We start from the raw sequence: 57671 nt of genomic DNA, 5'->3' as shown, positions 1-57671 counted from the left end.
TCAACACCACCGGCGCCGATCACGGTTGGAACGCCAACATACATGCCTTTCAGGCCCAAAGCGCCGTCAACATAAGCCGCACATGGCAGAACACGTTTCTGGTCTTTGAGGAATGCTTCGGCCATTTCGATGGCTGCTGTTGCAGGTGCGTAGAACGCAGAGCCGGTTTTCAGCAGGCCAACGATTTCTGCGCCGCCGTCACGGGTACGCTGAACCATGGCGTCCAGTTTTTCCTGTGTGGTCCAGCCCATATCGACCAGATCTGGCAATGGAATGCCGCCAACGGTGGAATAACGCACGGATGGCACCATTGTATCGCCGTGGCCGCCCAGAACGAACGCGGTGACGTCCTTCATGGAAACGTTGAATTCCTCAGCGAGGAAGTGCCGGAAACGTGCGCTGTCCAGAACGCCCGCCATGCCGCACACTTTTTCGTGGGGCAGGCCAGAAAATTCGCGCAGAGCCCAAACCATCGCATCCAGCGGGTTGGTGATGCAGATCACGAACGCATCTGGTGCGTTGTCGCGGATGCCTTCGCCGACGGATTTCATCACTTTCAGGTTGATGCCCAGCAAATCGTCACGGCTCATGCCGGGTTTGCGTGGCACACCGGCGGTCACGATGCAAACGTCTGCGCCAGCGATGTCGGCGTAATCTTGGGTGCCTTTCAGTGAGGCGTCAAAGCCTTCTGACGGGCCGGATTCAGCGATATCCAGTGCTTTGCCTTCTGGGGTTCCTTCGGAGATGTCAAAGAGGACAACGTCACCGAGTTCCTTGAGAGCAGCGAGATGGGCGAGCGTGCCGCCGATCTGCCCGGCGCCGATGAGGGCGATCTTGGGTCTGGCCATAAGTCTGGTCCTTTGCGGTTTTAATCGAGCCTGTGGGTATTCAATTGCATCCCATCTGGCAAGCCTTTGCAGTTGCGGCATTCCCACGCTGTTAGGTGGCAATCATGGGTTGATGCCGCTAACACGTCTACAATTCGGTAAGATTTGCGAGAAGAGCTAGATGGAATTTGATTTAAATTTCTTTATGTGGGCGGTTCCCGCGGTGCTGTTTGCCGCCGTGTCAAAGTCAGGTTTTGGCTCTGGGGCGTCGTTTGCATCTGCAGCGATTCTCGCTTTGGTGCTGACCCCGGGCGAAGCGTTGGGCGTGATGTTGCCATTGCTGATGCTGGTCGATGTGACGTCGTTGAAACCCTATTGGCGCAAATGGGATTGGGGCGCATCAAAGGCGGTCATCATCGGCGCGATCCCCGGTGTTGCCATGGGTGCTGCGCTTTATGCGTTTGTGCCGGCGGACTTGTTCCGGCTGATGATTGGGCTGATGTGCCTGCTGTTTGTCGGATGGCGCTGGGCGGGGGCGCTGGGCTGGCTGCGCGCCGATCGGCGGCCGATTTCAAACATTTTGGGGGGCTTGTCCGGATTTGTGGGCGGGTTCACCAGTTTTGTCGCGCATGCGGGCGGTCCCCCCGTGGCGATGTATCTGCTGCGGCTGGGACGGGATAAAACCACGTTCCAAGCGTCCACAATCCTGATTTTCTGGGGGATCAATGGGATGAAATTCATCCCCTATGCCTTTTTGGGCATTTTTACATGGCAAACCATGCTGGCGGATTTGTTTTTGGCGCCAGTGGCGATTTTTGGTGCTTGGTTGGGGGTTCGTGCGCATTACCTGATATCAGAACGCGCCTTTTTTACACTGTCATATGTGTTGTTGGTGCTGACCGGTTTGCGTTTGATCTGGATCGCGGTTTAAGGAACCCCCGCCAAGACAAAGCTGTGGACAAACCAAAAACACCGCACGCCTTGCAGCGATGCGGTGCCTTCTGATTGATGACAGGGGGATTGGATTTAGGCAGGGGCGTCCGTGTTTGGCAATGCCTCTGCGAGGGCCTGAAAATGTTGGCCGGAGGCCACCATACATGTTGGGCCGCCGGGCGCGGTGACTGTGATCGTCCAACTGCCGGTTTCTAAGGATGCAAATACCTCAATCACGGCATTATTGGCTGCCAGTCCGATGGATTGCCGGCTTTCGCCGTAACGATCCGCCAAACGTTCGATCACCATTTCATGGGGGGCACAATTGCGCGCCTGTTGGGCAATCGCCTGATCGGCGGCAATGAACGCGCCGATCCCGAACGAGAGAGTCATAAGTTTTTTCTTCATCTTCTCACCTTTCCTGAGCGGCGGATATTGGGTCAGAGCCTTTTGGCTGTGTGATCCGCGATATGCATTTCATCATGCGATGGGCGCCACTTTTCCGCATATCCAGTGACCCACTGGGCGGCCCGTCTTGTGGCGTCGTTGATAAAACTTTGCGCAGAAACCTTAGATAATCGGTTAACGGACCGTGCGCAGACCGCTAAAGTTCGAACAGTGCTGCGGTGCGGCAATTTTATCATTGAATTATTTGGTAATCTGTGACCCTTATTTGCGCAACAAAATTGCGAGGAAGAATCATGAGCACCCGTCCATTCCGGTCAGCACTCTATATCCCTGGGTCCAAACCGCGCGCGTTGGAAAAGGCCCGCAATTTGCCTGTCGACGCCATTCTGTTTGATCTAGAAGACGCCGTCGCAATGGAAGAAAAGGCGCATGCGCGCCAAGTTCTGACCGATGAGCTGGAAGCCGGGGGATATGGCAACCGGGTCAAAATCGTGCGGATCAACGGGCTGGACAGCGCGTGGGGGCAAGAGGACGCCAAGGCCGTGAACAACATGGCGTGTGACGCGGTTCTGTTGCCCAAGGTGAACGGGCCAGAAGACGTTGAAGCGTTGGGCAAACTGGTGCCGCATCTGCCGATCTGGTGCATGATTGAAACGCCGCTGGGCGTGATGAATGCCAATGCAATTGCCGCCCATTCACGGGTTGCGGGCTTTGTTTTGGGCACAAACGATCTGGCCAAAGAGCTAAACACGCGGTTCCGCGCAGATCGTGAACCGCTGATCACGTCCCTGCAACTTAGCCTGCTGGCCGCGCGCGCCCATGGCGTGGTGGCATTGGACGGCGTTTATAATGCGTTCAAGGACAGCGAAGGCCTGAAAGTGGAATGTGATCAGGGCCGGGACATGGGGTTTGATGGCAAATCCCTGATCCACCCTGCTCAGGTTGATGTTGCCAATGCGGCCTTTGCCCCAACTGAGGCGGAAATTGATCTGGCCCGCCGCCAAATTGCTGCGTTTGAGGACGCAGAAGCCAACGGTCAGGGCGTCGCAGTTGTGGACGGAAAGATTGTTGAGAACTTGCACATTGCCACCGCCAAGGCCACCTTGGACAAAGCAGCGGCAATCGAAGATATGGCCGCTGATCTTGAAGGAACAACTTCAGCGGGGGCATAATGGTCTTACTTATTCTAGGGGTCGCACTTTGGTGGGCGGCACATCTGTTTAAACGCGTCGCACCTGAACGGCGCGCGGCGATGGGCGAAAAAGGCGCAGCACCGGTTGCGATCGCAATTGTGCTGGCCATCGTTTTGATGGTGATCGGCTATCGTAGCTGGGCATCGCCGCACATTTGGTTTCCACAGCTTTGGCTGACCCATGTGAACAATACGCTGATGATCCTATCAGTGCTGTTATTTGGCATGGCCAGCACATCTGGCCGACTGCGCGGTAAACTGCGTCATCCGATGTTGATGGGGTTTGGCACTTGGTGTCTGGCGCATTTGCTGGTGAACGGCGATCTGGCATCGATCATTCTATGGGGTGGTCTGTGGGCCTGGGCCATAACAGAGGTCAAAGTGATCAACGCCAAGGAACCAAACTGGGACAGACCAGAGCCGGGAACAGCCAAAGGCGACGTAAAGCTGGTGGTCATTTCTTTGGCGGTATTTGGGGTCATCACAGCAATTCACGGATGGATCGGTCCATCCCCATTCCCGGTGTAAGACATGCAAATTTATCGCTTTTTAACATCAGACGACACATCAGAATTCTGCCACAAAGTATCCCTTGCCTTGTCCAAAGGCTGGGTGCTGCATGGCGATCCACAATATGGGTTTGACCAGGCAAACGGCGTGATGCGCTGTGGTCAGGCCGTCACCAAAGAGATCGAGGGTGAGTATCACCCCGACATGAAGCTGGGACAGCAATGACAAAGACAAATTCGGGCCGTTTTTTCGAAGATTACACACTTGGACAGGTTATTCAGCACGCGGTGCCCCGCACCGTGTCTGGGGGCGAACGTGCCTTGTATCATGCGCTGTATCCGGCGCGCCATGCGCTGCATTCGTCAGATACATTTGCGCAATCCTGTGGATTGCCGGCGTCTCCGATGGATGACCTGATCACGTTTCATACGGTGTTTGGCAAAACGGTTCCGGATGTGTCGCTGAACGCGGTGGCCAATCTGGGATATGCAGAGGGCCGGTTTCTGGCGCCCGTCTATCCGGGCGACACGCTGACATCCCGATCCGAAGTGATTGGCATCAAACAGAATTCAAACGGTAAGTCGGGGGTCGTTTATGTGCGCACCACCGGCACCAACCAGCACGGCACCGACGTGTTGTCCTATGTGCGCTGGGTGATGGTGCGCAAAGGCGACCTGAACGCGCCCGCGCCTGAAACGGTGATCCCTGATCTGGGCAAAGTGGTTGCCGTGGACGATCTGGTGATCCCGGAGGGGCTGAATTTTTCTGACTACGATTTCGGGCTTGCGGGGGAACCGCATCGTTGGGGGGACTATCAGGTCGGTGAAATCATTGACCATGTTGACGGCGTCACCATCGAAGAGGCCGAACATATGCTGGCCACTCGTTTGTGGCAAAACACGGCCAAGGTGCATTTTGATGCCACCAACCGAGAAGACGGCAAACGGCTGATCTATGGCGGTCATGTGATTTCCATGGCACGGGCATTGTCTTTCAACGGCTTGGCCAATGCGCAAATGATCGTTGGCCTAAACGGCGGCGCCCATGCGAATCCCTGTTTTTCGGGTGATACGATCCGGGCCTGGACCGAAGTGCTGGACCGCGCGGACACGGATGCGCCCGGCGTGGGCGCCTTACGGCTCCGCTTGGTTGCGACCAAAGGCAAAGCAGGTCCATTGAAGGGCGAAGATGGGAAATATGCGCCAGATGTGTTGCTGGATCTGGATTATTGGGCGCTGATTCCCCAATAGGGCGCATTGCACGCCAATTCTGTCAGATTTTAGAGGGGCTGGTCATGTATGTGCCAGCCTTTCGCTTTTCTGGCGCAGACCAAGAAACGAAAGTTTGCCTCAAATTTGAGGCGTCACCTTGATTTGTGATCACAGAGCGTAATCCTGTGATCACAATATGGCGCTAACATCGCGACGCGCCAAAAAACCGCAGCTTTTCTGGCCCTGTTTACGTGACACACACGAAAAAATCCGTAGTAAGGGGGCAAGGGAACCTCAAAGGGATGTACCGAATGGCCGATGTAAACCGGGGCGATCGCCCGCTTTCGCCTCATTTGCAGATTTACCGTCCGCAAATGACGTCTATCACTTCTATCTTCACGCGGATCACGGGCAATGCTGTGATACTGGCCGCGATGTTGATCGTCTGGTGGTTTGTGGCCGCCGCAACCGGGCCCGATGCCTTTGCGCGCGCCAATGGATTTATCACCAGCTGGTTCGGGGACCTGATTATGTTCCTGTCCATGGCGTCGATTTGGTATCATCTGTTTTTCGGCATCCGTCATTTGATCTTTGATGCGGGCCACGCGCTGGACGTGAAACAGGCCGAACATCTGGGTCAGATTTTCATCATCGCATCCGTGCTGATGACCATTTTCACCGCAATTGTCGTCTAAGGAGAACAAAACATGCGTTATCTGACAGACCGCAAACGCGCCACGGGACTTGGCTCTGCTCGTTCGGGCACACATCACCACTGGTTGATGATGGTCACAGGGGCGGCCCTGGTTGGCTTGGTTGTCCTGTTCCTGTTCACGTTTGGATCGATCCTTGGATCATCCTACGAAGAGGTGCTGGCCTATTATCAACGTCCTATTCCAGCGATCATTGCGATCCTGACATTGTTGGTTGGGTTCTTTCACTACAAAAACGGCGTTCAGACATTGATCGAAGATTACGTGCACGGGTTCGCCCGCAAAGCGCTGATCATTGGCATGACCTGTCTGAGCTACACTTTTGCCATCGCGGGTGTCTTTGCCATCGCGCGCATCGCCCTTTGAGCCGGAGCTGACACGATATGACCGCTTCTTACGAATATGAAACACACGAATATGATGTTGTTGTCGTTGGCGCCGGTGGTGCTGGTCTGCGCGCAACATTGGGCATGGCCGAACAAGGTCTGCGCACAGCCTGTATTTCCAAGGTTTTCCCAACCCGGTCGCATACTGTTGCGGCACAAGGCGGGATTGCCGCGTCGCTGTCCAATATGGGCCCCGACAATTGGCAATGGCACATGTACGACACCGTCAAAGGGTCGGATTGGCTGGGTGATACGGACGCGATGGAATACCTCGCGCGCGAAGCCCCCAAAGCTGTTTATGAACTGGAACATTACGGCGTTCCGTTCAGCCGCACCGAAGAAGGTAAAATCTATCAGCGCCCCTTTGGCGGCCACACCACCGAATTTGGCGAAGGCCCCCCCGTTCAGCGGACCTGCGCTGCAGCGGACCGGACAGGTCACGCGATTTTGCACACGCTTTATGGCCAATCCCTGAAACAACAGGCCGAGTTTTTCATTGAATATTTCGCCGTTGATCTGATCATGTCCGAAGATGGCGTGTGTCAGGGTGTTGTCTGCTGGAAGCTGGACGATGGCACCATGCATGTGTTCAGCGCCAAAATGGTTGTGCTGGCCACAGGCGGCTATGGCCGCGCCTATTTCAGCGCCACTTCTGCGCATACCTGCACCGGTGACGGTGGCGGTATGGTGGCCCGCGCTGGGCTGCCTTTGCAGGATATGGAATTTGTGCAATTCCACCCAACCGGCATCTATGGATCGGGTTGCCTGATCACCGAAGGTGCGCGCGGCGAAGGTGGCTACCTGACCAATTCCGAAGGCGAACGTTTCATGGAACGCTACGCGCCAACCTACAAAGATTTGGCACCGCGCGATTATGTTTCCCGGTCGATGACCATGGAAATCCGCGAAGGGCGCGGTGTGGGCAAAGATGGGGATCACATCCATCTGCACCTCAACCACTTGCCACCGGAAACGCTGGCCGAACGTCTGCCGGGTATTTCCGAAAGCGCGCGTATCTTTGCCGGTGTTGATCTGAACAAAGAGCCAATCCCTGTTCTGCCGACCGTGCATTACAATATGGGCGGCATTCCAACCAATTATTGGGGTGAGGTTCTGAACCCAACCGCCAAAGATCCAAGCGCGGTTCAGCCGGGTCTGATGGCCGTGGGCGAAGCAGGATGTGCCTCTGTGCATGGGGCCAACCGTCTGGGGTCTAACTCTTTGATCGATTTGGTTGTCTTTGGCCGTGCGGCAGCGATCCGTGCGGGCGAAATCGTGGATCGCTCCAAAGCGGTGCCAACGCCGAACCAAGCCAGCATTGACGCAGCCTTTGATCGGTTTGACGGATTGCGCAACGCATCCGGCAACGTGTCCACCGCTGAATTGCGGTTGGAAATGCAAAAAACCATGCAGTCCGACGCGGCTGTGTTCCGGACCGACAAAACGCTGAAAGAAGGCGTTGAGAAAATGACCGGGATCGCAGGCAAACTGGACGATCTGAAAGTGACCGATAAATCGTTGGTCTGGAACTCAGATTTGATGGAAACGCTGGAATTGACCAACCTGATGCCAAACGCGTTGGCCACAATTCACGGTGCCGAGGCGCGTCAGGAATCCCGTGGGGCGCATGCGCATGAGGATTACCCAGAGCGCAACGACGATAAATGGCGGGTACACACAATCAGCCATGTGGATGGGAACAAAGTTGACCTGACCTATCGTCCGGTTGTCAAAGACCCACTGACCACCGAAGCCGAAGGTGGGATCAGTCTGAAAACCATCGCGCCCAAAGCGCGGACGTTCTAAACGTCAGTTTTATCACTGTTTTAATGGGCCTCAGGGATGAACCTGCAGGCCCATTTTTTGTTGCAGAAGTTTGATCGATCGATCTGCACTAAAGAGATCAATCGCGCGAATACGGGCCGCATCACCATATGCGTTGGCACGTTTCGGATCCGCAAGCGCAGCGTCAATTGCCGCAGCCATCCCATTCACGTCGTGTTCGTCGGTCAGAAACCCACATTCTTTATCGATCACCGCCTCAGGAATGCCGCTGTGACGGGTGGAAATAACGCAGTTTCCAGCGCACATCGCCTCTAGGATGGCCACTGGCAACCCTTCTGTATCGCCGGTGCTGGCCGTGACGGAATGCTGCAAAAACAACGATGCCTCTGCCATTAAGTCATGGACTTTGCTGTGGGATTGCGTGCCATGAAATGTAATCTGATCCGCGATGCCTGCCTCTTGGGCGATGGTTTTACACCGATCCAGAAGTTTACCATCCCCGACAAAATCCAGATGAGCCTTGGGATGTTTGCGCGCGACCTTTGCAAAGGCTGCGATGGTGATATGCGGGGCTTTCTTTTCGACAAATCGACCCACGGCCAACATTTTGCCGGGTTGTCTGGACGAAAGCGGTAAATCCTCGGGCACAACGCCACAGGGCGTCACGGTGATTTTTTCTTTGGGGCAGCCAATGCCAATCAGGTTATCTGCCAGAAATTGGGACGGAGTGAAAAAACCGTCAGCTTGGCGAAACAGGATGGCGTATTTTTTTAGAATTTTGGGGTCATTGATAACCCGCGATGCGTCCCACCCCAAAAAATGAACGAAATATTTGCATCCCGCCATTTTCGCCGCAGGCAGCAATTTATACCCAAACGGGCCGAATTCGGACATCATATGTGTGACATTGTGATGTTTTAGAAAACGCGCAATTTGACGGTGACGCAAAAACGGGATTGCCGATGGCAAAGATCGAAAAGGCTGATCGCCATTTTCCACACGTGCAAATGTATTTGCCGAATGCATCAATGGACCCGGAAGTGCCGCATCTGGCGCCTTGTCAAAGCTGATATAGACCGATTGATTTGGTGCAATTCTTTCTGCGTGCAGCCGGATAAATGTTTCCGATGCTTGGCCGAAACTACGGGCTGCCAATGCGAACATCTCTTGGATTTCCTGATTTGCGAACTATCGCGTCATATTGGGCCAAGCCTATGGAAACGTAAAGCTAACCATCGTAGCTGGTCGCAATATGGCCTGTTGGACAATATTGGGTTGTTCTGAAATGTGTCGATTTTCTGTGAGAGCAATCAAAGTTTTTTGGATTATTGATCCGGTTTCATTCCGTTTGAACGTGTTCATTGCCGAAATGATCAGATACATTTGTCCCATCAGAATTGATCAGATTTGAGGTCTCTATGTTACGTTTTTCCATTGCCGCACCGTTTATCCTTGCGTTGGCCGGATGCAATTTGACCGTTCCGGGTGGCGCGCCCGCGGTTGAGGCGGCAGCGCGGGCTGTTGTTGGGCCTATTCTGGCGGAAAAGGTGCCCGGGCGTGGTGGTCAGGTCATGACAGATTGTGTCGTCGAAAATGCGTCGACATCTGAGTTGGTTCAATTGGGCGCTGCGGCGATCGGGGCACCTTCTGCGGATGTTGTTTTGTTGGTTGCCGACATTCTGAGCCGTCCAAATGCCCAAAGTTGCGTAGCTGAACGGCTGATCACAGGCTGATGTGATCACAAAACAGAAAAGATAGCGATAAACTGCGCTGAGGGGCCGCATTCAAATTGGAATTTTGAATGCGGTAAGGTATGAGAAAGCAACATGTGGTTTCATCGCCACGCAAGGATTTATTGTGGGCGCGCGCCCCAAGTGAGGAGCCAAAACATGGTCCAGCTGACACTTCCCAAAAACAGCCGCATGACCGTTGGCAAAACCTGGCCGAAACCTGCCGGTGCCACGAATGTTCGCAAAGTTGAGATTTATCGTTGGAACCCTGACGACGGCAAAAATCCGAGCTTGGACACCTATTTTGTCGATCTGGATGAATGCGGTCCGATGATTTTGGACGTTCTTATCAAGATTAAGAACGAAATTGATCCGACGCTGACATTCCGCCGGTCCTGCCGCGAAGGGATTTGCGGGTCTTGTGCGATGAACGTTGATGGAATCAACACGCTGGCCTGTATCTATGGCATCGACGAAGTCAAAGGTGACATCAAAATTTACCCATTGCCGCACATGCCTGTGGTGAAGGATTTGATCCCCGATTTGACTCATTTCTATGCACAACACGCCTCGATCATGCCGTGGCTGGAAACCAAAACCAACCGCCCCGCCAAAGAGTGGAAGCAAAGCATCGAAGACCGCAAAAAACTGGACGGTCTTTATGAATGTGTGATGTGTGCGTCCTGTTCGACGTCTTGCCCATCCTATTGGTGGAATGGCGATCGGTATCTGGGGCCAGCTGCGTTGTTGCACGCCTATCGCTGGATCATCGATTCACGGGACGAAGCGACAGGCGAACGTCTGGACGAACTAGAAGATCCGTTCAAATTGTACCGCTGTCACACGATCATGAACTGCGCCAAAACCTGCCCCAAAGGGTTGAACCCCGCCAAGGCCATCGCGCATATCAAAAAGTTGATGATCGAACGTCAGGTCTGACAAACTGCACAAATACTGATGAAATGGACCCTCGCAACCTGCGGGGGTTTTTTTATATTCAGCCGGGACCGGACATTACCGGTTTAAGTGTCACAATTTGAGTGAGGTCCCATGTTCAGATCCCCCGGAATTCGTTTCTTTGTCGTTGGCGTGCTTGCCTTTCTGATGTTCATCCCGCTGATTATGGTGACAGAGACAATCCAATCCCGCAGAGGATATTCCGAATCCACCATCACTTCAGTTGGCCGAGAATGGGGCGGTGTGCAGTTGATCCGGGGACCACAATTGGTGATCCCAGTCGAAGGTTGGGTCACGCGAAATGTCAGACAGGATATCGTCAACAGCGATGGCGAAACAGAATCGGTCATGCGTGAAATTCGCGAAATCGCCATCAAAGAGCCGGTATTTGTGTTGCCCGATCAGCTGACGATTGATGTGTACACCTCCAGCCAAGAACGCAGACGTGGGATCTTTGTGGCGCCGGTCTATTCCGCCTTGGCAGAAATTGATTTCACATTTGATCCGTCAAAGGCTGAACCGGCATTGTCAGATGGGGATCGGCTTTTGTGGGATCGCGCCTATGTTGAGGTGGGACTGCAATCAAATGCCGCGTTGCGGGGGGGAACGCAGTTGCAAATCGATGACACGCTGGTTGCGCTGGATCCGATGACCTCTGATCAGGGCATTTTTGGTGTGGTCGGCGATCCAAGAGAACACGCCGCCTACAAGTTGAATTTGGTGTTTAATGGCGCGCAAAACCTACGGGTGACTCCGGTTGGATTGCGCAATCAAGTGAACATCCAGAGCGATTGGCCGCATCCCAGCTTCTTTGGAGAGTTTTTGCCAATTGAAACAGACATTTCAGACGCCGGGTTCGCGGCGCATTGGGATATTCCGCATCTGGCGCGAAATCTGCCAAATGTGGCGCGACATTCGCAATTACAGAATGCGGCCCATTTCGCGTTTGGGGTGAAATTCTATCAACCCAATGATTTTTATCAAAAGGCCTATCGTGTCGCCAATTACGGTATTTTGTTCATCGGTTTGACGTTTCTGACGATCCTTTTGATCGAAGATCGCAAAAACCGGCCGACGCATCCGGTGCAGTATCTGCTGATGGGATTGGTTCAGGCATTATTTGCATTGTTGATGGTCGCATATGCTGAACATTTAGGGTTCAATCTGGCCTATATTATAGCCAGCGCTGCAACCATTGGGCTGTTGGTTTTATACGCATTTGTTGGGCTGAAGGCGGGCAAACGATCACTGGTCATTGGGGCGTTGTTGGTTGTGCTTTATTCAGTTTTGTATCTGATTTTACGCAGCGAAGATTACGCCTTGATCGCTGGGTCTTCGTTGGTGTTTGTGGCTTTGGCGGTGACAATGCTTGCCACGCGGAACGAAGAATGGTTCGGTTCCCCCAAAGAAGGTTTCTGGAAACCAAGCGGTTCAAAGAAACAGGGCAAACAACAGGTGGCGGACCAAGCAGATGGCGCAACAGAATGAACCAAAGGACGCAAAAGACCGACGCGGGGTAAAGCCTGTTATCTGCTATCCGACAGACACGTTACCGGTGCCAAATATGGCGTTGTATCGTCAGGCCCGGTTACGTGCGAAACTGGTGGATGAGATAGAAATTGCGCCTCGTGAAGCTGCGGCCATTCATGTTCCGGCGGGACATTTCCTTAGAACGCTCAGCGTGAATGGACCGCAGGTTGGGGATTTGAACCTGTTTAATGCCAACAATTTGTCCGAAAGGTTTTATTCGGGAAAAACCCGTGCATTGCATGGCAGCCACGTGACCACCGGGGATCAATTATGGTCAAATTTCCCGACTTTGCGGCCGATGGCAACCCTGACGGATGACACGTTGAACTGGTATGGAATCGACGAATTCGGGGGCTCTGTTCATGACGTGATCGGAACGCGCTGTGATCCATATACGGGCCGATTGTTAGGGGCCGGGGATTATCATCATTGCTGTCATTCCAATTTGACGCGCGCCTTGGCGGATCATTTGAACGTCGACCTGTCAGAGGCAGAGCCGCATATTCATGATGTGTTGAATGTGTTCATGTGCACGGGGTTTACACGCGAAACAGGGCAATATTTCATGAAGGCAAGTCCGGTGCGGCCGGGCGATTATTTGGAAATGTTTGCTGAAATCGATTTGCTAGCGGTTCAAAGCGCCTGTCCCGGCGGGGATTGCGGGTCAGAACATACAAGTGATGCAACCCCTTGTTATCCATTGGTTATGCAGGTTTTTAAACCCGCTGACGGCACATTGGATGGCTGGGTCCCGCCAAAGCCAAATGCCTATAGCGGGTCCCATGGACGCTAGAAAAGGGGCGATAAGCCCCCTTTTGAATTATGGAAACGCAGCCTCTAGGGCGATTTCAATCATGTCGCCAAAACTGCGTTCTCGATCCTCAGAAGGCAACGCTTCGCCGGTTTTCAGGTGGTCACTCACGGTCAGGATGGCCAGTGCACGACGTCCATAACGGGCCGCGAGGTTGTACAATTCCGCCGCTTCCATTTCGACGCCCAGAATTCCGTGGCGTTCCATCTGTTCGTTTAGATCCGGACGTTCGTCATAAAACACATCGGACGAATAAATACCGCCTACGTGAACCCCGGTGGATTTTTGCCCGGCTGCCTTTACGGCGGCTTGCAGCAGGCTCCAATCAGCGCAGGGGGCAAATTGAAACTCTTTGAAAATCCCACGTGACGGGGTGGAAACGCTGGATGCGGTCATCGCCAAAATGACGTCTCGGATTTGAACGTGATCTTGCATGCCGCCACAGGATCCAACCCGGATCAACGTTTGCACGTCATAGTCACGGATCAGTTCATTGGCATAAATGGACAGGCTTGGCATGCCCATTCCGGACCCGTGGATCGTGACACGATTGCCATTCCACGTCCCGGTAAAGCCCAGCATGCCGCGGACTTCGTTAACGAGGGTGACATCGTCCAAAAACTTTTCCGCGGCCCATTTAGCGCGATAAGGATCGCCGGGAAGCAGAACAGTTTCAGCGATATCGCCAGGCTTTGCGCCGATGTGAACAGTCATGGAATGCTCCGTTTATCAGAAATATGCGGCAAGGCGATCATGACGATTGCCCCTGCCAAGTCTGATGTCAGAGTTCCATGCTTTCTGCAGAGTTTCCAGATGCCAATGCATCTTTGAACCAAATAGGCTGACGTCCGCGTCCGGTCCAGGTTTGGGTTGCGTCTGCTGGGTTGCGGTATTTTGCAACGCTGGGTGTTTTCGCACGTCTTTTGGGCGCCGTTTGTTGACCGGTTAGATCAGACAGGGAAAACCCATGCGCCTTAGCCGCTTTCTCAGCAGCGATCAGAGCCGCCTTTTTGTCTTCGTTGGCCAGTTTTTCAAGTTGTTTGTCGATTTTGGCCTTTAGTTTTTCCAACTCTTTGCGAGAAAGTGATCGGATGTCCATTTTTTGCCTCTTCAATTGATCGTGGCAATACCCATTTGCGAAGACCAGACCCGACACAAGTTTAGATTGAGTGAGACCTTACAAAAAGACAGTGCCGGTGCACGCTGGCTTGAAGCAATTCTAAACCTATTTCAAAAAAATAGCTATTGGGCTGCGATATCTTTTGAATCAACCAAATCCACTATGTCATCCATGATGCGATTTAGCTCAAAATCTTTGGGGGTATAAACCCGCGCCACGCCCATTTCCCGAAGTTGGGCGGCGTCATCTTCGGGGATGATTCCACCCGCAACCACAGGCACATGGCCCAGCCCGGCCGCGTCCAGTTTGGAAATCACATCGCGGATCAGTGGCAAATGCGACCCAGACAGAATAGACAACCCAACAACATGCGCTTCGTCCTGTTGAACGGCGGTGACAATTTCGTCGGGTGTCAGGCGAATGCCTTCGTAGGAAATGTCCATACCGCAATCACGGGCACGCGCCGCGATCTGTTCGGCGCCATTGGAATGCCCATCAAGCCCGGGTTTGCCGACAAGGAATTTTAACCGACGTCCCAGTTTGTCACTGACCGCATCCACCCGGGCGCGGATGTCATCCAGACCTTCGGTGCGGTTGGATCTATTGGCCGAGACACCCGTCGGTGCGCGGAATTGCCCAAACACGGCCCGCACGACGTCGGCCCATTCACCAGTGGTCACGCCGGCTTTGGCGCAGGCAATCGACGGCGGCATGACGTTGTCGCCCGATTTGGCGGCCTCTCGTAACGCAGCAAGCGCGGTTTTCGCCGCCGCATTATCGCGGTTGGATTTCCAATCGTTGAGGCGTTTGATCTGGTCCGCTTCGGCCTTGGGGTCCGCGACCATGATTGCGTCTTCGCCGGATGTCAGGGGGCTTTCTTCGCCTGTCAGCCATTTGTTGACACCAACAACGATAGTGTCGCCGCTTTCGATGTTGCCAATCCGGGTAGCGTTGGATTCAACCAAGCGGTTTTTCATATAGGCAATCGCACCCACAGCGCCGCCCATCGAATCGATCTGGGCCAATTCGGCGCGCGCGCCTTCTTTTAGGGCGTCGACCTTTTTGGTGACAACCGGGTTGCCATCAAACAAATCACCGTATTCCAACAGGTCGGTTTCATAGGCCAAAATTTGTTGCATACGCAGGGACCATTGCTGATCCCAAGGGCGCGGCAAGCCGAGGGCTTCGTTCCAAGCCGGCAATTGCACAGCGCGGGCACGGGCGTTTTTGGACAGGGTAACCGCCAATGTTTCCAACAGGATGCGGTAAACATTGTTTTCGGGCTGCTGTTCGGTCAATCCTAGGCTGTTAACCTGAACCCCATAGCGGAACCGGCGCATTTTGGGGTCCTCGACACCGTACCGTTCCTGACAGATTTCATCCCACAATTCGACAAAAGCACGCATTTTGCATAGCTCGGTCACAAACCGGATGCCCGCATTCACAAAGAACGAAATCCGGCCCACCATTCCGGGGAAATCTTCGGCGGACACTTTGCCTTTCAGGTCATCCAACACGGCCGTTGCCGTGGCCAGCGCAAAGGCCAGCTCTTCTTCTGGTGTCGCGCCGGCCTCTTGCAAATGGTAGGAACACACGTTCATCGGGTTCCATTTGGGCAGGTTGGCGCGGGTATAGGCGGCCACATCGGTGATCATGCGCAGCGACGGTTTGGGCGGGCATATATATGTGCCACGCGACAGGTATTCCTTGATCAGATCGTTTTGAACCGTGCCTTGTAGTTTGCTGACATCCGCGCCCTGTTCTTCGGCGGTGGCAATATAAAGCGACAACAACCAAGGCGCTGTGGCGTTGATCGTCATGGATGTGTTCATCTGTTCCAGCGGGATTTGGTCAAACAACGCCCGCATGTCGCCCATATGGCAGACCGGCACGCCAACTTTGCCCACTTCACCGCGGGCCAGTTCGTGATCCGAATCATATCCTGTCTGCGTGGGCAGATCAAAAGCCACCGACAAACCCGTCTGACCCTTGGCCAAATTGCCCCGATACAGCTCATTTGATGCGCTGGCGGTCGAGTGTCCGGCATATGTGCGGAACAACCATGGGCGATCTTTGGGGCGATCTTGCTGCATCTGCGTCATTTGGGGCCTCATTTAATGGGTCGCGAAATAATGTTGCTTATCTGTCGTTTTACGGGACATAAAGCAACGCTGTCAATCGCTGCGTTGCGGCATGATGGGATTTACCACACCAGCAAATCCTGTCACGGTCGCATCATGACGCAGACTATTGCCGTTCCCTTTTGGCTTCTTGCCCTGATCGTGCTGTTTGCAACAGTCACGTTTGCTTCGCATTTTCTGTTTCCATCCGTGCGCTGGTTTTTCCGGCGTCGCGCGGAACGGGTGATCAAGCGGCTCAATGCCAAACTGCCCCGCCCGATTGAGCCGTTCAAACTGGCGCGCCGCTATGACATGATTCAGCGGCTGATGTACGATCCAGAGGTCACACAGGCGATTGTTGATTACGCGCGCAAACACAAAGTGCCGGAAAATGTCGGTTTCGAAAAAGCCCGCCGCTATGCGCGTGAAATTGTACCGGGGTTTTCTGCGACGGCCTATTTCACCATCGGCACGCGGTTATCCAAATGGATTGCCCGGTCGATGTACCGCATTCGGCTGGGTGAATTCGACCGGGCGCAATTTCAGGCATTGAACAAAGACGCGACACTGGTCTTTGTGATCAACCACCGATCCAATATGGATTATGTGTTGGTGACCTATTTGGTCAGCCGCGCGTCGGCGCTGTCTTATGCGGTGGGGGAATGGGCGCGGGTTTGGCCGTTGTCACCCATGATCCGATCGATGGGCGCTTACTTTATTTCCCGTAAATCTCGCGGGGCGCTGTATCGCAAAGTATTGGCCCGCTACGTACAAATGGCCACCGAAGGCGGCGTGACCCAGGCCCTGTTCCCTGAAGGCGGGCTGAGTTTGGACGGTGAATTGGCCCGACCCAAGCTGGGATTGTTGAACTACATTATATCGGATTTTGATGCGGCCGAACGCGAAGTGGTGTTTGTGCCGGTCGCGTTAAACTATGATCACGTCCTAGAGGATCGCATCCTGATCGACGCCAAAAAGGCAGGCGGGCGGCATTTTCATGCACCGTTCTGGTCAACGCTGCGATCGATCAGCGCCTATTTGTTGACGATATTTACCCGACGGTTTCGCCGATTTGGCACCGCAACCGTCAGTTTCGGCAAGCCATTAACGTTGTCTGAATGTGTGGCGGCTAACTCTGGCGATGTGACTGAAATTGTCGGCAAGGCCATGATGGACCGGATCGCGCATTCGATGCCGGTTTTGGCGGTGCCATTGGTGGCGCGCGCAATTCTATCGGGCCATCGCGGCCCTCAGATCAAAGAGGCGCTGGCCAGCGATTTGGTGCAACTGGCCTCTTCTGGGGCGACCTTACCCCGCCGAGATGCGGCCGCTTTGACCAAAGATGCGCTTACGCTGTTAAAGCGGCGCGATTTGGTTTCTGCGGATGGGACGCCCGCCAATGACGCTGAGCCGGTGTTGCAGTTTTACGCAGGATCGATTGCGCATCATTACAAATCAACGCCGCAAGGCAGCGAATATTCTGCGTTGGCGAAGTAATAAAATTACAATCAATGGCTAATTGTGGTTGCAATGTTGCGAGGTGAAGTCTAATTCAAGGGTCAGACCCGCCCCGATTCTGCGGTGCGGCAGTGAAATGATCCTTGATGGAGGCACCCATGGCCCTTGACGAGACCCAAACAACCGCCACGTATGACGCGCCCAAAAAAGACCTGTATGAAGTGGGTGAAATGCCCCCAATGGGTCATGTTCCTGCGCAAATGTATGCGTGGACAATTCGCCGTGAGCGTCATGGTGAACCGGAAAAAAGCTTTAAGGTTGAGGTGGTTGACACCCCGAAACTGGACGCCCACGAGGTTCTGGTTTTGGTGATGTCTGCGGGCGTGAATTATAATGGTGTTTGGGCCGGTCTTGGCACGCCTATTTCGCCATTTGACGGTCATGGAGCTGACTACCATATCGCGGGCTCCGATGCGTCCGGCATCATTTGGGCCATCGGCGAAAAGGTCAAAAACTGGAAAGTGGGCGACGAAGTTGTCATTCATTGTAATCAGGATGACGGCGACGACGAAGAATGTAACGGCGGCGATCCAATGTATTCACCCAGCCAGCGGATTTGGGGCTATGAAACGCCGGACGGGTCATTTGCGCAGTTCACAAATGTGCAGGCTCAGCAATTGTTGCGCCGCCCCAAGCATCAGACTTGGGAAGAAAGCGCCTGTTACACACTGACATTGGCAACCGCATACCGGATGTTGTTTGGTCACCCTCCGCATGAGCTGAAACCGGGCATGAACGTGCTGGTTTGGGGCGCATCGGGTGGTCTGGGCACATATGCGATCCAATTGATCAAAGCCGCGGGCGCCAATGCAATCGGCGTGATCAGTGACGAAAGCAAACGTGACTTTGTAATGGGGCTGGGCGCCAAGGGCGTGATCAACCGCAAAGATTTTACCTGTTGGGGCCAATTGCCCACCGTGAACACGCCGGAATACAACACATGGTTCAAAGAAGCCCGCCGTTTTGGCAAGGCGATCTGGGACATCACCGGCAAAGGCAACAATGTTGACATCGTGTTTGAACATCCCGGCGAAAGCACATTCCCGGTGTCAAACCTGGTCTGTAAAAAGGGCGGCATGGTTGTGATTTGTGCTGGGACAACCGGCTACAACCTGACCTTTGACGTGCGCTATACTTGGATGCACCAAAAACGCCTGCAGGGGTCGCACTTTGCGCATCTAAAGCAAGCCGCCGCCGCCAACCAGATGATGATCGAACGTCGCATCGAGCCGTTCCTGTCGGAAACGTTCACGTGGGATGAAATCCCCGCGGCCCACACGAAGATGTACAAAAATGAGCATCTGCCGGGCAACATGTCGGTTCTAGTTCAAGCCCCGAAAACCGGGCTGCGCACTTTGGAAGAAGTGGTCGCCGAATCACAGTCCTAAATTGGGCCCTCAACGGCCCCTTAGAACAGAGCGGGGAGCGGCCAAAAGGCGGCTCCCTTTTTTCGTGCTGAATGGTTTCAGTAGGTTATCTGCGCCCACCCCCGCTATTTTTGGGGGGATAGAATTCGCGAATATTTTAATGAATCGGGTCGTGATAGATTAGATGTTAAGACTTCGTTAACCCTTCAGAAAGAGAGTGGCCTATGGGACATGACTGGATACTCGACGTTCTTGCCGATTTGAAGTGTTTTGCCGACCAAAATGGATTGCCGCTGTTGGCGTCTCAATTGGATGACACAAAACTCGTCGCACTGGCTGAGATAGCCTCGGGTACCGATGGGGCACCGTTAACGGTGTGTGGCGATAGTGCGAAGACTGGATACATTTCTGGAGGAGTTGGATCAAGCCGAAGGGCTTGAGCATATCCAAAACGTGGTGGTTGCCCTGCGTGACCACTTTGGCGTGGATCACATTGTCTATCACTGGGTCAGCTCAGATGGCGAACAATATGGATGCGGAACATACCCACCGTCCTGGGTGCAGCACTATGTTGATAGCGACTATCTGCGGATTGATCCGGTTGTGATCGGATGTTTTCAGCGGTTTCACCCGGTGGATTGGAAACGTCTTGACTGGTCTTCACGTGCCGCGCGTGCCTTTCAGGCGGATGCCATCAAAAACGGAATCGGAAACCAAGGGTTGTCGATTCCGATTCGCGGGCCAAATGGTCAATTCGCTTTGTTCACGGTTTCCCACAATTGTTCGGATGCTGAATGGGCAGAGTTCACAAAAAACCACCAACGGGAACTGATCCTCATCGCGCATTTTTTCAATCGTAAAGCGCTTGAAATAGAAGCAGGCCGCAAGCCCGAACCCGCCAAGCCGCTTTCCCCGCGTGAGGTGGACGCGCTGACCTATTTGGCGATGGGGTATGGGCGCGGCCAAGTGGCTGATATGCTTTCGATTTCGGAACATACATTGCGCGCCTACATCGAAAGCGCACGGTTCAAACTTGGGGCGTTGAACACCATTCACGCGGTTGCACGGGCCCTGACCGAAGGCCTGATAGTGGTTGGCGGCGCCGCGCGCGCAGCCGAAGGTGGATGGCCCGGACGGGCGGATGAATCCGAACCATCCAAGGCCATAGTCGCACGCTAGCCCTTCTTTCCAGTAAGTTTTGGTTAATATGCTGCGTTCGCATCGTTAGCGCAGCATTAACCAATGTTCTCGTATTGTTCACTCAACGGAGCAAGCCTTGGACGGAAGGAATTTCTCATGTTGCGCTATCATTACGCCAGTGAGCTAGACAAATACCCACACCTACGCGATTCCATGTTTCGGGATCGTGCGGATCAGTTTCACACCCGTTTGGGGTGGGACGTGACCGTTGACAAAGATGGTTTTGAGCATGACGAATATGATGAAATGGACCCGCTATATGTGATTTGGCAGCGTCCAGATGGGTCCCACGGCGGGTCGATGCGGTTCCTGCCAACAACAGGCCGGACCATGGTAAACGATCATTTCCTTGAACTGACTGATGGTGTTTCCATTCAATCCCCTTTGATTTGGGAATGCACGCGGTTTTGCCTTGCTCGTAACGCCGAAAGCCGGATTGCAGGCGCGTTAATGCTTGCCGGTGGGGAATTGATGCGCGCCTTTGGGCTTAGTCATTTTGTCGGTGTGTTTGACGCACGCATGGTTCGGATCTATCGCATGATCGGCTCTTCACCCGAAGTGTTAGGCAGTGCAGGGGAAGGCCGTGATCGGATCAGTGTTGGGTTGTGGGAATATGATCCGCTGGATAGGGGCAAAGTGTTGAAACGGGCCGGGCTTTCATCCGAAATTTCGGAATTGTGGTTCGAACGCAGCTTTGGCCGGCCGGTTATGCAAAATGATTACGCAGCACATGCCGCTGTGGCCTGATCCTGCTGGCACCTTTTTGATCACGGGGGTAGGGTCGCGTTATGACCCTTCCCACCGTAACATTCTCCGAAGATCAGGCAGAAGCCTGGGACACAATTGCAGAAGCCTTACGCGGTTCTGGAATTGATTTATCTGACAATTTGCTGATGCCACCCAATGGCGGCACAGAAAATGTGCTGGCGGTCATTGGCAAGGCTGGGTCGGGCAAAACACTGCTGCTGGCAGAGTTGTACAAAGCGCTGAAAGACGCGGGTGTCGACGTCATTTCGGGGGACTGGGAAGGCAAAAAACGCAAAGATCGCAGAACGTTGGCGATTTTGGCCCCCACAAACAAAGCCGCGAGCGTTTTGCGAAATCGCGGTGTGCCTGCAACCACGATTCACCGCATTTTGTACACGCCGGTTTATGATCCGGAATACGAAAAGATCGCTGAATGGTTGGCGGGTGAGGGTGAAAAACCCAAAATCGAAGGGTTAACCGATGTCGCGCTGGACCGGGCGTGGGCGTCGTTTCAGCTTAATGCGTCCGTACCTGCGGCGCTGGCGGCGGCTGGGCTTCGGGGGTCAGACTTTATCACGGGGTGGAAACGCCGAGAGGAAGGGCTGGACATCGGGTTTGTCGATGAAAGTTCGATGTTGGATAAACGCCAATTCGATGACTTGCAGGAAATTTTCCCAACCTTGCTATTGTTTGGCGACCCGGCACAATTGCCCCCGGTTCAAAGCGAGGGCGGCATGGTGTTTGAAACCCTGCCACCTGAACGTAGCCTGATTTTGTCACGTGTGCACCGTCAGGATGCTGGCAACCCGATTCTAGATTTAGCGCATGCGCTGGCGGATCCACAGCTCGATTTTCATACGTTTGAACGCATGATCGAAGAAGCATCGCAAAAGGATGATCGCGTCGTCATGGCGCAGCGGGTCGAATCGGATTTGATGGCGCGCTCTCCTGTTTTGGTGTGGCGCAATGCAACCCGGATCCGGTTGATTCACGCCTTTCGCGCAGCATACAAAGCCCCCGGAGATGAGCTTCTGGAGGGGGAACCGTTGATTTGCGACGGTATTGAGCTGCCGCTGAAACATCGCAAAAAACGACTGGACCTAGAGGCACGGGGCCTGATCAAAGGCGCGCAGGTTGTTTATTTAGGGCCGGGACGAAAGCCGGGATTTTCGCGCCTACATGTCATGGGGGCCGAAGATCCACAGGTATCCGCAGCCAGTATTGTCAAAATTGAGCAAGAAGGCGACGAAGAGCCATTCATCCCGTTTGCGGCGCGTATGGGGGCCACATTTTTGCACGGAGCGGCCGTGACGATCCATAAATCCCAAGGTTCCCAATGGGATACGGTTCAGGTCTTTGCGCCGGATATTTATGCTGCTAGTCGGATGGGCCGGGTTGAGGCAGGGCAACCCTTGTGGAAACGTCTTGCCTATGTGGCGATCACGCGGGCGGAAAACAGATTACTTTGGGTCGTGCGCAATCGGCTTGGATTGCCGTCAAACCCTTTACGGGTTGATGATCTTAGGGTTGCACCCACCCCCTTAACGCTTGAACCAACGGAAACAACATGAAGAGTATTATTATCACCGGGGCCAGTTCTGGCATTGGGGCTGCGACAGCGCAACGATTTCTGAGCGAGGGGTGGATCGTCGGATTGGTAGCCAGACGACAGCCTGCGTTGATCGAGGTGGCAAATGGGGCGCAGAACGCGGTCGTTTTGCCATGTGATGTGACGGATGAGGCGCAAGTGAAGCGCGCATTTGGCCAATTCGTAGATCGGGCTGGGCATCTGAATTCGTTGTTTAACAACGCAGGACAATTTGGCCCGTCGGGTAGCTTGGACGAAATCGAATTGACGGATTGGCGTGCGACTATTGATTTAAACGTGACCGCGATGTTTTTATGCGCCAAGTCCGCGTTTGGGCAAATGCGGCACCAATCCCCACAGGGTGGGCGGATCATCAATAACGGGTCGTTGTCGGCACATGCGCCCCGCACACCGTTTTCAGCCGCCTATACCACCAGCAAACATGCCATTTCAGGGCTGACCAAAACGATCACAATGGACGGTCGGCCGTTTGATATTGCCTGCGGTCAAATTGACATTGGTAATGCGGCGACGCCCTTGGTGCGCTCAATTTCTGAATCCGAAGGCGATACGCCGATGACGATGGATGTGTCCCATTGCGCCGATGCAGTCTGGCAGATGGCCAATTTGCCGTTATCGGCAAATGTGCAATCCATGACAATTATGGCAACAAAGATGCCGTTTGTTGGTCGCGGCTAACTTAGCGTTGGAAGGCCCGGAACGCTGCGGATGCCCCCCAACCAGCGGCAATCGCGATCGTGAGTGACATCAACCCGTAAAGAAACGGATTTTCGTGCGCAAGGTTGAACAAAAATCGTTCCAAACCAACCTTTTGTACGGCAATCGGCGTTTCGTATTGATCGATAACCTGGCCGTTGCGTGTCAGAAAAATCCGGGTCACGTAATCACCGGCTGTCAGGTTCGCAGGCAGCGAAATCGCCGTGCGAAACAGCGTGTCCTGATCCAAATCAACCGCGCCTTCGAGCAGCTGATAAGAATCCTCGGCGCCGCGGATGCGGATCAAAGCTTCGGTAAAGCTCTCTGAATCCATGACATCCATCGGGGCCCCAACAGATCGGATAGCGCGCGGAATGGTGACTTTGTGTCTTAGATCTTCGACGTCGGACAAAACCTGTTGAATTGGATTGGTCGTCGCCACCGCATAAAAGGACGGGGCGGCGTCCACATCGACGGCGGCGGTGTTGATCCAGATGCCATAACGCCATGCTTTGCGGCGCACGGTGACGGGCTCTGATGGGCCGGAAACCGTCACGATTACTTCTAGGGGGCCTTCGTTCGAAATGGGCGTTTCGCGTTTGATTGCGCCAAAGATCAGGATGTCTTTGCCGTCAAAATTCGCTGTGATTGCAACTTCGTTTTGGGACAGTCCCAATACGATCTCTTCGGCGGCCAAAGGAGATGTGAGACAGGTTATCAGAGCGAGGAGGCGAAGAAACATCAGTGACCTCCTGTCGCGCCGATTGAGTATAGTTCAGACGGCTGGATCAGCAATTCCAGCGCGAGCTTCCCGCAGACAACCAAAACCAGCGCGGCGAGCAGGATGCGCAACTGTTCTGCCTTCAGCTTTAGTCCGATCCGGGTGCCGATCTGAGCGCCAATAACACCCCCAACGAGCAAAAGCACAGCCAAAACGACATCCACTGTAAAGTTGGTCGTTGCATGCAGCATCGTCGTGAATGCAGTCACAAAAATGATCTGAAACAGCGAGGTGCCAACCACCACTTTGGTCGGCATACCCAGCAGATAAATCATCGCGGGCACCATGATAAAACCGCCGCCGACACCCATGATTGCGGCCAAAATACCCACGCAGATCCCAACCATGACCGGCGGAATTACCGAGATGTAAAGCCCTGAGACGCGGAACTTCATTTTGAATGGCAGGTTGTGAACCCAAGTGTGTTTGCGCCGTGTAGGTGCGCCGCCAGGGCGTTTGGATTTTTGCAGTGCGCGCAGGCTTTCAAAGAACATCAGGCCGCCGACAACACCCAAAAATACGACATAGCAAAGCCGCACCAGCAGGTCGACTTGTCCTAATGATTTCAGGTAGTTAAATATCACCACCCCAACTGCAGCGCCGATTAACCCCCCCACCAACAGGACCACGCCCATTCGCAGATCTACGGTTTTTCGTCGTAGATGCGCCAATAGTCCGGAAAACGAAGATGCGACAATCTGGTTGGCTTCGGTTGCGACGGCAACAGCGGGCGGAATGCCGATAAAAAACAAAAGCGGTGTCATAAGGAAGCCACCGCCTACGCCAAACATGCCCGATAATATGCCCACAATTCCGCCCAAGCCAAGAAGAAGGAAGGCGTTCACCGATACCTCGGCGATAGGCAGATATATTTGCATGGGCATCCCGCTGATTATGGGTTGCCTCTTAAAAGCCTATTTTGGGTAGGTGTGTCAAATGGGTGGGCACAAAAATGGCGTCAAAAGACGCTCATTATTGAGACTGGCGTTATCATTTTTTGAAATTGGACCTAAAAGTTGACCCTAAGGTAGCGACGAAGCACTTTCTCTAGTTTTGAAGCGCCAAGAGGGGCCATGTTTTTGGTGTGTTCATGGCTGATGGCTTCTGTACCCAGTCCCTCTGCCATGTTCGTGATTGTTGAAATGGCCGCTGTACGCAACCCCAAAAAACGGGCGAGGATCACCTCTGGTACGGTGGACATGCCCACAGCGTCGGACCCCAGCATTCGAATGGCGCGGATTTCGGCCGGCGTTTCAAAGGATGGGCCGGAATACCATGTGTAAATGCCTTCGTGCATGTCTACATCGCTGGCAAGAGCCGCCTGTTTTAGCGCTTCGCGCAGATCGGCATCATAGGCATTGTGCATCGACACAAACCGCGCATCAGATTTTTCGCCGATCAATGGGTTCAGGCCGGAAAAATTGATATGATCCGTCAGACACATAATCGAACCGGTGGGCATATCAGCCCGCAATGATCCGGCTGCATTGGTCGCGATCACTTGGTCCGCCCCCAACGCCTTTAACACCTCAAGCGGCAGGCGCATCGCATCGCCACGCCCGCTTTCGTAATAATGTGCCCGTCCGCCAAAAACGGCGACGCGCACGCCTTCTAAAGTGCCAATAACAAGGTTCGGATTATGCCCGGACACACCCGCATGGGGAAAACCGGGCAGTGCGTCATAGGGAATGGCAACGCCATCCACCGTGTCTGCGATATGTCCCAGCCCAGAGCCAAGGATCAGACCGATCTGAACGGGGGCATCCCCGGCCAGCTCTTTGATCTGCGCGGCGAGCGTTTCAGCGTTCTTTGACATAGGGTTCGCCGCCGGCACGTGGGGGGATCGCTTTGCCAACAAAGCCCGCCAGAATGATTACCGTGAGGATATAGGGCAATGCGTCCAGCAATTGCACCTGAACCTTAAAGCCAAGCGTGTTTTCAATCAGGTCGGGGCGCAGCGCCAGCGCCTGAAGGAAGCCAAATAACAGGCAGGTATAAAGCGCATGCCAGGGCCGCCATTTGGCAAAGATCAGCGCCGCCAGTGCGATGAACCCACGCCCTGCGGTCATGTCTTTGGTGAACCCAGCCTGAAGTGACGTGGATAGATAGGCCCCTGCAATCCCACATAAAATGCCGCAGATCAGCACAGCAGAAAACCGCAATCGGATCACCGAAATCCCGGCGGTATCCACAGCGGCGGGGTTTTCCCCAACGGCGCGCAAACGCAGGCCAAACCGGGTGCGAAACAACAGCCACCATGTGGCAGGCACGGCGAGTAGCGCCAGATAAACGATGATCGTATGACCCGACAAAAGATCGCTATAAAGCGGCCCCAGCAGCGGCACATCGGCCAGCTGTTCTGCGAAAGGCAGGTTTAGGTTTTCAAACCGTGCTGCCCCGGCCAATTGCGGTGTTCGGCTGCCCTGAGCAAACCAACTTTGGGCGACCACAACCGACAATCCCGCCGCCAAGAAATTAATCGCCACCCCGGAAATAAGCTGATTCCCACGAAACGTGATCGAGGCCACGCCATGCAACAATGCCAGCCCCATCGCGACGCCAACGCCAGCCAACAGGCCGACCCAAGCGGATCCGCTGGTATAGGCCACAGCCGCGGACAAAAACGCAGCGGCCAACATCTTGCCCTCTAGGCCGATGTCGAAAATCCCGGCGCGTTCCGAATAAAGCCCCGCCAAACAGGCCAGCAACAAAGGTGTCGCAAACCGCAAAGAGCTGTCGAGAACCTGAATAAGTGTGTCGATATCCACGGCTTAGCCCTCCTGCTTGCGGTTTTTGGCGATGAACAGCCGTTCCAACGGCATACGCACCATATTGTCCAATGCGCCCGTGAACAGGATCACCAACGCTTGGATCACAACGATCATTTCGCGTGGGATCGACGTCCAAAACGCCAATTCAGCGCCACCCTGATAAAGCGCGCCAAACAAAAGCGCCGCCAAGAACACCCCAAACGGATGGGACCGCCCCATCAGGGCCACAGCGATGCCGATGAACCCAGCACCCTCAACCGCGTTCAAAACCAACCGTTCGGCGTCGCCTTGCGCTTGGTTGACGGCCATCAATCCGGACAATCCCCCAGAGATTAGCATCGCAATCATGATGATTTTAAACGGGCTGATCCCGGCATATTTCGCCGCTGTTTCGGACAGGCCGTAGGACCGTAATTGATAACCCAGACGTGTGCGCCAGATCAGCGCCCAAACCACAAAACAGGCAATAACAGCGAGGAAAAACGTGATGTTTGCCGGGGAGCGTAGGAAAATCGCCTTGGCCTCTTCGCCTGCAAATATTTGCCAGATTGGATTAAACATTTCCTGAAAATTCGGCAAATGGGTTGCCTCAGGAAACGGCGCACTGGCCGGTTCCATCGACCCCAAAGGTTTCAACGGCCCCACCAGCATGTAGTTCAGCAAGGACGCCGCGATAAAGTTGAACATGATCGTTGTGATCACGATATGGCTGCCGCGGCGGGCCTGCAAATAGGCCGGGATCGCCGCCCACATCGCCCCAAACATCGCCGCTCCAAGGCTGGCGCCAAGCAGCGCGAGCGACCAATGCGGCCATGGAATATAGAGACACACGATCGCAACGCCCAGACCGCCGACCAGTGCCTGACCTTCGCCGCCGATGTTGAACATCCGGGCGTGGAATGCGACCGAAACCGCCAATCCGGTAAAGATAAAGTTCGTGGTGTAATACAGCGTGTAGCCGATATTTTGGGTGTTCCCAAACGCGCCATCGACCATTTTTTGCAACGCGATCAAGGGGTTTTCCCCGATGGCCATAATCACAAACGCAGAAATGATCGCCGCAAGGATCAACGAAATCATCGGGATCAGGATCACATCCGCCCATTTAGGCATCTTTTCCATTTATGCAGCCTCCCCGCGAACGCCGGCCATCAACAGGCCCAGCTCTCTTTCGTCCGTTTCTGAGGCGACACGTTCGCCCATAATTTGCCCATCAAACATCACAGCGACGCGGTCAGACAGGGATAGGATTTCTTCTAGTTCGACCGAAACCAGCAAAATGGCTTTGCCTTGGTCACGCAGAGCAATGATCTGTTTGTGGATAAATTCGATCGCGCCGATATCGACGCCACGGGTGGGTTGACCAATCAACAGCAAATCCGGGTTGCGTTCGATTTCACGCGCCACAACGATTTTCTGTTGGTTCCCGCCGGAAAAATTCTTGGCAGCGAGGCTGGGATCGGGGGGGCGCACGTCAAATCGTTCCATTTTTTCGGCGCAATCGGCGCGCATGGCGGCGTTGTCCATGAACAGGCGGTTTTTCTGAAATTTCGGGTCGTTGTGATACCCAAACGCGACATTTTCCCACGCCGCATATTCCATGATCAGGCCCTCGCGCTGGCGATCCTCTGGCACATGGGCGATGCCACGATTACGGCGGCTTTGACCGTCGGATTTGGCGCCTGTCAGGTCAATAGATTCGCCGTTCACCTCAATCAAACCAGTCCCGGATTGATAGCCGCCCAACACTTCGAGCAGTTCTGACTGGCCATTGCCCGCCACGCCCGCAATGCCCAGCACTTCTCCGGCGCGCACGTCAAAGGAAATGCCTTTCAGGCGTTCCACTTTCTTGTCGTCGACGACACGGAGATCCTGAACATTCAGAACAACCTGTTTCGGCTGAGCCGGGGTTTTGTCGACCCGCAGCAACACTTTGCGGCCGACCATCAATTCGGCCAATTCTTGGGGGCTGGTTTCTGCGGTTTTAACCGTTGCAGTCATTTCACCACGGCGCATCACGCTGACCGTATTGGTGATTTCCATGATTTCACGCAGCTTATGCGTGATCAGAATGATGGTTTTGCCTTCTTCGCGCAGGCGGTCCAAAATTCGGAACAATTGGTCGGCCTCTGCCGGGGTCAGCACACCGGTGGGTTCGTCCAAAATCAGGATATTGGCCTGACGATAGAGCGCCTTTAGGATTTCCACGCGCTGCTGCATGCCGACGCCGATTTCTTCGATGATGGCGTCTGGATTGACCTGCAATTCGTATTCATCCGACAGCGCGGTCAATTCTTTGCGTGCTTTGCGCAGGGATGGGCCCAATAGCGCGCCATCTTCGGCCCCGAGAACAACGTTTTCCAGAACCGTGAAATTTTCGACCAGTTTAAAGTGCTGGAACACCATCCCGATACCGGCGGCAATCGCGGCCTGTGAATCGGGAATATCAGTCTTTTGACCGTTGATAAAAATCTCGCCCTTATCGGCTTTGTAAAACCCATAAAGGATCGACATAAGCGTCGATTTCCCAGCGCCATTTTCGCCAATGATCCCGTGGATCGTGCCGGGCATCACGCGGATCGCGATGTCTTTGTTGGCTTGAACGGGGCCAAATGCTTTGGAAATTCCCTTAAGCTCAATTGCGGGGGCTTGATCTGTCATATTTTCACCAACGCCAGAAAGAAGGAGGGCCGCACGAACGGATCGTGCGGCCCCGATGTTTGGGCCTGAACTTACTTAGAAGTCCAGAACAGGACAGGTTTCGTCGCTCATGTAATCATGCACAACCAATGACCCGTCAGAGATGCTGGTTGCGGCTGCGTTTACAGCGGTCAGCATGTCTTCGGAAATCAGGGATTCGTTGTGTTCATCCAGTGCGAAACCAACGCCGCCATTGGCAACGCCCATCACGTTAAACCCGGGCTCAACGTCTGTACCAGCGGTGAAGCTTTCGAAGACGGCATTGTCGACGCGTTTCATCATGGATGTCAGAACCTGACCGGAATGCAGGTAGTTCTGGTTGCTATCCACGCCGATTGACAGGATTTCCTGATCCGCAGCGGTTTGCAGAACCCCAACGCCAGTCCCACCAGCGGCGGCATAAACAACGTCCGCGCCTTGGCTGATCTGTGCTTGGGTCAGTTCGGACCCTTTGACCGGGTCATTCCATGCAGCAGGTGTGGTGCCGGTCATGTTGGCGATCACGGTTGCGTCTGCATTTGCGGCCAGCACGCCTTCGGCGTAGCCACAGGCGAATTTACGGATCAATGGGATGTCCATACCGCCGATGAACCCAACGGTACCGGATTCTGACGCCATGCCAGCCAGCATGCCAACCAGATAGGACCCTTCGTGTTCGTTAAACACGATGGAACGGACGTTTGGTGCGTCTACAACCATGTCGATGATCACGAATTTGGTGTCAGGATAGTCACCCGCAGCGGCGCTGAGCGGTGTCGCCCAAGAAAAGCCAGCCATTACGATTGGGTTGTTGCCTGCTTCTGCGAAACGACGGATCGCCTGTTCGCGCTGTGCATCCGACTGGATTTCAAACTCAGCGAATTCACCGCCGGTTTCTTCGGCCCAACGCTGTGCGCCGTTAAACGCGGATTCGTTAAAGCTTTTGTCGAATTTACCACCCAGATCAAAGATCAGGGCAGGATCGGCCAACGCAGCACCAGCAGAAAGCGCCAGAGCAGCGGTCGCGCCGAGGAATTTCGTCATGAAAGTCATGGTAGTCTCCCAGGTCATGGTCTGTGGCACGGTTATGGAACCCAATCCGTGCCATCTGTTAATATGCCGACTAAGTCGGACCATCCACAATTAAGGCAGTGAGCGCGGGAAAGGGTCAACCGCTTTTTAACAAAAACCACCCACAACCTGTCGCTTCTCTCATATTTGCTGGGGTTACGTAGGGTGATGTGGCGTCAGTTTTTTTTCCATCACCACGGCATCTTGGCGTTGATTGCCCTCTAACCTGTAGTAATTGCGCCGCAAACCGATTCTCTGGAACCCAGAATCAGCGTAATGCCCCAATGCAGGCCGATTATTTGCCGCCACTTCCAGAAAGATACGCGTGACCCCCAGCACCCCGAGCTGATCCACAAACTTCAGCATTGCCGCGCGGGCTTGTCCCTGTCGTTGAACGGTGGGATCTGTGGCCAATGTCAGGATTTCGGCTTCGTCGGCGATCAGACTGGCCAGAACAAACGACAATCCAGACGTGACCAACAATGTCGACGGTTTGGCCAACAGATCGGCAAATTCTTGTTCGGTCCATGGGCGGGTTTGCTGGAACGCGCCTGCGTGAATAGCGGCCAGATCGGATGGGGTCACAGCTGCATCAATCCGCAAGAATTACAGGTGCCGGGTCACGCGGCGGGGCGGCATCAGCAGCCCGCATATAAAGCGGCGCAGGGCGTGGCATTGGCGCGCCAGATTGGCTGCGCTCTGCTGCGATTCGTGCAATCGAGGATGTCACGTGATGGGCGTCAAATGCGGGCACCGCGCCGGGTTCCAATGTGATGTCAGATTGGGTGACATCAAAATGCTGGGCGTAATGCATGTCACGGGGGGCGGGCAGCGTGGCAATCATTGGCCGCGGTTGGCCATAGGCGATGGCGTCCAGAATACCCACACCAATGGCCGGAATGCCCAGCCCCAACGCCAATCCGCGCGCGGCAGAAACTGAAATTCGGATGCCCGTGAAATTGCCGGGACCGATGCCGACCCCAATCGCCGTCAGATCTGCCCAGTCCAGATCGGCCTGTTTCAGCATGTTTTCCAGCAGAACCATCAGATGTTCGGCTTGCCCGCGCTTCATCTCTTCGACTTGGGTGGTGATGCGTCCATCCCATAGCAAAGCGGCTGCGCAATGCGCAGCCGATGTATCAAATGCCAGTATTGTTGTCTTAGGCGGCAACGGGGCGCACCTCTGTCACTTCGGGGATGTAATGACGCAGCAGGTTTTCGATGCCCATTTTCAACGTCAAAGTGGAGGACGGGCAACCGGCGCACGCCCCCTGCATATGCAGGTAAACCACGCCGCGATCAAAGCCATGAAATGTGATGTCACCGCCATCTTGGGCCACGGCCGGGCGCACACGTGTGTCCAGCAATTCTTTGATTTGATCAACGATGCCAGAATCCTCTGCATCATAAGCGGCATGACCTGATGCGGCCTGTTCGCCTGCAATCACCGGGGCGCCGGATTGGAAATGCTCCATGATCGAACCCAGGATCGCGGGTTTGATATGGTCCCATTCGGTGCCGTCCACCTTGGTCACGGTCACAAAGTCAGAGCCAAAGAAAACGCCGGTCACGCCATCGACCGCAAAGATGCGCTGTGCCAGCGGCGAATTTTGCGCCGCCTCTGGGGATGCAAAATCAGCGGTGCCGGTTTCCAGCACGGATTGCCCCGGAAGAAACTTCAACGTGGCTGGGTTTGGTGTGGATTCGGTTTGAATGAACATGAGACGCCCTTTCCTGACAGATTTGATATGCTATCGGAGGCCGTCTATGTCAAGCTTTAGAAACATTCTAAAACGCAAAAGGGCCGCCCGTTTGGGCGACCCTTTCGTGAGTGGTGGCGTGGCGCTTAGTTTGCGCGGACGTCGACCTGTTGAGTTGCCAGAACTTGGCCGCCGGATTTCAGCACGGCCAGAACGTCGCCGAAGGGCTCAGAGTTCAGGTTGATGCGTGTGTCGCGGTTTGCGCCGGCGTGGACGCTCTCTACGGCCAGCAATTTGCCCTGCTCGCCCAAGCGGTAATCGTAAACTTCGATCACGCCGTCAGCGGCGGAATTTACAACGCCCAGTTCCAAAATCGAACCAGAGTTTTGAGCGGCGTCAAAAGAGAAGTTGCTGTCAGCGGAAGCAGCAGAAGCGGCAGCTACAGAAGCAGTCAGGGCGGCGATAAGTGCGAATTTAGTCATGATATTTCCTTTGTGTGTCTGTGTGTTAGGCGATTTGCCTGATTGTGTGCGGCGGGAGGAACCGCGTTTCGATGATTAGGATTTGGGGCAGGTTTGGCGGGATTAAAAGGGGGGGGATGATCACAGAAATGGGATGGATTTTTCTTTGAAACAAAGCTTGAAATCCGCGCAAACCGACCCGGGGTCTGGGTTCTGTGGGGGCGTGCACGGAATTGGTGCGCAGATGCGCGAATGGGCGTCTGAACCGATCAGTTTAGTTGTAACATTTGGATGAAATTTTTTTGCTAGAAAAATTGTGATCAGGGTTTTGGCGGCTTTTGTTGCTGGTTTTCACGGGCAGGTGAGGGGGATGGGGCGAATTTACCATCCTGTGACACATGGCCAAAAACGCAAAAAGGCCGCCCCGCAGGGCGACCTTTCTACATTCGGGATAACAGGGGACTTAGTTATCGCGAATATCGACGTCTGTGGTGGCCAGGATTTGACCGCTGTCGGATTTCAACACGGCAATCACGTCACCAAAGGGTTCAGAGCCCAAATCAACCCGCGTGTCGCGGTTGGCGCCGGCATGGACGTCTTCGGTGCCCAGCAGTTTGCCTTGGACGCCGAGGCGGAAGTCATAGATTTCAACGGTGCCGGGAACTTCGGAAACGACAATCCCCAGATCCAGGGTTGATCCGCTGTCCTGATTTGCATCCAGCGTGAAATAGCTGTTGGCAAGAGCAGAGGATGCACCAGCGATGGTTGCGGTCAGGGCGATGGCGATAGCAAATTTAGTCATTGGGTGTCCTTTCAGATCAGAGACATTGTTTTGGATGCGGCGTCGTGTGTTGTGTGTGTCGTGGTGTGCCGCGTTTCGATGATTAAGATTTGGGGGGAAAGCGCAGGCAAAGAAAGACGTCGGGCGTCACACTCAAGTGATGCCAAAGTGACCGGTAACAAACCTTGAAATTGAGGGGGCTATGACGGGCTCTGGGTTGTGTGCGCCGATGCGTGGTAAAGTCGGGATTTACGTGCATATGTGCTGATTTGCACCCTCGTAAGCGTGCATAATCTTCACAAAATAAAAACGCACATCAAAATGTGAGCCCCCAACTGTGTCAGAGGGCTCTCACTTGCGTGAAGGTATGTGCCTGAAATGAGAGGTATTTTACGATCAGGTGATCGCTTCGAGCCGCTCTTTGGACATGTCGCCGGGGACAATTGTAAAGGGAATCGGCAACGATCCCGCGCTGCGGGTCAATGCAGTGACCAAGGGGCCGGGGCCCTTTTTGTCGGTGGCCGCGCCCAGAACCAGAACGCCGATTTCTGGGTCATCCTTGATTTGGGACAGAATTTCCTGAACGGCTTCGCCTTCTCGGATCACCAATTCAGGATCAACACCCTGACGGTCGCGCATCCATTTGGCGAAAACCTCGAAATGGACCACAATCCGTTCGCGCGCTTCTTCGCGCATAATTTCGCCCACGCCGATCCAGTGATTGAATTCTTCTGGTGCGATGATCGACAGCACCTCAACCCCACCGCCAGTATGGGCAGCCCGCATAGCGGCAAACCGCATTGCATTCAGGCATTCACGGCTATCATCAAGAATAACAAGGAATTTACGCATCAAAGTCCCTCCAACGTCGGCATACTGTGCCGTAGCAACAAGTCAGTGGCAATGGCGTTTTCGATTTATGGGCGAGGCTTGCACAAAAAAGGGGACATACGAAAAAGGGCCGCCCTTTCGGACGACCCCCACACGACACCCTTTCGGCACGTGTATTCGTTGGTTGACGGCGCTTAGTTTGCGCGGACGTCGACCTGTTGAGTTGCCAGAACTTGGCCGCCGGATTTCAGCACGGCCAGAACGTCGCCGAAGGGCTCAGAGTTCAGGTTGATGCGTGTGTCGCGGTTTGCGCCGGCGTGGACGCTCTCTACGGCCAGCAATTTGCCCTGCTCGCCCAAGCGGTAATCGTAAACTTCGATCACGCCGTCAGCGGCGGAATTTACAACGCCCAGTTCCAAAATCGAACCAGAGTTTTGAGCGGCGTCAAAAGAGAAGTTGCTGTCAGCGGAAGCAGCAGAAGCGGCAGCTACAGAAGCAGTCAGGGCGGCGATAAGTGCGAATTTAGTCATGATATTTCCTTTGTGTGTCTGTGTGTTAGGCGATTTGCCTGATTGTGTGCGGCGGGAGGAACCGCGTTTCGATGATTAGGATTTGGGGCAGGTTTGGCGGGATTAAAAGGGGGGGGATGATCACAGAAATGGGATGGATTTTTCTTTGAAACAAAGCTTGAAATCCGCGCAAACCGACCCGGGGTCTGGGTTCTGTGGGGGCGTGCACGGAATTGGTGCGCAGATGCGCGAATGGGCGTCTGAACCGATCAGTTTAGTTGTAACATTTGGATGAAATTTTTTTGCTAGAAAAATTGTGATCAGGGTTTTGGCGGCTTTTGTTGCTGGTTTTCACGGGCAGGTGAGGGAAAATCCCCCCGAAAAACAAAAAAGCCCAGCCTATACCGATAGGCCGGGCTTTGACATCCAGATGAGGGATGCGGATTTAAGCAGAAAGCGCCCAATCCCAATACATATCCCGCACGCGGCGCGCGATGGGGCCGGTTTGGTATTGAATGTCGTCAAATGCGCTCACTGGTGTCACTTTGGACATGTTCCCCGACAGGAACACTTCGTCGGCGGCGGCGACATCCTCAAAGGACAGAACGGTTTCATGCACTTTGATGCCATCTGCCTTCATGTTGGTGATGTGGCGCGCGCGGGTGATCCCGGCCAGAAATGTGCCATTGGGCACGGGGGTGAACACTTCTCCATCGCGGACAATGAACACATTGGATGTGGCGGTTTCGGCAACATTGCCCAGAGCATCCGCCGCCAAAGCATTCCCAAAGCCGCGTGATTGTGCCTCGGCCAACATGCGGGCGTTGTTAGGATAGAGACAGCCCGCCTTGGCATTGACCACGGCATTTTCTAAAACCGGGCGGCGAAATTGGGTGCGGGTCAATGTGGTGCTGGCCTGTGCATCGGCCATGGGGATTTCTTCTAGGCAGATGGCGAACCCGGCGGGTTCTTGGGCTGGGACAATCGCAGAAAAGCCTGATCCGATGCCCCAATACATGGGGCGGATGTAAACGGCGCTGTCTTTGGAATAGGATTTCAGGCCTTCTTGCACAATGTCGACCATGTCTGATGTGGCCACTGATGGTGACAGCATCAATGCCTCGGCTGATCTGTTGGTTCGTGCGCAATGGGCGTGTAAATCCGGGGTTACACCTTCGAAAAATCGCGCGCCGTCAAAAACCGTACTGCCCAGCCATGACCCGTGATCTGCGGCCTTCATGATTGGCACATCCCCATCGTGCCATGCGCCATCAACAAAGGTGCGGATATTTGTGCCGGTTGCCATGATTGTCCTCCTGAATTCTGGCTGACGCTAGGCCAGCCCCAAAGGAAGGTCCAGATAAGAAAACGCGCCCGGGCAGGGGATAGCCGGGCGCGTTTGGTTTCATCGGCGGGACAACCGATGAGCCATCCGTGACATCGCAAAGACGGCGCAGTGACCGGAAACAGGACAGGCCCGGTCAACATGGGGAATAAGGTTGTTTTACTGGGATTCGGACACCGTTTTATGACGGCTTTGTGCAATCAAGGCATCAACGTCCAAACGCGCAGTATGCATTTTGAGCGCGCCATGCCGATCCCGGGGCCAGTCAGCTTTGGGACGATCGGTATAAAGCTCTACCCCGTTATTATCCGGATCGCGTAGATACACGGCCTGGCTGACGCCATGATCCGCGGCCCCATCCAGCGCCACACCGGATGACAGCACATGGTCAACCGCCCGGCCAAGTGCGGCGCGGTTGGGATATAAAAATGCCACATGATATAGCCCGGTGTGACCGGCTGGGGGCGGGGTGGCGCCGCGGCTTTCCCATGTGTTCAAGCCAATGTGATGATGATACCCATCCGCACCCAGAAACGCCGCCTGCGATCCGATCCGTTGCTGCAACCGGAACCCAAGCACATCTGAATAAAACGCGATGGACCGGTCCAAATCCGCCACTTTTAGGTGGATATGGCCGATTTTGGTCCCAACTGGCGCGGTGAATGTCATGCGGTTTCCTTTCTGTTGGACCATAGATGGGGCCGCAACACCCGCGCACCAGATGCGAAAATGAACGGTTGATGTGCGCATTTGCACGGATGTTTTGCCATTGCCTGCGCGGTTTTGTGCGCTATCTGTGTTGCCAGTATTTAATCAAAGGATGCCGGCATGACCGAATATACCCCCCCCAAAGTGTGGAAATGGGAACAAGAGAGCGGCGGCAAATTCGCCAGCATCAACCGCCCTATCGCGGGTGCAACCCATGACAAAGAACTGCCCGTGGGGGATCATCCCTATCAGCTTTATTCACTGGCCACGCCCAACGGTATCAAAACCACCATCATGTTCGAAGAGCTGCTGGCCGCGGGTCATGCTGCGGAATATGACGCATGGCTGATCAACATCCAAGAGGGCGACCAGTTTGGATCTGGCTTTGTTGAAGTAAACCCCAATTCGAAAATTCCAGCCCTGCATGATCACACCGGTGATGCCCCTGTGCGCGTGTTCGAAAGCGCGTCGATCCTGTTGCATCTGGCCGATCAGTTTGGCGCGTTCATTCCTGCCGATGGCCCGGCGCGAACCGAAGTCATGAACTGGCTGTTCTGGCAAATGGGCAGCGCGCCCTATCTGGGCGGTGGGTTCGGGCATTTCTATGCCTATGCACCTGAAAAGTTTGAATATCCTATTGATCGATTTGCAATGGAAACCAAACGTCAGCTGGACGTTCTGGACCGTCAACTGGCCAACAACACCTATATCGCCGGTGACGATTATAGCATCGCGGATATGGCGATCTGGTCTTGGTATGGTGGTCTGGTATTGGGGCGTCTTTATGATGCGGCCGAATTCCTGGACGTTACCAGCTATAAAAACGTGATGCGTTGGGCCGAGGCGATTGATGCACGTCCAGCCGTAAAACGCGGTCGGATGGTCAATAAATCCTGGGGCGAAGCGGCTGAACAGCTGCGTGAACGCCACAACGCGGCGGATTTTGACACCCAGACATGGGACAAAATTGGCGACGATCAATAACCCAAAAAAGGCCCGCCAATTGGCGGGCCTTTTGATGGGATGCCTGAGCCGGCAATCAAGTCAGTTTACTGAACAAACCCAATGATCTCTTTGGTTTGCTTCAAAATCGGGTCTGCGATGGCGCGGGCTTTTTCTGCGCCGCGGGCCAGAATCCGGTCAATTTCTGCTTTGTCATCCATATAGCGCGCCATTTCCGACGAAATCGGGGCCAGTTTTTCAACCGCCAAATCGGCCAGTGCCGGTTTGAAACGGCCCCAGCCTGCACCGGCATATTCTGCGATCACCTGTTCGGATGTTTGACCTGACAGACCTGCATAAATATCGACCAGATTTTTCGCCTCAGGTCGCGTGCTCAGCCCATCCAGTGTTTCTGGCAAAGGTTCTGGATCGGTTTTGGCTTTCTTGAACTTTTTAGCGATCAGATCGGCCGTGTCGGTCATATTGATGCGTTCCATATCGGATTCACCCGATTTGGACATTTTTTTGGTGCCATCACGCAGGTTCATCACCCGTGTGGCCGGGCCCTCGATCACAGGGTTGGTTTCAGGAAAGAAATCCACCTTAAAGTCGTGATTGAATTTGTTGGCGATGTCGCGGGTCAGTTCAACATGCTGTTTCTGATCCTCGCCCACAGGCACATGCGTTGCGTGATACAGCAAAATATCTGCCGCCATCAGCGCCGGATAGGCATAAAGCCCAAGGCTGACCTTTTCCGCGCCGGACCCGGCTTTGTCTTTGAACTGGGTCATGCGGTTCATCCAACCGACACGCGCCACACAGCTAAACAACCAGCCTAGTTCCGCATGGGCGGGCACCTGGGATTGGTTGAACAATGTGGATTTTTCCGGATCGATCCCTGACGCCAGAAAACCGGCCGCCACTTCGCGGGTGGCGTCGCGCAATTCGGCGGGGTCTTGCCAGACGGTGATCGCGTGCAGATCGACGACGCAATACATCGTTTCAAAATCTGTGCCCTGCATGTCAACGAAACGTTTGATAGCGCCAAGGTAATTGCCCAAGGTCAAACCGCCAGAGGGTTTGATGCCGGAGAAAACGCGAGGTGTGAACTGGGTCATGTGTGCGATCCAACTGGAAATAATGTGCGACCTCGCTTACCCATGGCATCAAGCTTGGTCAAGGAGAGTACAGTGAGTGATGCGCAGATGCGGCCCGAAAGCCCAGTAAATCCGATCCCACGTGTCGTTTTGGCGTTGTTTGGCTGCATTGTGGTCGTGGAAATGGTCCTGACGATGGCCAACCAAGGTCTGGTCGGTGGTGCACAGGGCGTGGGCTGGCGGATTTATGCGACGCAGGAATTTGCCATATCCCCGGCTTTGGTCGATCGCATGTTTGAACATGGCGATTATTCATGGGGAACAGTGCGCCGGTTCGTGGGCTACACCTTTGTGCATATCAACTTTACCCATGCCTTGTTTGCCGGGGCGCTGTTGCTGGCGCTGGGCAAATTCATCAGTGATTTTTTGCATCCCGCATCAGTGTTTGCGATCTATGTCGCCAGCGCCGTGGCCGGGGCATTGGCTTTTGCGTTTGCGCTGGATGGGCGGATGCCGTTGGTCGGGGCCTATCCGCCGGTTTATGGGTTCATCGGGGCCTATACCTATCTGACGTGGTTGAACCTGAAATTCATGGGGGCAAATCAGCTGAATGCATTCCGCCTGATCGCGGTTTTGTTGGCGTTGCAATTGGTCTTTGCCTTGCTGTTTGGCGGCAACAAAGACTGGATCGCGGATGTGGCAGGGTTTGTGGTCGGCTTTGGCATGACAACATTGCTGGTGCCGGGCGGTTGGGCTGCGTTTTTGGCGCGGTTGCGCAACCGGTAAACTATCGCCGCAGGGCGGATTTAAACTCGGCCAATCGGAATGCACCCAGCAGTTGCCCCAGTCCAAAATAGCTGGCGATGCCGGATGCAACCAAGATCAGCAATGCCAGATACCGCAACGGGCCAGCCGCAAAGAACGGCCCCAACAATACGGCCATCCACCATAGGAAAATGCCCATCAGAACGGATGCGAGGATGATCCGCCAGATGCGTTTCAGAAACCGTGCATCCCAAGTGGCCGCCGCGCCCATGGACCGCGATCCGCGCCATAACAGCCAGACCGTTGCCCAGCCCGCCAACGTGGTGCCAAAGGCGGCGGCAGTAAACCCGATCAACGGCGATAACCCGATCGCCAAACCGGCATTTACCACCATAGAAACAAGCGCATAGTAGAATGGGCGCTTTGTGTCTTCGCGCGCAAAATACAGCGGCTGCAATGCCTTTTGCAGCACAAAGGCAGGTAGGCCCATACCGTAAATCGCCACCGCGATGGCGGTCGATGCCGTGTCATCGCTGCTAAACGCGCCGCGTTCATATAGGACACTGACCAGCGGCACTGGGATCGCGATCAGCGCAATGGCGGCGGGGATTGTCAGCGCGAGGCTCAGCTCCGAGGCGCGATTGAACGCGTCCCGCCCACCGGCTTCGTCACCTGCCTGCAACCGACGCGCCAGATCGGGCAGCAAAACCACGCCAATGGCGATGCCAACCACGCCCAAAGGCAGTTGATACAGACGATCCGCATAGTTCAGCCACGCAATCGCCCCATCAAAGAAACTGGCGACCTGACGTCCGACCAACAGATTGACCTGAACCACCCCACCGGCCAGCGCTGCCGGCGCGGCGATAATCGCCAAGCGTTTCAATTCTGGGGTCATGCGTGGGCGACGCGGGATCAGGGTGAACCCGGCCCGTTTGGCGGCAACCCAGACCAGCGACATCTGTGCAATCCCGGCAAAGGGCACGGTCCAGACCAACGCCGTGCCGATGTCCCAACCCAAAATCACAGCGACGCTCATTGAGGTGATGAACATCACATTCAACAATACCGGCGCGGCGGCGGCGGCCACAAACCGGCCCGTGGCGTTCAGCACGCCAGATAGCAACGCGCCCAGCGAAATAAACAGGATATAGGGAAACGCAATGCGCCCGAATAACACCGCTAAATCAAAGCGTTCATCGCCCAAAAAACCGCTGGCCATGGCCATGACCAACCATGGCATGGCGACCATTGAAAGGCCGGTGAAAACAATCAGGATCGTCGCCAATCCTGTGAACGCATCCCGCGCAAATCCCTGAGGGTCATCGCCGGATTCCAGTTTCTTGGAAAACATCGGCACAAAGGCCATGTTAAACGCGCCTTCGGCAAAGAAACGGCGAAACATATTGGGCAGGCTAAAGGCCACGAGGAATGCCTCAGCCACAGCGCCGGTGCCCAGATAGGATGCGATCAGGATGTCGCGCACAAATCCAAGCACACGACTAAGCAGGGTCCAGACGCCAACGGTCAGGAACCCTGAAATCAGCCGGATTGGCTTCATTCTTTTGCCCTCTCAGCGCCTTGGGAAATGGCTTCGCGCAGTTTCTTTTCCAGCGCGCGTTGTTTGCCCTCGGCGTAGAATTTCAGACCAACCATGTCTTTGACATAAAACGTATCTACGACCTGCTCTCCGAATGTGGCGATCACTGCGGATGCAATATAAACGTTTGAATTCGCAAGTGTTCGGGTCAAATCGTGCAAAAGTCCGGGACGATCCCGTGTGTCCACTTCGATGATTGTGTAAATTTCGGATCCGTCATTATCAAAGGTGATTGAGGTCGGCACCCGAAAGGCGCGTTCACGTTTTTTGATCTTGTCTTTGGACTTGAACGCATCGCGCGTGACCACTTCGCCTTTTAGGGTTTTGTGGATCATGTTGCTGAGCCGTTGCAGGCGCGATTTTTCAAATGGCGCACCGTCGCTGTCCTGAATCCAGAACGCAGCCGTGGCATAGCCGTCTTTGGATGTGAATGTGCGGGCATCCACGATATTGGCCCCCACCAGCGCCAGCGCGCCGCACATCCGGCTAAAGATACCGGGGTGATCGGCCATGGCAAAACAGGCACGTGTGGCGTCGCGGTCTTCGTCTGGGGTCAGGTTGATGCGGATTTCGTCATCACCGATTTCCCACAGCAAATGCGCAAAATCGATATGCGCAGTCACATGCAGGCCTTGCCAGTAATGCACATAATGGCGGCCAATCTCTTTGCGAATGGCCTTTTCGCTCCAATCTGACAGGGATGCGCGCAGAATTTTGCGGGCCTCAGCGCCGCGTTCAACGCGGTTGATCGCCTCCATCCCATCCTCTAGCGCGCGGCGGGTTTGGCGATAAAGCGACCGGATCAGGGTTGCCTTCCAATTGTTCCAAACACCGGGCCCCACGCCGCGGATATCACAGACCGTCAGCACGCAAAGCAGATCCAGCCGTTCGCGTGTGCCCACGGCCTTGGCGAAATCACGCACGGTGCGCGGGTCAGATATGTCGCGCTTTTGCGCCATGTCGGACATCAGCAAATGATACCGCACCAGCCATTCGACATTGTCAGCCTCGGCCTTTTTCAGACCCATGCGCGGCGCGATGGTCCGGGCCATGCGCGCACCGACAATTTCATGAGCTTCTTCGCGGCCTTTGCCGATGTCATGCAACATCAGCGCCAGATACAGCACTTTGCGGTTCACACCTTCGTTCAGAATTGAACTGGCGATGGGCAGCTCTTCTTGTAGCTCTTCGCGTTCGATCTGGGCCAGATTGGACACACATTGGATCGTGTGTTCGTCAACGGTATAGTGGTGATACATGTTGAATTGCATCATCGCGACGATGTTTTCAAACTCGGGAATAAACGCGCCCAGCAGGCCCAGTTCGTTCATCCGACGCAACGCCCGTTCCGGGTTGCCATGTTTCAACAACGTATCAAAGAATATCCGGTTTGCCTCTGGGCGCGATCGCAATTCATTGTCGATTTTGTCCAGATTTGACGCCACCAAACGCATCGCATCGGGGTGGATCAAGGTGCCCGTGCGCAGCGCCTCTTCGAAGAAGCGCAACAGGTTGATGCTATCGGCCAGAAACGTGTCAGTATCGGCAATGGTCAGCCGGTTATGTTCAATTTTATAGGGCGCTTTTGCGGATTTGCGACGTTTGAACAGGCGCAGCAACATCGGCGCCTGTTTCATATGGGTCGCCTCAAGTGAGGTCAGGAAAATCCGGGTCAAATCGCCCACGCCGGTGGCATAACGGAAATAATCCTGCATGAAATATTCGACGGCGCGACGGCCACGTTTATCCGTATATCCCAGCTGTTCAGCCACCGTGACCTGCATGTCAAAAGTCAACTGATCCTGCGCGCGATTGGCGATCAGGTGCAGATGACACCGCACCGCCCATAGATAATCCTCGGCTTGAACAAACGACGCATATTCCTCGGGCGTAAATACCCCCAGATCGACCAGCTCTTCGGCTTTCTGAACTCCATTGGCGTATTTCGCGATCCAGAAAAGCGATTGCAGGTCGCGTAAACCGCCTTTGCCTTCTTTGACGTTTGGCTCCACCACATATCGTTGCCCGCCTTGTTTTTTGTGACGCGTCTCACGTTCTTCGAGCTTGGCTTCGATAAAATCGACGGCGGTGGATTTAAACAGACCTGACCATAATTGGTCCTGTAGTTCCGCAGACAGGGCTTCGTCACCGATCAGATGGCGGTATTCCACCAGCGACGTGCGGATTGTGTAATCTTCGGTTGCCAGTCGGATGCAGTCGCGGATCGTGCGGCTGGCATGGCCAACCTTCAGCTTTAGATCCCACAGGATATACAGCATGGATTCGATCAGGCTCTCGGCCCATGGGGTGATCTTATATGGGGTTAAAAACAGCAGATCGACATCGGAATGCGGCGCCATTTCACCGCGCCCGTAACCGCCCACCGCGATGATCGACAGGCGTTCACCTTCGGTTGGGTTATGCAACGGATGGATGTGGGTTTTGCACACATTCATAACCGTGCTGACCAGACAATCGGTCAGCCAAGTATACGCCTTGGTGGTTGGGCGCGCGGCCAGCGGATTGGCCAGAAACGCCGCGCGGATGGCCGCGGTGCCGGATTCACGCGCCTGTGACAGAACGCGCACGGTTTCTGCACGCACTGTTTTCGGATCGGCGCCTTTTAGCACCGAACCCAATTCCGCATCTATTATTGCGGCGTTAAAAATGTCCTGCGCCGGGCAGATAAAATCGCCCGGCGTGGGGGTGTTGTCATGTGCTTGTTGCGGTTCAGAAACCTGTACCGCCGAAGCTTCTTGGGGCTGGGTCAACGATGACGACCTGATTGTTTTGGATCTGGGCAACTGCCAGACCACGTTGGTTGGTGCCGTCAGGCAGGAAACGGAAAATCCCAGACGTGCCTTGGAAACCAGCGCCTTGGGTGATGGAAGAAGTGGTCAATGCATTGCGGCGACCTGTCGATGCCAGCGCCCCAATTGCAGCGATTCCGTCATAAGCGAGGCTGGCGAGTGGATGGGGGGGGTCGCCGTAGGTGCCTGCGTAACGGTTTTCAAAGGCCTGCGCCAAAGCGACGTCAGGTTTGGCGAAATAGCCGCCTTGTAGGCCGGGCAGGGCCGCCGCCTGAGGCAATGCATCCCACAATGTCAGGCCCACATATCGTGTGGTCGCCGGGGACAATCCCGCCTCGGGCAGGGCTGTGGCAACAATCGACAAATCCGCGCCGATCCCACCGGTCAGAAACACAGCATCAGCCCCGGATTGACGGGCCGCCGACGCGATGGCTGGGGCGGATTCGAGAATGGATTGCTGTGTCATATCATAGGCTTGGATGCCGGACAGGGTGCCGCCATTGTTGCGAACGGCCTGTTCGATCGCGGCCTTGCCAAACGCGCCTTGGGTGTCGTTGCCATGCACAACCAGCCAATTGTCCAGCCCTTGGGTGCGACCATAGCTGACCAGCCGGTTGGCCGTGTTGGCAAAGGTATTGCCCAGAATGAACACATTCCCACCCGCGATGGATGGGTTGTTGGAAAATGCGATGACGTTGGTTCCCGTGCCAGCAACGGCCACACCCACAGCGTTGGCCGAATCTGCGTAAAGCGGGCCCAGAATGATGGCCGCGCCGTCATTCACCGCTGAGATCGCCTGATTAGAGGCAATCGTCGCATCGCCAGACGTATTATAAACACGCAGGTCAATATCAACATCCTGCAAGTCTGCAATCGCCATCCGGGCTGCGTTTTCCAGATTGACCGCCATCAGGTTATCAACCGGATTGCTGGACGCACCGGGCACCAGCAACGCCACCATCACAGGTGCGTCTGGGTCGATCTGATTGCCAGCATTGCCACCGGGCGCAACGACAACGGCGTCACAGGCAGCAAGCCAGACCACAGAAAGAAGGGAGAAAATTCGGATAGCGGTCTTGCGGACACGGGGGAGACAGGCAAACATGGGCAGCACTCTTCTTTGAAGATCAAGGTGGCTCTTGGAACAATGTGCATCATAAGGCCACAGACCGGAGGGTCCAGTAATGAATTACGAAATAAAGGCGCTGTTGCCGGGGCTGTATCTGGTGGCGACGCCAATCGGCAATGCGCGCGACATCACATTGCGGGCGCTGGATGTGCTAGCCTCGGCCGATGTGTTGGCCGCAGAAGACACGCGAACGGCGCGTAAGTTACTGGAAATCCACGGAGTTCCGCTGAATGGACGACGTGTGATCGCCTATCATGACCACAGCAATGCGGGGGCGCGTGACCGTCTGGTTCAGGCGGTGATGGCCGGGCAATCGCTTGCTTATGTATCCGAAGCAGGCACGCCATTGGTGGCCGATCCTGGGTTTGCGCTTGGGCGGGATTTGGCCAAAGCGGGTGGAAAAATCTATGCGGTGCCCGGTGCATCGGCGGTTTTGTCCGCGTTGAATGTCGGTGGATTGCCGACAGATCGGTTTTTGTTTGTTGGGTTTACCCCCAATGCAAAAACCGCGCGCCGCACCCAATTGGCCGAATTGAAACAGACCGATGCTACGGTGGTTTTGTACGAAAGCCCGAAACGGATTCAGGATTTGGTAACCGATTTATGTGACATTTTCGGAGAAGATCGACAGGCGGCGATTTGCCGGGAATTGACCAAAAAATTTGAGGAAACCCTGCGTGGAACACTGGGTGAATTGCGCGATATTCTGTCCGACCGCAGCCTAAAAGGCGAAATTGTCCTGCTGATTGACCGTGACCACGGCGGTGGCGATCAAAGTGCGGATTTGGAACAGGCGCTGCGCGAAGCGATGGCCGTGATGCGTGTCAAAGACGCCAGCGCGGCGGTGGCCGGGGCTTTAGGCCTGCCGCAACGGGACGTGTATCAGGCGGCATTGGCCCTGAAAAAGAAGGATGGATAATGACCGGATCGGTATCCTATCACGCAGGGCTGTCAGCCGAACACTGCGTTGAACGGGCATACCAACAGCGCGGTCATCCGGTTCTGGAACGCAGATGGCGTGGGCAAGCGGGTGAAATCGACCTGATTGTTCAGGACGGCGCCGGTGTGATCTTTGTTGAGGTTAAGAAAAGCCGATCCCATTCTGCGGCCTCGGGGCGCGTATCTGCCAATCAGATGCAGCGCATTATGGCGTCGGCCACCGATTACGTCGGCCATCTGCCCAATGGGCAACTGACGGATATGCGCTTTGACGTGGCTACGGTGGATGGACAGGGTGCGGTTCAAATAATCGAAAATGCTTTCGCTCATTTCTAAGTGATCCCATTGCAGAACCGGGGCGGCTGCGCCATCTATTGGGTTCAAGTTGAAGCCGGAGCCCATTCATGTCCCTAAAAGTTGCCATTCAGATGGATCCCATCGATCCCATCGATATTAACGCCGACAGCACCTTTCGCATCGCCGAAGAAGCGCAGGCGCGCGGGCATGAACTGTTTTATTACACGCCCGACAAATTGGCGCTGGACGAGGGGCGCGTCGTTGCACGGGGCTGGCCGCTAAAGGTGCGTCGCCAAGTTGGTGATCATTTTGAACTAGGCGCAGAACAGGTTGTCGATCTGGCGGAATACGATGTGGTTTGGCTGCGTCAGGACCCGCCTTTTGACATGGGCTATATCACCACGACGCATCTGTTGCAGATGATTCACCCCAAAACCATGGTGGTGAATGACCCATTTTGGGTACGCAATTACCCTGAAAAACTGTTGGTTGTGGAACAATTCCCGGATCTGACCCCGCCGACCACCATCGCCCGCGATCTGGACACGCTCAAAGCGTTCCGTGACCGCCACGGCGACATGATTCTAAAGCCGCTTTATGGCAATGGCGGCGCGGGCGTGTTCAAATTGAAGGCGGGGGATAGCAACATCAATTCGCTGCATGAAATGTTCACCGGGATCAATTCTGAACCCCTGATCGCGCAGAAATTCCTGCCGGATGTGTCCAAGGGCGACAAACGCGTGATCCTCGTGGATGGGGAACCCGTTGGTGCGATCAACCGTGTGCCCGCCGCGGGTGAAACCCGGTCCAACATGCATGTCGGCGGCCGCCCCGAAAAGGTCGACCTGACCGAACGTGATCTGGAAATCTGCGCCCGAATTGGGCCGCTGCTAAAGGAAAAAGGTCAGATTTTTGTGGGCATCGACGTGATCGGTGATTGGCTAACCGAAATCAACGTGACATCGCCCACCGGCATTCAGGAATTGGAACGCTTTGATGGGGTGAATATCGCGGAAAAAATCTGGCAAGCGATAGAAAACCGCCGCGCAGGATGAGCCTGCGCCTGTGCATTCTGAACGTCGGACTGCGTTATGTGGTCCGGCGTCGGTTGTTGCGCACAAAAACGCCAGAAGCTGCGGAACGTGATTTTGCACGCGTCGCCCCGTGGGTGTTTCGCCGCCCCCCTTTTTTGCGTCATCTGAAACGGATCGGACCAGTCACGTCGCATTGGGTGTCTATCGGCGCCTATCCGTCACGCAAAATAATCCTTTATTTTCATGGCGGTGCTTATATTGCCGGTTCTGGTGAAACCCATCTAAGCCTGCTGGGGCGTTTGGCGAAATTGTCCGGCATTGAAATCTGTGCCCCTGATTATCGTCTGTTGCAGGATGCCCCATTTCCTGCCGCTTTTGACGATGCGTTGGCCATTTGGGACGATCTGATCGCCAAAGGATACCCCCCATCGGGCATCGTTCTGGGCGGAGATTCCGCCGGGGGTGGGCTGGCTTTGGCGTTGCTGTCAAAGCTGTGCCAACGCGGACAACGCCCCGCCGCTGCCTTTGCGATTGGGCCATGGACCGACATGACATTATCGGGGGATAGCGTGGCGGAAAACGCGCGCAATGATGTGTTGCTGCCCGTGGCACGCATGCAGGACGTGGTGGAACAATACCTACAAAGCGCAGACCCAAAGGACCCGCGATGTTCGCCCCTTTTTGCGGAATTTGACGCGCCGCCCCGGGTCCTGATTCATGTCGGAAAACAAGAGGTTCTGTTGTCAGACAGCCTGAGAATCGCGGAAAAAATTGAAAAATCCGGCGGGCGGATCAACCACAGAGTTTTCGACAAACGCCCCCATGTCTGGCACATCTTTGATGGTTGGATTCCTGAATCGCGTCCCGCCATAAAAGACATCGCCGCGTTTGTTCAGATGTCTTTGGACGTCGACAAACGATAAGAGATCGCCTCGGCGATATGGGGTTTGCGAACGTCTGCTGACCCGGCCAAATCGGCGATTGTGCGGGCGACGCGCAAAACCCTGTGATACCCCCGCGCGGATAATCCAAACCGCTCTGCCACCATGATCAGCAAGGCACGCCCTTCGGTATCAGGGGTTGCGATTTGTTCTAGGATGCTGCCTTCGGCGTCTGAATTCAGCGCGATATTGTCGGCGTTTTGGTATCGGCTGGCCTGCAATTCGCGCGCGGCCGCAACGCGTTGGGCAACCTGCGCCGAACTTTCCCCAGATGGGGGCAGGTCAAGATCCGTGAACGCAACAGGTGGAATTTCAACGCGCAAATCAAAGCGGTCCATCAAGGGGCCGGATATGCGGTTTAGGTATTCTTCTCCACATAAGGGAACGCGGGCGCAGGCGCGGGCGGGATCGGATAAATATCCGCATTTACAGGGGTTTGCCGCCGCGATCAGCATGAATTTGCACGGGTATTTGATATGGGCATTGGCGCGGGCGATCACAACTTCGCCGGTTTCGATCGGTTGGCGCAGGGTTTCCAAAACGGGCCGCGGGTATTCTGGAAATTCATCCATGAACAGCACGCCGTTGTGCGCTAGGCTGATTTCTCCTGGTTTTGCGCCCCGTCCCCCCCCGACAATTGCGGCGATAGATGCGGTGTGGTGAGGTTCACGAAAAGGGCGTGTTCGGTTGATGCCGCCGTCCTCCAACAGCCCAGATAATGAATGGATCATTGAGGTTTCCAGCGCCTCAATTGGGGTCAGTGGGGGTAAAATACCCGGAATACGCGCTGCCAACATGGATTTCCCCGATCCAGGGGTGCCGACCATAAACATGTGATGGCGGCCTGCTGCGGCAATTTCCAAGGCCCGTTTGGCCCGTTCCTGGCCTTTTACATCGCGCAGATCCCGGACGTGATCGGTGTTTTCCACTTCGCCGGGGATGGCGACGGGCAGGGGGGCGTTGCCGGTATAATGACGCACCGTATCGGACAGCGATTTTGCGCCATGCACGGTGCAGGCCCCGACCCAAGCGGCCTCGGCGCCGCAAGATTGCGGGCATAGCAATATCCGTTCATCTTCGGCGGCCTTCATGGCGGCGGGCAGGGCCCCGACAACCGGCACCAGACCCCCATCCAATGCCAGTTCCCCCAGCGCGACGGTTTGCGCGACTTTGTCCTCTGGCAAAATGTCCATCGCAGCCAAGAGCGACAAGGCTATCGGCAAGTCAAAATGACTGCCCTCTTTGGGCAGGTCGGCGGGGGACAGATTGATGGTGATCCGTTTGGATGGCAGGGCGATCGCCATAGATGACAGGGCGGCGCGCACGCGTTCGCGGGCTTCTGAAACGGCTTTGTCTGGCAGGCCAACGATGGAAAAAGCAGGCAATCCCGGCGTCACGGCGCATTGCACTTCTACGGCGCGTGCCTCAACCCCTTCAAAGGCTACCGTATGTGCCACAGCAACCATGTTACCCTCCATCAACCTTGGTCAAGGAATGGGGCAACATGGTTTAGAACTGGTTAACGTGTCTTAAGAAACCGGCCAATCGGCCTTGGTCAATGGCAGGTCATATGGCACGGGGTCATAGGTCACTTTGGCCCCTTCGGCGCGCCATTCCACGAAATGCGGATCCCGCAAATGGGTCATGACATAGTCCCGCGCCGCATCACTGAGAGGCAGTCCGTATCCGGCCAAACGCGCCGCCACAGGCGCAAAGAACACATCCGCAAGCGAGTAGTCCCCAAACAGCCAAGGGCCGGCAGGTTTCATGGCGCGGGCACGGGCCCACATGTCTTCGATACGGGCGACATCGGCCAAAACAGCGTCTGAGGGGGTGAAATCAGCCCAGGAATGGGCCAAATTCATCGGACAATCCCCGCGCAAAGCGGCGTAACCCGAATGCATTTCGCTGACCATCCAGCGTGCAAATGCCCGATGCGCTGGGTCCGCAGGCCACATGGCAATATCTGGGTGACGTTCCGCCAGCGTTTCAGCCATGGCCAATGTATCCCCCACCACGACATTGTCCGGGGTTTTCATCACGGGCACCAATTTGGCCGGGGCCAGCGGTTTTAGATCCTTGGCCATCGTGCCGGAATAAAGCCCGGCCATATGTGTGTTTACGGGAAGTCCGAATTTAACGAACATTAACCAGCCTCTGAGAGACCAGCTGGAGAAGGTGCGATCACCAATATATAAATCATATGTCATAGGGGGATGGTATCCTTGTAAAAATGCGTTTGACCAGTTCGGATTCGTGAACAGGTCCATCAAGGTCTGTGATTAATGCGGCCCATGCGCCAGTTTTGTCCGTCAAATTCCATGTCGGTAACGGATAAATTATCAATGACATGCCCCATCGCCTGATAGGCTGTGCTGCCGGATGCGCGTTGAATCTGGGTCATAATCACTCCGATATGGGCCACCGCAATGAACACATTATTTGGATGCAGGGCGTTCATTTTATCGACAAACTGCCCGACACGGTTGGCCACTGCGTTCCAGCTTTCGCCATCCGGGGCCGCTAAATCGCCCGGTTGCTCCCAGAACTGACGTGACAGGTCGGGATCACGTTCGGCGACTTCGGAAAAATGCAGCCCATCCCAAGCGCCAAAGTTAAATTCACGTATGTCCGCAAATACCCCAAGGTTCTGACGGGTCCCCTGAATGGCCTTGGCGGTGTCGGATGCGCGGATCAAATCCGATGACAGAACATAGGCGGCTTGAGGCAAATAGGACCCTAACCGGGATATCTGATCTGTATTCGACAAATCCGCCGGGACATCGCGCCAGCCAACAAAGTTTTTTTCATGGGTTGGACCGTGACGCACCCAATGCCATTGGGTCATTATAACGTTCCCTTTAGGGCGGTTGGCAGGCCCACTGTGACCTGAACCACCAGTTCGGCCCGCGCGGCAATGGCGGTGTTCAGCTGCCCATGAACACGCTGAAATTTGCGCGACACAGCATCGGCGGGCACCAAACCACCGCTGAGATCATTGGACACAATAACCAGCGGCGCGGCGCAATAGGCTATGGCATCGACAAAGGCATCGATGGCCGCGTCCATATCCCGATCGGCACACATCCAATTGGTCAGCCATAATGTGGCGCAATCCAACAATACAATCCGATCCTCGGGGATGGATTGCAAAACGGGCGCAAGGTTTAGCGGCTCTTCTATGGTTTGCCAGTCAGGGCCGCGTTGCGCCCGATGATCGGCGATTTTTGCCGTCATTTCATCGTCCAACGGCTGAGACGTGGCCAGATAAACCCGCTCAGCTTTGGTTTGCATGATCAGCCGTTCTGCATAGGCGCTTTTGCCGGATGCGACGCCGCCAATAATGAAAGTCAGCATGTGTATTTGCCCCTCTAAGAGTTGAAACCGTGATTACCCCATCAGATATCTAAGGGAAAGCGGCGCACCTGTTTGCTCCTTGCGTGTGATGGGATTAGGGTTTGGGTGAAACGAATTGGGGGCGGTTATGCTGTCAGGCAAACACATTCTATTGGTCATCGGGGGCGGGATCGCGGCCTTTAAATCGTTGGATCTGATCCGGCGATTGCGCGAACGCGGGGCGCAGGTGACGCCGGTATTGACCCAAGCGGGGTCAGAATTCGTCACGCCATTGTCGGTGTCTGCGCTGGCGGGGAACAAAGTGTTTCAGGACCTGTTTGATCTGAACGATGAATCCGAAATGGGCCATATTGAACTGTCCCGCGCGGCGGATTTGATCGTTGTCGCCCCTGCTACGGCGGATTTGATGGCAAAAATGGCGTCCGGTCTGGCCAATGATTTGGCGTCGACATTGTTGTTGGCGACGGACAAACGCGTGTTGGTGGCACCGTCGATGAATGTCCGGATGTGGGATCACCCCGCCACCCAGCGCAACATCAAAACCCTGACCAATGATGGTGTTTTGATGGTTGGCCCCAACAAAGGCGACATGGCCTGTGGCGAATTTGGCCCCGGTCGCATGGCAGAGCCACTTGAAATTGTGGACGCGGTTCAGGCTGCGCTAAACGATGGCCCGCTGAAAGGGAAACATGTGTTGGTCACGTCCGGTCCGACCCATGAACCTATTGATCCTGTGCGCTATATTGCCAATCGGTCATCTGGATCCCAAGGGACCGCGATTGCAAATGCCCTGTCAGCGCTGGGCGCAGATGTGACATTTGTCACCGGGCCTTCGGATGTGCCGCCGCCCGCCGGCGTCAAAGTGATCGCTGTGCAAACCGCTAAACAGATGTTGGAGGCCGTGCAAAACGCATTGCCCGCGGATGCCGGGGTTTTTGCCGCAGCCGTGGCGGATTGGCGGATGGCAAATGCGTCTGATAGCAAAATCAAGAAAGACGGTAACGGATTGCCCGTTTTGGAATTTGCCGAAAACCCCGACATTCTGGCGACGGTCAGCCAAATGACGGATGGTCGCCCTGCATTGGTGGTCGGATTTGCTGCGGAAACGGATGATGTGATGGCACATGCCACGGCCAAACGCGCCCGCAAGGGGTGCGATTGGATATTGGCCAATGATGTCAGCCCAGAAACCGGGATCATGGGCGGGACCGAAAACGACGTGACCCTGATCCATGCGGACGGCGCCGAGGATTGGCCGCGCATGACCAAAGATGACGTGGCCCGCAAACTGGCCGTTCGCATCGCAGAGGCGTTGAAATGACCCCGGTTGTGGCGCTGGAATGGTTGGACGGGGCAGATCAAACGCTGCCTTTGCCGAATTACCAGACATCAGGGGCTGCTGGTGCAGATATCTGCGCCAATTTTGACGACAGGATGCCGGTTACTTTGGCACCGGGCGCACGTCAGTTGATCCCCACCGGCCTGCGTATGGCCATTCCGGATGGGTTCGAAGTTCAGGTCCGGCCCCGATCCGGATTGGCGTTGAAACACGGGATCACATTGCCCAACACGCCTGGTACAATTGACAGCGATTATCGTGGCCCGGTTGGGGTCATTTTGATGAATGCCGGGGATCAGCCGTTTACGGTCGCCCATGGCGACCGGATTGCGCAATTGGTGGTCGCGCCCGTTGTTCAGGCGGGCTTTGCGGAGGTGCAGGGGCTGGATGAAACAGAACGTGGGGCGGGTGGCTTTGGCTCGACCGGAGTTGCGGAGCCGTCCAAGTGATCGTTGTCCTATCCATGGCGGCGGCGATGTGGGGGATCGGCATCGTGATGAAAATCCCGATGCACATTCGCACAACGATGATTGCGGTGTTGTTTGGCGCTGTGATTTTGCTGCACCTGATCCTGCCGGATGGGCATCCGCTGCGTCAGGCAACCGGCGAATCCGCCGCGCTTTGGGTGATGTTGCTGGCATTTGGCACGATCATCTGGGGCTATGCCAAATTGGTGCGCCGCCTAAAGGCGCGCGCGATGCGTACCACCCCCGATATGGGGCCAAAGCCGACATTTTCCGAAACAGAACTGGACCGATATGCCCGCCATATCGTGCTGCGCGAATTGGGCGGTCCGGGGCAAAAGGCGTTGAAAAACGCGCGTGTTTTGGTGGTTGGGGCCGGGGGGCTTGGATCGCCGGCGCTGTTATATCTGGCCGCTGCTGGTGTGGGCACAATTGGGGTGATTGATGACGATGTGGTCGACAATTCAAACCTGCAACGTCAGGTGATCCATACGGATGCACAGATCGCCACCCCCAAGGTGTTCTCTGCCCAAGCCGCGATGCTGGCCCAGAACCCACATATCGATGTGAAACCCTATCACCGACGCTTGAACGACGAGTCGGCTGAGGATCTGTTTGCCGAATATGATCTGATCCTCGAAGGGTCGGATAACTTCGAAACCCGGTATCTGGTCAATCGGGTCGCGGCCAAATTGGGCAAACCGGTGATTGGTGCGGCCCTAACCCAATGGGAAGGCCAGATCAGCACCTATAATCCAGCCAATGGCGGGCCCTGCTATGAATGCATTTTCCCCACAGCCCCTGATCCGTCGCTTGCTCCGAATTGTTCCATCGCGGGGGTGATCGGCCCGTTGCCGGGGGTGGTTGGATCTCTGATGGCGGTTGAGGCCGTCAAACAGATCACCGGCGCTGGGCAGGGTTTGGCGGGGCGTATGCTGATCTATGATGCGCTTTATGCGGAAACACGGATCATGACGCTGAAACCACGGGCCGATTGCCCAATTTGCGGCCACTGATCCGGCCAATCGGTGCGGTGATCACGCGTCATATCGCGATGGTGATCTGTCAGAGGATTTTCTAACCACTTGGTCATGGTGTTCTGGCATAGGGATGCCTAGATTCCGATCAAAGGAGATCACCATGACCAACCCACTGCTTTCGGACTGGGACACACCGTTTGGATTGCCCCCGTATGATTTGATAGATGACGCGCATTTTTCACCCGCAGTGCAGGCCGGGATCGAACAGGCCCGCGCCAATATTGCGGCCATCACCGACAATCCCGATACACCCACATTTGCCAATACAATCGACGCGTTGGAATTGGCGGATCAAAACCTGAACCGTGTTTTGGGCGCGTTTTATAGCATGGCAGGTGCGGACAGCAACGACGCCCGCGAAGCGTTGATGCGGGAATTTGCCCCAATCCTATCGGCGTATTCATCGGAAATTTCGTCCAATACCGCCCTGTTTGCGCGCATTGATGATCTGTGGGACCGGCGGGATGATCTGGATTTGAACGCCGAACAGCGCCGCGTTTTGATGTTGACCCATCGTGGATTTGTCCGTGGCGGCGCGCGTTTGGATGGTGAAAATTCGGATCGCTTAACCGAGGTGAAATCGCGCCTGTCTGTGCTGGGAACAGAATTCACCCAAAACCTGCTGGCCGATGAACGCGACTGGCATATGGAATTGGATGCAGATGGCATTGCAGGTCTGCCGGATTTTCTGGTGGCGACCGCGCAATCTGCGGGCGCAGAAAAGGGCGTGGATGGCCCTGTTGTCACGCTGTCGCGGTCCTTGATTGTACCGTTTTTGCAGTTTTCGACCCGTCGCGATCTGCGAGAACGGGCCTATCGCGCGTGGACATTGCGCGGGGCCAATGGTGGGAAAACCGACAATCGCGGCATCGCCGCTGAAACCCTGAAATTGCGCCATGAACGGTCTAATTTGCTGGGCTATGACACGTTTGCAGATTTCAAACTGGAAACGGAAATGGCAGGCACACCGGATGCGGTTCAAAACCTGTTAAAACAGGTCTGGGAACCCGCCAAAGCCGCCGCGCTAAAGGATGAGGCAATCCTGACGGATATGCTAAACGCGGACGGACATGACGGACGGTTAGAGCCGTGGGATTGGCGCTATTATTCGGAAAAACGTCGGCAAGCTGAACATGATTTGGATGAAGCGGAACTGAAACCATATCTGCAATTGGACCGCATGATTGAGGCCTCATTTGACTGCGCGAACCGGTTGTTTGGACTGGAATTCGAAGAGATTGACGCCCCGAAATACCATCCAGATGTGCGTATCTGGAACATCACCCGCGATGGGCGGCACATGGCGACCTTTGTCGGGGATTACTTTGCGCGCGGATCAAAACGATCCGGTGCGTGGTGTGGCGCGATGCGGTCCCAGCAAAAACTGGCCGGGGATATCCGCCCGATTGTCACCAATGTCTGCAACTTTGCCAAACCTGCCGCGGATGCGCCTGCGTTGTTGTCATATGATGATGCGCGCACGTTGTTCCACGAATTTGGCCACGCATTGCATCACATCCTGTCGGACGTGACCTATGAAACCGTGTCCGGCACATCCGTTGCACGCGATTTTGTTGAATTGCCCAGCCAGCTATATGAACATTGGTTAGAAGTGCCAGACGTATTAGCAAAATTCGCAACCCATGCAGAAACCGACGCGCCAATGCCGCAGGACCTGCTGGACAAAGTGCTGGCCGCGGCCACCTATGATGCCGGGTTCAACACGGTGGAATATGTGGCGTCAGCCATGGTCGATCTGGCGTTTCATGACGGGCCTGCGCCCGCAGATCCCATGCAAAAACAGGCTGAAGTTTTGGCCGAATTGGGCATGCCCCATGCCATCGGAATGCGCCATGCCACGCCGCAATTTGCCCATGTCTTTGCCGGGGATGGATATTCCTGCGGCTATTACAGCTATATGTGGTCCGAAGTTATGGATGCGGATGCGTTTGTCGCCTTTGAAGAGGCCGGTGGACCGTTTGATCCGAAAATGGCCAAGCGATTGGAAACACATATCCTGTCGGTGGGCGGATCGGTGGATGCCGCAGAGCTATACAAAGGGTTCCGGGGGCGGATGCCCGGCGTGGATGCATTGCTGAAAGGGCGTGGATTGGCCTAGCGGCTATCGCGTATCTTCGGGGTGTTTGGTCACCCCAACAGGGTCTTTGTGGATCAACACATCAGCACGCGGATGGGCCTTTACGATGGCCCGCCGCAACGCCGCGCCAATGGCATGGGCCTCTTCTAGGGTCTGGCTGCCGTCCAGTTCGATATGCATGTTCACAAACATGCGGCTGCCAGAGGTGCGGGTTTTCAGGTCGTGGTGGCCATGCACGCCGGGGAAATCTTGGACGATATTGCAGATGTCCTGAATGACCGCCGGATCAGCGCGCCGATCCATCAGCGCATCCCACGCGCCTTTTCCGACACGCAGCGCCCCGATGGCCAATAGGGCCGCGGCACCCAGCGCCACATAGGAATCCACCCGCATAAACCCGATTTGCGCCGCATATAGCGCGATAATCGCGCCAAAGTTTGGCACCAAATCCCCGAGGTAATGCAGGCTGTCAGCCTTGACCACGCGGCTACCGGTTTTGTGCGCCACATAGCGTTGCCACGCCACCAATGCCAGCGTGACGCAGATCGAAAACACCATCACGGCGATACCGCGATTGGTTTCCTGAACCGGCTGCGGGGTGCTGGCGAATAGGCGCATCACCGCAACGCCCGCGATGATCCCGGCGGATGTCAGGATAAACAGGCATTGCGCCAAGGCGGCCAAATCTTCGGCTGAGGAATGCCCAAAGGCGTGGTCTTCGTCTGCGGGTTTGGCGGCATAGGCAATCGCAGCCAAACCGGCGATCGAAATCAACAAATCCAATGCAGAATCCGCCAAAGTGGCGGCAATCG

General features: G+C 55.1%; 59 protein-coding genes (2 of these 59 cut by a window edge). 28 read left to right on the top strand and 31 right to left on the bottom strand.

Annotated features, from left to right (window positions below):
• A protein-coding gene (gene mdh, locus AB1F12_RS14885) for a malate dehydrogenase (RefSeq protein WP_368185149.1) crosses the window boundary here: on the bottom strand, positions 1-848 show its 5' portion. The gene continues 115 nt to the left of window position 1, outside the view; the window shows 848 of its 963 coding nt (coding positions 1-848); it begins with the start codon at positions 846-848; its stop codon lies off the left edge, out of view.
• 160 nt (positions 849-1008) lie between these two features.
• On the opposite strand from mdh, the gene AB1F12_RS14880 reads away from it, so the two are divergent.
• Entirely contained in the window at positions 1009-1758 is a 750-nt protein-coding gene (locus AB1F12_RS14880; RefSeq protein ID WP_368185148.1) for a sulfite exporter TauE/SafE family protein, read from the top strand.
• 95 nt (positions 1759-1853) lie between these two features.
• Here the strand turns inward: AB1F12_RS14880 and AB1F12_RS14875 are convergent, their stop codons facing one another.
• Positions 1854-2168 carry a hypothetical protein gene (locus AB1F12_RS14875; RefSeq protein ID WP_368185147.1) on the bottom strand — a complete coding sequence of 105 codons (315 nt, stop codon included), beginning with the start codon at positions 2166-2168 and terminating at the stop codon, positions 1854-1856.
• 293 nt (positions 2169-2461) lie between these two features.
• Here AB1F12_RS14875 and AB1F12_RS14870 point away from each other — a divergent pair, with 293 nt between their 5' ends.
• The 7 genes from AB1F12_RS14870 (at position 2462) to sdhA (ending at position 7986) form a co-directional block, all read left to right on the top strand.
• A complete protein-coding gene (locus AB1F12_RS14870; RefSeq protein WP_368185146.1) occupies positions 2462-3340 on the top strand; it encodes a CoA ester lyase in 879 nt (292 codons plus the stop codon).
• Complete coding sequence (locus AB1F12_RS14865; RefSeq protein ID WP_368185145.1) at positions 3340-3888, top strand: NnrU family protein; 549 nt, start codon at positions 3340-3342, stop codon at positions 3886-3888. The genes AB1F12_RS14870 and AB1F12_RS14865 overlap by 1 nt, the downstream gene beginning before the upstream one ends.
• 3 nt (positions 3889-3891) lie before the next feature.
• Entirely contained in the window at positions 3892-4095 is a 204-nt protein-coding gene (locus AB1F12_RS14860) for a DUF1737 domain-containing protein (RefSeq protein WP_368185144.1), read from the top strand.
• Entirely contained in the window at positions 4092-5120 is a 1029-nt protein-coding gene (locus AB1F12_RS14855) for a MaoC family dehydratase (protein WP_368185143.1), read from the top strand. The genes AB1F12_RS14860 and AB1F12_RS14855 overlap by 4 nt, the downstream gene beginning before the upstream one ends.
• 272 nt (positions 5121-5392) lie before the next feature.
• Positions 5393-5776, top strand: a complete 384-nt coding sequence (sdhC, locus tag AB1F12_RS14850; RefSeq protein WP_368185142.1) for a succinate dehydrogenase, cytochrome b556 subunit — start codon at positions 5393-5395, stop codon at positions 5774-5776.
• Between the two features lie 12 nt (positions 5777-5788).
• Positions 5789-6160: a succinate dehydrogenase, hydrophobic membrane anchor protein gene (gene sdhD, locus AB1F12_RS14845; RefSeq protein ID WP_368185141.1), complete on the top strand. Its 372-nt coding sequence runs from the start codon at positions 5789-5791 to the stop codon at positions 6158-6160.
• A gap of 17 nt (positions 6161-6177) precedes the next feature.
• Positions 6178-7986, top strand: coding sequence for a succinate dehydrogenase flavoprotein subunit (sdhA, locus tag AB1F12_RS14840; protein WP_368185140.1), 1809 nt, complete (start codon positions 6178-6180; stop codon positions 7984-7986).
• Positions 7987-8016: 30 nt separating this feature from the next.
• Here the strand turns inward: sdhA and AB1F12_RS14835 are convergent, their stop codons facing one another.
• On the bottom strand, positions 8017-9129 hold the full coding sequence (locus AB1F12_RS14835) for a glycosyltransferase (RefSeq protein WP_368185139.1): 1113 nt from the start codon (positions 9127-9129) through the stop codon (positions 8017-8019).
• Positions 9130-9383: 254 nt separating this feature from the next.
• Between AB1F12_RS14835 and AB1F12_RS14830 the strand changes: the two genes are divergently transcribed.
• The 4 genes from AB1F12_RS14830 to AB1F12_RS14815 all read left to right on the top strand — a co-directional run bounded on the left by AB1F12_RS14830 (position 9384) and on the right by AB1F12_RS14815 (position 12975).
• The gene (locus AB1F12_RS14830; protein ID WP_368185138.1) at positions 9384-9698 is read left to right on the top strand and encodes a hypothetical protein; all 315 of its coding nucleotides are present in this window, start codon (positions 9384-9386) and stop codon (positions 9696-9698) included.
• Positions 9699-9854: 156 nt separating this feature from the next.
• Entirely contained in the window at positions 9855-10634 is a 780-nt protein-coding gene (locus tag AB1F12_RS14825; RefSeq protein WP_368185137.1) for a succinate dehydrogenase iron-sulfur subunit, read from the top strand.
• Between the two features lie 111 nt (positions 10635-10745).
• On the top strand, positions 10746-12140 hold the full coding sequence (gene creD / locus AB1F12_RS14820; RefSeq protein WP_368185136.1) for a cell envelope integrity protein CreD: 1395 nt from the start codon (positions 10746-10748) through the stop codon (positions 12138-12140).
• A complete protein-coding gene (locus tag AB1F12_RS14815; RefSeq protein WP_368185135.1) occupies positions 12124-12975 on the top strand; it encodes an urea carboxylase-associated family protein in 852 nt (283 codons plus the stop codon). The genes creD and AB1F12_RS14815 overlap by 17 nt, the downstream gene beginning before the upstream one ends.
• Positions 12976-13002: 27 nt before the next feature.
• On the opposite strand, the gene deoD is transcribed toward AB1F12_RS14815, so the two are convergent.
• The 3 genes from deoD to AB1F12_RS14800 form a co-directional block, all read right to left on the bottom strand.
• Positions 13003-13707, bottom strand: a complete 705-nt coding sequence (deoD, locus tag AB1F12_RS14810) for a purine-nucleoside phosphorylase (protein ID WP_368185134.1) — start codon at positions 13705-13707, stop codon at positions 13003-13005.
• Between the two features lie 67 nt (positions 13708-13774).
• Positions 13775-14092, bottom strand: coding sequence for an H-NS family nucleoid-associated regulatory protein (locus AB1F12_RS14805; RefSeq protein ID WP_368185133.1), 318 nt, complete (start codon positions 14090-14092; stop codon positions 13775-13777).
• 143 nt (positions 14093-14235) lie between these two features.
• Entirely contained in the window at positions 14236-16215 is a 1980-nt protein-coding gene (locus AB1F12_RS14800; RefSeq protein WP_368185132.1) for a methylmalonyl-CoA mutase family protein, read from the bottom strand.
• Positions 16216-16350: 135 nt separating this feature from the next.
• Here AB1F12_RS14800 and AB1F12_RS14795 point away from each other — a divergent pair, with 135 nt between their 5' ends.
• The 6 genes from AB1F12_RS14795 (at position 16351) to AB1F12_RS14770 (ending at position 23352) form a co-directional block, all read left to right on the top strand.
• Positions 16351-17730: a 1-acyl-sn-glycerol-3-phosphate acyltransferase gene (locus tag AB1F12_RS14795; protein WP_368185131.1), complete on the top strand. Its 1380-nt coding sequence runs from the start codon at positions 16351-16353 to the stop codon at positions 17728-17730.
• 119 nt (positions 17731-17849) lie between these two features.
• Positions 17850-19139 carry a crotonyl-CoA carboxylase/reductase gene (gene ccrA, locus AB1F12_RS14790; RefSeq protein ID WP_368185130.1) on the top strand — a complete coding sequence of 430 codons (1290 nt, stop codon included), beginning with the start codon at positions 17850-17852 and terminating at the stop codon, positions 19137-19139.
• 363 nt (positions 19140-19502) lie between these two features.
• On the top strand, positions 19503-20297 hold the full coding sequence (locus AB1F12_RS14785; protein ID WP_368188386.1) for an autoinducer binding domain-containing protein: 795 nt from the start codon (positions 19503-19505) through the stop codon (positions 20295-20297).
• Positions 20298-20414: 117 nt separating this feature from the next.
• Complete coding sequence (locus AB1F12_RS14780) at positions 20415-21065, top strand: acyl-homoserine-lactone synthase (RefSeq protein WP_368185129.1); 651 nt, start codon at positions 20415-20417, stop codon at positions 21063-21065.
• 41 nt (positions 21066-21106) lie between these two features.
• A complete protein-coding gene (locus AB1F12_RS14775) occupies positions 21107-22636 on the top strand; it encodes an ATP-dependent RecD-like DNA helicase (protein WP_368185128.1) in 1530 nt (509 codons plus the stop codon).
• Positions 22633-23352 carry an SDR family oxidoreductase gene (locus tag AB1F12_RS14770; RefSeq protein WP_368185127.1) on the top strand — a complete coding sequence of 240 codons (720 nt, stop codon included), beginning with the start codon at positions 22633-22635 and terminating at the stop codon, positions 23350-23352. Before AB1F12_RS14775 ends, AB1F12_RS14770 begins: the two co-directional genes overlap by 4 nt.
• A gap of 1 nt (position 23353) precedes the next feature.
• Here AB1F12_RS14770 and AB1F12_RS14765 read toward each other — a convergent pair whose 3' ends face one another.
• The 16 genes from AB1F12_RS14765 to AB1F12_RS14690 form a co-directional block, all read right to left on the bottom strand.
• Positions 23354-24112 (bottom strand): TIGR02186 family protein, encoded by a 759-nt coding sequence (locus tag AB1F12_RS14765; RefSeq protein WP_368185126.1) that lies wholly within the window; start codon positions 24110-24112, stop codon positions 23354-23356.
• Positions 24112-25029: a sulfite exporter TauE/SafE family protein gene (locus tag AB1F12_RS14760; RefSeq protein ID WP_368185125.1), complete on the bottom strand. Its 918-nt coding sequence runs from the start codon at positions 25027-25029 to the stop codon at positions 24112-24114. The genes AB1F12_RS14765 and AB1F12_RS14760 overlap by 1 nt, the downstream gene beginning before the upstream one ends.
• Before the next feature lie 131 nt (positions 25030-25160).
• Complete coding sequence (locus tag AB1F12_RS14755) at positions 25161-25967, bottom strand: purine-nucleoside phosphorylase (protein WP_368185124.1); 807 nt, start codon at positions 25965-25967, stop codon at positions 25161-25163.
• The gene (locus AB1F12_RS14750; RefSeq protein WP_368185123.1) at positions 25951-26919 is read right to left on the bottom strand and encodes an ABC transporter permease; all 969 of its coding nucleotides are present in this window, start codon (positions 26917-26919) and stop codon (positions 25951-25953) included. Before AB1F12_RS14750 ends, AB1F12_RS14755 begins: the two co-directional genes overlap by 17 nt.
• A 3-nt stretch (positions 26920-26922) precedes the next feature.
• Positions 26923-28044 carry an ABC transporter permease gene (locus AB1F12_RS14745; RefSeq protein ID WP_368185122.1) on the bottom strand — a complete coding sequence of 374 codons (1122 nt, stop codon included), beginning with the start codon at positions 28042-28044 and terminating at the stop codon, positions 26923-26925.
• On the bottom strand, positions 28045-29583 hold the full coding sequence (locus AB1F12_RS14740; protein ID WP_368185121.1) for an ABC transporter ATP-binding protein: 1539 nt from the start codon (positions 29581-29583) through the stop codon (positions 28045-28047).
• A gap of 75 nt (positions 29584-29658) precedes the next feature.
• A complete protein-coding gene (locus AB1F12_RS14735; RefSeq protein ID WP_368185120.1) occupies positions 29659-30654 on the bottom strand; it encodes a BMP family protein in 996 nt (331 codons plus the stop codon).
• A 174-nt stretch (positions 30655-30828) separates the two neighbouring features.
• The gene (locus AB1F12_RS14730) at positions 30829-31257 is read right to left on the bottom strand and encodes a GNAT family N-acetyltransferase (protein WP_368185119.1); all 429 of its coding nucleotides are present in this window, start codon (positions 31255-31257) and stop codon (positions 30829-30831) included.
• A gap of 7 nt (positions 31258-31264) precedes the next feature.
• Complete coding sequence (tsaB, locus tag AB1F12_RS14725; RefSeq protein WP_368185118.1) at positions 31265-31843, bottom strand: tRNA (adenosine(37)-N6)-threonylcarbamoyltransferase complex dimerization subunit type 1 TsaB; 579 nt, start codon at positions 31841-31843, stop codon at positions 31265-31267.
• Positions 31833-32393, bottom strand: a complete 561-nt coding sequence (locus AB1F12_RS14720; protein WP_368185117.1) for a NifU family protein — start codon at positions 32391-32393, stop codon at positions 31833-31835. The genes tsaB and AB1F12_RS14720 overlap by 11 nt, the downstream gene beginning before the upstream one ends.
• Before the next feature lie 125 nt (positions 32394-32518).
• Positions 32519-32854 (bottom strand): hypothetical protein, encoded by a 336-nt coding sequence (locus tag AB1F12_RS14715; protein WP_368185114.1) that lies wholly within the window; start codon positions 32852-32854, stop codon positions 32519-32521.
• Between the two features lie 442 nt (positions 32855-33296).
• Positions 33297-33635: a hypothetical protein gene (locus tag AB1F12_RS14710; protein ID WP_368185116.1), complete on the bottom strand. Its 339-nt coding sequence runs from the start codon at positions 33633-33635 to the stop codon at positions 33297-33299.
• A gap of 375 nt (positions 33636-34010) precedes the next feature.
• Positions 34011-34466, bottom strand: coding sequence for a universal stress protein (locus tag AB1F12_RS14705; RefSeq protein ID WP_368185115.1), 456 nt, complete (start codon positions 34464-34466; stop codon positions 34011-34013).
• A gap of 173 nt (positions 34467-34639) precedes the next feature.
• Positions 34640-34975 (bottom strand): hypothetical protein, encoded by a 336-nt coding sequence (locus tag AB1F12_RS14700; protein ID WP_368185114.1) that lies wholly within the window; start codon positions 34973-34975, stop codon positions 34640-34642.
• Positions 34976-35399: 424 nt separating this feature from the next.
• A complete protein-coding gene (locus AB1F12_RS14695; protein WP_368185113.1) occupies positions 35400-36260 on the bottom strand; it encodes a branched-chain amino acid aminotransferase in 861 nt (286 codons plus the stop codon).
• Positions 36261-36458: 198 nt separating this feature from the next.
• Complete coding sequence (locus tag AB1F12_RS14690; protein WP_368185112.1) at positions 36459-36968, bottom strand: VOC family protein; 510 nt, start codon at positions 36966-36968, stop codon at positions 36459-36461.
• Between the two features lie 159 nt (positions 36969-37127).
• Between AB1F12_RS14690 and yghU the strand changes: the two genes are divergently transcribed.
• Positions 37128-37991: a glutathione-dependent disulfide-bond oxidoreductase gene (yghU, locus tag AB1F12_RS14685; protein ID WP_368185111.1), complete on the top strand. Its 864-nt coding sequence runs from the start codon at positions 37128-37130 to the stop codon at positions 37989-37991.
• A gap of 65 nt (positions 37992-38056) precedes the next feature.
• Here yghU and trpS read toward each other — a convergent pair whose 3' ends face one another.
• Entirely contained in the window at positions 38057-39067 is a 1011-nt protein-coding gene (gene trpS / locus AB1F12_RS14680; protein WP_368185110.1) for a tryptophan--tRNA ligase, read from the bottom strand.
• 72 nt (positions 39068-39139) lie between these two features.
• Between trpS and AB1F12_RS14675 the strand changes: the two genes are divergently transcribed.
• A complete protein-coding gene (locus AB1F12_RS14675) occupies positions 39140-39832 on the top strand; it encodes a rhomboid family intramembrane serine protease (RefSeq protein WP_368185109.1) in 693 nt (230 codons plus the stop codon).
• A 1-nt stretch (position 39833) separates the two neighbouring features.
• Here AB1F12_RS14675 and murJ read toward each other — a convergent pair whose 3' ends face one another.
• The 3 genes from murJ to AB1F12_RS14660 form a co-directional block, all read right to left on the bottom strand.
• Complete coding sequence (gene murJ / locus AB1F12_RS14670) at positions 39834-41372, bottom strand: murein biosynthesis integral membrane protein MurJ (RefSeq protein ID WP_368185108.1); 1539 nt, start codon at positions 41370-41372, stop codon at positions 39834-39836.
• Entirely contained in the window at positions 41369-44080 is a 2712-nt protein-coding gene (locus AB1F12_RS14665; protein WP_368188385.1) for a [protein-PII] uridylyltransferase, read from the bottom strand. Before AB1F12_RS14665 ends, murJ begins: the two co-directional genes overlap by 4 nt.
• Before the next feature lie 61 nt (positions 44081-44141).
• The gene (locus AB1F12_RS14660) at positions 44142-45326 is read right to left on the bottom strand and encodes a penicillin-binding protein activator (protein WP_368185107.1); all 1185 of its coding nucleotides are present in this window, start codon (positions 45324-45326) and stop codon (positions 44142-44144) included.
• Between the two features lie 79 nt (positions 45327-45405).
• Between AB1F12_RS14660 and rsmI the strand changes: the two genes are divergently transcribed.
• From rsmI to AB1F12_RS14640, 4 genes are all read left to right on the top strand, one after another.
• Entirely contained in the window at positions 45406-46269 is an 864-nt protein-coding gene (rsmI, locus tag AB1F12_RS14655; protein WP_368185106.1) for a 16S rRNA (cytidine(1402)-2'-O)-methyltransferase, read from the top strand.
• Positions 46269-46625, top strand: a complete 357-nt coding sequence (locus tag AB1F12_RS14650; protein WP_368185105.1) for a YraN family protein — start codon at positions 46269-46271, stop codon at positions 46623-46625. Before rsmI ends, AB1F12_RS14650 begins: the two co-directional genes overlap by 1 nt.
• A 68-nt stretch (positions 46626-46693) precedes the next feature.
• Positions 46694-47641 (top strand): glutathione synthase, encoded by a 948-nt coding sequence (gene gshB / locus AB1F12_RS14645; RefSeq protein WP_368185104.1) that lies wholly within the window; start codon positions 46694-46696, stop codon positions 47639-47641.
• Complete coding sequence (locus AB1F12_RS14640; RefSeq protein WP_368185103.1) at positions 47638-48543, top strand: alpha/beta hydrolase fold domain-containing protein; 906 nt, start codon at positions 47638-47640, stop codon at positions 48541-48543. The genes gshB and AB1F12_RS14640 overlap by 4 nt, the downstream gene beginning before the upstream one ends.
• Here the strand turns inward: AB1F12_RS14640 and AB1F12_RS14635 are convergent.
• The 4 genes from AB1F12_RS14635 to cobU form a co-directional block, all read right to left on the bottom strand.
• The gene (locus tag AB1F12_RS14635; protein WP_368185102.1) at positions 48513-50027 is read right to left on the bottom strand and encodes a YifB family Mg chelatase-like AAA ATPase; all 1515 of its coding nucleotides are present in this window, start codon (positions 50025-50027) and stop codon (positions 48513-48515) included. The genes AB1F12_RS14640 and AB1F12_RS14635 overlap by 31 nt on opposite strands.
• Positions 50028-50090: 63 nt before the next feature.
• Complete coding sequence (locus tag AB1F12_RS14630) at positions 50091-50708, bottom strand: glutathione S-transferase (protein ID WP_368185101.1); 618 nt, start codon at positions 50706-50708, stop codon at positions 50091-50093.
• A gap of 122 nt (positions 50709-50830) precedes the next feature.
• Positions 50831-51409: a histidine phosphatase family protein gene (locus AB1F12_RS14625; RefSeq protein WP_368185100.1), complete on the bottom strand. Its 579-nt coding sequence runs from the start codon at positions 51407-51409 to the stop codon at positions 50831-50833.
• Positions 51409-51918, bottom strand: coding sequence for a bifunctional adenosylcobinamide kinase/adenosylcobinamide-phosphate guanylyltransferase (gene cobU, locus AB1F12_RS14620; RefSeq protein ID WP_368185099.1), 510 nt, complete (start codon positions 51916-51918; stop codon positions 51409-51411). The genes AB1F12_RS14625 and cobU overlap by 1 nt, the downstream gene beginning before the upstream one ends.
• Positions 51919-52045: 127 nt before the next feature.
• On the opposite strand from cobU, the gene coaBC reads away from it, so the two are divergent.
• The 4 genes from coaBC to AB1F12_RS14600 all read left to right on the top strand — a co-directional run bounded on the left by coaBC (position 52046) and on the right by AB1F12_RS14600 (position 56880).
• Positions 52046-53239, top strand: a complete 1194-nt coding sequence (coaBC, locus tag AB1F12_RS14615) for a bifunctional phosphopantothenoylcysteine decarboxylase/phosphopantothenate--cysteine ligase CoaBC (protein WP_368185098.1) — start codon at positions 52046-52048, stop codon at positions 53237-53239.
• On the top strand, positions 53236-53706 hold the full coding sequence (dut, locus tag AB1F12_RS14610; RefSeq protein ID WP_368185097.1) for a dUTP diphosphatase: 471 nt from the start codon (positions 53236-53238) through the stop codon (positions 53704-53706). Before coaBC ends, dut begins: the two co-directional genes overlap by 4 nt.
• Positions 53703-54737 (top strand): ThiF family adenylyltransferase, encoded by a 1035-nt coding sequence (locus AB1F12_RS14605; protein ID WP_368185096.1) that lies wholly within the window; start codon positions 53703-53705, stop codon positions 54735-54737. Before dut ends, AB1F12_RS14605 begins: the two co-directional genes overlap by 4 nt.
• Before the next feature lie 124 nt (positions 54738-54861).
• On the top strand, positions 54862-56880 hold the full coding sequence (locus AB1F12_RS14600) for a M3 family metallopeptidase (protein WP_368185095.1): 2019 nt from the start codon (positions 54862-54864) through the stop codon (positions 56878-56880).
• Positions 56881-56883: 3 nt separating this feature from the next.
• Here the strand turns inward: AB1F12_RS14600 and AB1F12_RS14595 are convergent, their stop codons facing one another.
• Positions 56884-57671: the 3' portion of a cation diffusion facilitator family transporter gene (locus AB1F12_RS14595; RefSeq protein WP_368185094.1), read on the bottom strand. The gene runs 115 nt beyond the window's last position; the window shows 788 of its 903 coding nt (coding positions 116-903); the start codon falls outside the window, past its right edge; it ends in the stop codon at positions 56884-56886.

The sequence above is a fragment of the Aestuariibius sp. HNIBRBA575 genome (assembly GCF_040932005.1).
Classification (GTDB): domain Bacteria; phylum Pseudomonadota; class Alphaproteobacteria; order Rhodobacterales; family Rhodobacteraceae; genus CANLNM01.
Note: the sequence above shows the minus strand (reverse complement) of the source record. Positions and strands in the feature narration are given on the sequence as shown.

Bases quoted from the DNA above. Each gene is read 5' to 3' on its own strand.
- AB1F12_RS14860 (WP_368185144.1), top strand. From the start codon at position 3,892: ATGCAAATTTATCGCTTTTTAACATCAGACGACACATCAGAATTCTGC.
- AB1F12_RS14700 (WP_368185114.1), bottom strand. From the start codon at position 34,975: ATGACTAAATTCGCACTTATCGCCGCCCTGACTGCTTCTGTAGCTGCC.
- AB1F12_RS14830 (WP_368185138.1), top strand. From the start codon at position 9,384: ATGTTACGTTTTTCCATTGCCGCACCGTTTATCCTTGCGTTGGCCGGA.
- coaBC (WP_368185098.1), top strand. From the start codon at position 52,046: ATGCTGTCAGGCAAACACATTCTATTGGTCATCGGGGGCGGGATCGCG.
- AB1F12_RS14635 (WP_368185102.1), bottom strand. From the start codon at position 50,027: ATGGTTGCTGTGGCACATACGGTAGCCTTTGAAGGGGTTGAGGCACGC.
- AB1F12_RS14650 (WP_368185105.1), top strand. From the start codon at position 46,269: ATGACCGGATCGGTATCCTATCACGCAGGGCTGTCAGCCGAACACTGC.
- AB1F12_RS14855 (WP_368185143.1), top strand. From the start codon at position 4,092: ATGACAAAGACAAATTCGGGCCGTTTTTTCGAAGATTACACACTTGGA.
- sdhA (WP_368185140.1), top strand. From the start codon at position 6,178: ATGACCGCTTCTTACGAATATGAAACACACGAATATGATGTTGTTGTC.
- AB1F12_RS14735 (WP_368185120.1), bottom strand. From the start codon at position 30,654: ATGACTTTCATGACGAAATTCCTCGGCGCGACCGCTGCTCTGGCGCTT.
- murJ (WP_368185108.1), bottom strand. From the start codon at position 41,372: ATGAAGCCAATCCGGCTGATTTCAGGGTTCCTGACCGTTGGCGTCTGG.
- AB1F12_RS14875 (WP_368185147.1), bottom strand. From the start codon at position 2,168: ATGAAGAAAAAACTTATGACTCTCTCGTTCGGGATCGGCGCGTTCATT.
- AB1F12_RS14705 (WP_368185115.1), bottom strand. From the start codon at position 34,466: ATGCGTAAATTCCTTGTTATTCTTGATGATAGCCGTGAATGCCTGAAT.
- AB1F12_RS14880 (WP_368185148.1), top strand. From the start codon at position 1,009: ATGGAATTTGATTTAAATTTCTTTATGTGGGCGGTTCCCGCGGTGCTG.
- AB1F12_RS14780 (WP_368185129.1), top strand. From the start codon at position 20,415: ATGTTGCGCTATCATTACGCCAGTGAGCTAGACAAATACCCACACCTA.
- AB1F12_RS14640 (WP_368185103.1), top strand. From the start codon at position 47,638: ATGAGCCTGCGCCTGTGCATTCTGAACGTCGGACTGCGTTATGTGGTC.
- AB1F12_RS14690 (WP_368185112.1), bottom strand. From the start codon at position 36,968: ATGACATTCACCGCGCCAGTTGGGACCAAAATCGGCCATATCCACCTA.
- rsmI (WP_368185106.1), top strand. From the start codon at position 45,406: ATGAATTACGAAATAAAGGCGCTGTTGCCGGGGCTGTATCTGGTGGCG.
- AB1F12_RS14600 (WP_368185095.1), top strand. From the start codon at position 54,862: ATGACCAACCCACTGCTTTCGGACTGGGACACACCGTTTGGATTGCCC.
- trpS (WP_368185110.1), bottom strand. From the start codon at position 39,067: ATGACCCAGTTCACACCTCGCGTTTTCTCCGGCATCAAACCCTCTGGC.
- AB1F12_RS14835 (WP_368185139.1), bottom strand. From the start codon at position 9,129: ATGTTCGCATTGGCAGCCCGTAGTTTCGGCCAAGCATCGGAAACATTT.
- AB1F12_RS14760 (WP_368185125.1), bottom strand. From the start codon at position 25,029: ATGCAAATATATCTGCCTATCGCCGAGGTATCGGTGAACGCCTTCCTT.
- deoD (WP_368185134.1), bottom strand. From the start codon at position 13,707: ATGACTGTTCACATCGGCGCAAAGCCTGGCGATATCGCTGAAACTGTT.
- AB1F12_RS14800 (WP_368185132.1), bottom strand. From the start codon at position 16,215: ATGACGCAGATGCAGCAAGATCGCCCCAAAGATCGCCCATGGTTGTTC.
- AB1F12_RS14720 (WP_368185117.1), bottom strand. From the start codon at position 32,393: ATGTTCATTCAAACCGAATCCACACCAAACCCAGCCACGTTGAAGTTT.
- AB1F12_RS14660 (WP_368185107.1), bottom strand. From the start codon at position 45,326: ATGTTTGCCTGTCTCCCCCGTGTCCGCAAGACCGCTATCCGAATTTTC.
- yghU (WP_368185111.1), top strand. From the start codon at position 37,128: ATGACCGAATATACCCCCCCCAAAGTGTGGAAATGGGAACAAGAGAGC.
- cobU (WP_368185099.1), bottom strand. From the start codon at position 51,918: ATGCTGACTTTCATTATTGGCGGCGTCGCATCCGGCAAAAGCGCCTAT.
- AB1F12_RS14805 (WP_368185133.1), bottom strand. From the start codon at position 14,092: ATGGACATCCGATCACTTTCTCGCAAAGAGTTGGAAAAACTAAAGGCC.
- AB1F12_RS14825 (WP_368185137.1), top strand. From the start codon at position 9,855: ATGGTCCAGCTGACACTTCCCAAAAACAGCCGCATGACCGTTGGCAAA.
- AB1F12_RS14865 (WP_368185145.1), top strand. From the start codon at position 3,340: ATGGTCTTACTTATTCTAGGGGTCGCACTTTGGTGGGCGGCACATCTG.
- AB1F12_RS14775 (WP_368185128.1), top strand. From the start codon at position 21,107: ATGACCCTTCCCACCGTAACATTCTCCGAAGATCAGGCAGAAGCCTGG.
- gshB (WP_368185104.1), top strand. From the start codon at position 46,694: ATGTCCCTAAAAGTTGCCATTCAGATGGATCCCATCGATCCCATCGAT.
- AB1F12_RS14715 (WP_368185114.1), bottom strand. From the start codon at position 32,854: ATGACTAAATTCGCACTTATCGCCGCCCTGACTGCTTCTGTAGCTGCC.
- AB1F12_RS14740 (WP_368185121.1), bottom strand. From the start codon at position 29,583: ATGACAGATCAAGCCCCCGCAATTGAGCTTAAGGGAATTTCCAAAGCA.
- sdhD (WP_368185141.1), top strand. From the start codon at position 5,789: ATGCGTTATCTGACAGACCGCAAACGCGCCACGGGACTTGGCTCTGCT.
- AB1F12_RS14770 (WP_368185127.1), top strand. From the start codon at position 22,633: ATGAAGAGTATTATTATCACCGGGGCCAGTTCTGGCATTGGGGCTGCG.
- AB1F12_RS14765 (WP_368185126.1), bottom strand. From the start codon at position 24,112: ATGTTTCTTCGCCTCCTCGCTCTGATAACCTGTCTCACATCTCCTTTG.
- AB1F12_RS14745 (WP_368185122.1), bottom strand. From the start codon at position 28,044: ATGGAAAAGATGCCTAAATGGGCGGATGTGATCCTGATCCCGATGATT.
- ccrA (WP_368185130.1), top strand. From the start codon at position 17,850: ATGGCCCTTGACGAGACCCAAACAACCGCCACGTATGACGCGCCCAAA.
- sdhC (WP_368185142.1), top strand. From the start codon at position 5,393: ATGGCCGATGTAAACCGGGGCGATCGCCCGCTTTCGCCTCATTTGCAG.
- AB1F12_RS14710 (WP_368185116.1), bottom strand. From the start codon at position 33,635: ATGACTAAATTTGCTATCGCCATCGCCCTGACCGCAACCATCGCTGGT.
- dut (WP_368185097.1), top strand. From the start codon at position 53,236: ATGACCCCGGTTGTGGCGCTGGAATGGTTGGACGGGGCAGATCAAACG.
- AB1F12_RS14815 (WP_368185135.1), top strand. From the start codon at position 12,124: ATGGCGCAACAGAATGAACCAAAGGACGCAAAAGACCGACGCGGGGTA.
- AB1F12_RS14625 (WP_368185100.1), bottom strand. From the start codon at position 51,409: ATGACCCAATGGCATTGGGTGCGTCACGGTCCAACCCATGAAAAAAAC.
- creD (WP_368185136.1), top strand. From the start codon at position 10,746: ATGTTCAGATCCCCCGGAATTCGTTTCTTTGTCGTTGGCGTGCTTGCC.
- AB1F12_RS14795 (WP_368185131.1), top strand. From the start codon at position 16,351: ATGACGCAGACTATTGCCGTTCCCTTTTGGCTTCTTGCCCTGATCGTG.
- AB1F12_RS14695 (WP_368185113.1), bottom strand. From the start codon at position 36,260: ATGGCAACCGGCACAAATATCCGCACCTTTGTTGATGGCGCATGGCAC.
- AB1F12_RS14630 (WP_368185101.1), bottom strand. From the start codon at position 50,708: ATGTTCGTTAAATTCGGACTTCCCGTAAACACACATATGGCCGGGCTT.
- AB1F12_RS14870 (WP_368185146.1), top strand. From the start codon at position 2,462: ATGAGCACCCGTCCATTCCGGTCAGCACTCTATATCCCTGGGTCCAAA.
- AB1F12_RS14755 (WP_368185124.1), bottom strand. From the start codon at position 25,967: ATGTCAAAGAACGCTGAAACGCTCGCCGCGCAGATCAAAGAGCTGGCC.